General features: G+C 66.2%; 49 protein-coding genes and 1 pseudogene (1 of these 50 running past the window's edge). 18 read left to right on the top strand and 32 right to left on the bottom strand.

The genetic code is table 11. The features are described 5' to 3' along the window. From LK409_RS00255 to LK409_RS00245, 3 genes are all read left to right on the top strand, one after another. A protein-coding gene (locus LK409_RS00255) for a hypothetical protein (RefSeq protein ID WP_127806941.1) crosses the window boundary here: on the top strand, positions 1-144 show its end. Its footprint begins 225 nt before the window's first position; 144 of the gene's 369 nt are visible here — the last part of the coding sequence; the start codon falls outside the window, past its left edge; its stop codon occupies positions 142-144. Positions 145-460: 316 nt separating this feature from the next. Then, the gene (locus LK409_RS00250) at positions 461-1324 is read left to right on the top strand and encodes an ImmA/IrrE family metallo-endopeptidase (protein ID WP_010927507.1); all 864 of its coding nucleotides are present in this window, start codon (positions 461-463) and stop codon (positions 1322-1324) included. Beyond that, the gene (locus tag LK409_RS00245; protein WP_065956684.1) at positions 1317-2390 is read left to right on the top strand and encodes a beta family protein; all 1074 of its coding nucleotides are present in this window, start codon (positions 1317-1319) and stop codon (positions 2388-2390) included. Before LK409_RS00250 ends, LK409_RS00245 begins: the two co-directional genes overlap by 8 nt. Here LK409_RS00245 and LK409_RS00240 read toward each other — a convergent pair. Next, positions 2352-2942: a sce7726 family protein gene (locus LK409_RS00240; RefSeq protein ID WP_010927505.1), complete on the bottom strand. Its 591-nt coding sequence runs from the start codon at positions 2940-2942 to the stop codon at positions 2352-2354. The genes LK409_RS00245 and LK409_RS00240 overlap by 39 nt on opposite strands. Positions 2943-3687: 745 nt before the next feature. On the opposite strand from LK409_RS00240, the gene LK409_RS00235 reads away from it, so the two are divergent. Next, entirely contained in the window at positions 3688-4269 is a 582-nt protein-coding gene (locus tag LK409_RS00235; RefSeq protein WP_226376468.1) for a TetR/AcrR family transcriptional regulator, read from the top strand. Then, positions 4266-5486: a glycosyltransferase gene (locus LK409_RS00230; protein WP_041937092.1), complete on the top strand. Its 1221-nt coding sequence runs from the start codon at positions 4266-4268 to the stop codon at positions 5484-5486. The genes LK409_RS00235 and LK409_RS00230 overlap by 4 nt, the downstream gene beginning before the upstream one ends. Positions 5487-5616: 130 nt before the next feature. Here the strand turns inward: LK409_RS00230 and LK409_RS00225 are convergent, their stop codons facing one another. The 3 genes from LK409_RS00225 to LK409_RS00215 are packed head-to-tail and all read right to left on the bottom strand — an operon-like array spanning position 5617 to position 9338. After that, positions 5617-6627: a CobW family GTP-binding protein gene (locus LK409_RS00225; RefSeq protein ID WP_010927501.1), complete on the bottom strand. Its 1011-nt coding sequence runs from the start codon at positions 6625-6627 to the stop codon at positions 5617-5619. Next, positions 6624-8273, bottom strand: coding sequence for an amidohydrolase (locus LK409_RS00220; RefSeq protein ID WP_010927500.1), 1650 nt, complete (start codon positions 8271-8273; stop codon positions 6624-6626). Before LK409_RS00220 ends, LK409_RS00225 begins: the two co-directional genes overlap by 4 nt. A 57-nt stretch (positions 8274-8330) precedes the next feature. Then, positions 8331-9338 carry a Bug family tripartite tricarboxylate transporter substrate binding protein gene (locus LK409_RS00215; RefSeq protein ID WP_010927499.1) on the bottom strand — a complete coding sequence of 336 codons (1008 nt, stop codon included), beginning with the start codon at positions 9336-9338 and terminating at the stop codon, positions 8331-8333. Positions 9339-9625: 287 nt separating this feature from the next. On the opposite strand from LK409_RS00215, the gene LK409_RS00210 reads away from it, so the two are divergent. The 3 genes from LK409_RS00210 to LK409_RS00200 are packed head-to-tail and all read left to right on the top strand — an operon-like array spanning position 9626 to position 13236. Next, complete coding sequence (locus LK409_RS00210) at positions 9626-10654, top strand: Bug family tripartite tricarboxylate transporter substrate binding protein (protein WP_226376467.1); 1029 nt, start codon at positions 9626-9628, stop codon at positions 10652-10654. Positions 10655-10661: 7 nt separating this feature from the next. Next, entirely contained in the window at positions 10662-12251 is a 1590-nt protein-coding gene (gene betC / locus LK409_RS00205) for a choline-sulfatase (protein WP_010927497.1), read from the top strand. Positions 12252-12261: 10 nt separating this feature from the next. After that, a complete protein-coding gene (locus tag LK409_RS00200; protein WP_003807789.1) occupies positions 12262-13236 on the top strand; it encodes a Bug family tripartite tricarboxylate transporter substrate binding protein in 975 nt (324 codons plus the stop codon). Positions 13237-13261: 25 nt separating this feature from the next. Here LK409_RS00200 and LK409_RS00195 read toward each other — a convergent pair whose 3' ends face one another. Together LK409_RS00195 and LK409_RS00190 are read right to left on the bottom strand one after the other, a co-directional pair. Continuing rightward, the gene (locus LK409_RS00195) at positions 13262-14167 is read right to left on the bottom strand and encodes a LysR family transcriptional regulator (RefSeq protein ID WP_010927496.1); all 906 of its coding nucleotides are present in this window, start codon (positions 14165-14167) and stop codon (positions 13262-13264) included. 176 nt (positions 14168-14343) lie between these two features. Continuing rightward, positions 14344-14547, bottom strand: coding sequence for a cold-shock protein (locus LK409_RS00190; protein WP_003807785.1), 204 nt, complete (start codon positions 14545-14547; stop codon positions 14344-14346). A gap of 529 nt (positions 14548-15076) precedes the next feature. Here LK409_RS00190 and LK409_RS00185 point away from each other — a divergent pair. The 4 genes from LK409_RS00185 to LK409_RS00170 all read left to right on the top strand — a co-directional run bounded on the left by LK409_RS00185 (position 15077) and on the right by LK409_RS00170 (position 16492). Next, a complete protein-coding gene (locus LK409_RS00185; protein WP_033446653.1) occupies positions 15077-15271 on the top strand; it encodes a hypothetical protein in 195 nt (64 codons plus the stop codon). A gap of 106 nt (positions 15272-15377) precedes the next feature. Next, the gene (locus tag LK409_RS00180) at positions 15378-15590 is read left to right on the top strand and encodes a hypothetical protein (protein WP_033474203.1); all 213 of its coding nucleotides are present in this window, start codon (positions 15378-15380) and stop codon (positions 15588-15590) included. 112 nt (positions 15591-15702) lie between these two features. After that, positions 15703-15864: a hypothetical protein gene (locus tag LK409_RS00175; RefSeq protein WP_226376466.1), complete on the top strand. Its 162-nt coding sequence runs from the start codon at positions 15703-15705 to the stop codon at positions 15862-15864. 190 nt (positions 15865-16054) lie between these two features. Further along, entirely contained in the window at positions 16055-16492 is a 438-nt protein-coding gene (locus LK409_RS00170; RefSeq protein WP_010927495.1) for a hypothetical protein, read from the top strand. Between the two features lie 29 nt (positions 16493-16521). On the opposite strand, the gene LK409_RS00165 is transcribed toward LK409_RS00170, so the two are convergent. The 4 genes and pseudogenes from LK409_RS00165 to LK409_RS00145 all read right to left on the bottom strand — a co-directional run bounded on the left by LK409_RS00165 (position 16522) and on the right by LK409_RS00145 (position 22763). Further along, complete coding sequence (locus tag LK409_RS00165) at positions 16522-17181, bottom strand: GntR family transcriptional regulator (protein WP_049788684.1); 660 nt, start codon at positions 17179-17181, stop codon at positions 16522-16524. A 132-nt stretch (positions 17182-17313) separates the two neighbouring features. After that, positions 17314-18777 carry a short-chain fatty acid transporter gene (locus LK409_RS00160; protein ID WP_010927493.1) on the bottom strand — a complete coding sequence of 488 codons (1464 nt, stop codon included), beginning with the start codon at positions 18775-18777 and terminating at the stop codon, positions 17314-17316. Positions 18778-18807: 30 nt separating this feature from the next. After that, positions 18808-22194 (bottom strand): annotated as a pseudogene (locus LK409_RS00155) (molybdopterin-dependent oxidoreductase). Between the two features lie 164 nt (positions 22195-22358). After that, positions 22359-22763: a RidA family protein gene (locus tag LK409_RS00145; RefSeq protein WP_003807774.1), complete on the bottom strand. Its 405-nt coding sequence runs from the start codon at positions 22761-22763 to the stop codon at positions 22359-22361. 143 nt (positions 22764-22906) lie between these two features. On the opposite strand from LK409_RS00145, the gene LK409_RS00140 reads away from it, so the two are divergent. Continuing rightward, positions 22907-23896 (top strand): LysR family transcriptional regulator, encoded by a 990-nt coding sequence (locus LK409_RS00140; RefSeq protein WP_010927492.1) that lies wholly within the window; start codon positions 22907-22909, stop codon positions 23894-23896. On the opposite strand, the gene LK409_RS00135 is transcribed toward LK409_RS00140, so the two are convergent. The 3 genes from LK409_RS00135 to LK409_RS00125 all read right to left on the bottom strand — a co-directional run bounded on the left by LK409_RS00135 (position 23883) and on the right by LK409_RS00125 (position 26617). Beyond that, on the bottom strand, positions 23883-24848 hold the full coding sequence (locus tag LK409_RS00135) for a Bug family tripartite tricarboxylate transporter substrate binding protein (RefSeq protein ID WP_010927491.1): 966 nt from the start codon (positions 24846-24848) through the stop codon (positions 23883-23885). The two genes, LK409_RS00140 and LK409_RS00135, sit on opposite strands and share 14 nt — an antisense overlap. A gap of 63 nt (positions 24849-24911) precedes the next feature. Further along, the gene (locus LK409_RS00130; RefSeq protein WP_010927490.1) at positions 24912-26144 is read right to left on the bottom strand and encodes a CoA transferase; all 1233 of its coding nucleotides are present in this window, start codon (positions 26142-26144) and stop codon (positions 24912-24914) included. Then, positions 26141-26617, bottom strand: a complete 477-nt coding sequence (locus tag LK409_RS00125; protein WP_010925819.1) for a MaoC family dehydratase — start codon at positions 26615-26617, stop codon at positions 26141-26143. The genes LK409_RS00130 and LK409_RS00125 overlap by 4 nt, the downstream gene beginning before the upstream one ends. Before the next feature lie 152 nt (positions 26618-26769). Between LK409_RS00125 and LK409_RS00120 the strand changes: the two genes are divergently transcribed. Beyond that, positions 26770-27732, top strand: coding sequence for a LysR family transcriptional regulator (locus tag LK409_RS00120; protein ID WP_003807766.1), 963 nt, complete (start codon positions 26770-26772; stop codon positions 27730-27732). Here LK409_RS00120 and LK409_RS00115 read toward each other — a convergent pair. The 14 genes from LK409_RS00115 to LK409_RS00050 form a co-directional block, all read right to left on the bottom strand. Next, on the bottom strand, positions 27710-28963 hold the full coding sequence (locus LK409_RS00115; protein ID WP_010927489.1) for a CaiB/BaiF CoA transferase family protein: 1254 nt from the start codon (positions 28961-28963) through the stop codon (positions 27710-27712). The genes LK409_RS00120 and LK409_RS00115 overlap by 23 nt on opposite strands. A gap of 91 nt (positions 28964-29054) precedes the next feature. After that, positions 29055-30077 carry an acrylyl-CoA reductase (NADPH) gene (gene acuI, locus LK409_RS00110; RefSeq protein ID WP_010927488.1) on the bottom strand — a complete coding sequence of 341 codons (1023 nt, stop codon included), beginning with the start codon at positions 30075-30077 and terminating at the stop codon, positions 29055-29057. Between the two features lie 100 nt (positions 30078-30177). Next, positions 30178-31158 (bottom strand): Bug family tripartite tricarboxylate transporter substrate binding protein, encoded by a 981-nt coding sequence (locus LK409_RS00105; protein WP_010927487.1) that lies wholly within the window; start codon positions 31156-31158, stop codon positions 30178-30180. Between the two features lie 53 nt (positions 31159-31211). After that, positions 31212-31547, bottom strand: a complete 336-nt coding sequence (locus LK409_RS00100) for a carboxymuconolactone decarboxylase family protein (RefSeq protein WP_003807759.1) — start codon at positions 31545-31547, stop codon at positions 31212-31214. Between the two features lie 44 nt (positions 31548-31591). Beyond that, a complete protein-coding gene (locus LK409_RS00095) occupies positions 31592-32356 on the bottom strand; it encodes an enoyl-CoA hydratase/isomerase family protein (RefSeq protein ID WP_010927486.1) in 765 nt (254 codons plus the stop codon). Between the two features lie 23 nt (positions 32357-32379). Further along, entirely contained in the window at positions 32380-33120 is a 741-nt protein-coding gene (locus tag LK409_RS00090; protein WP_003807755.1) for an IclR family transcriptional regulator, read from the bottom strand. Positions 33121-33127: 7 nt separating this feature from the next. Continuing rightward, on the bottom strand, positions 33128-34702 hold the full coding sequence (locus tag LK409_RS00085) for a class I adenylate-forming enzyme family protein (RefSeq protein WP_010927484.1): 1575 nt from the start codon (positions 34700-34702) through the stop codon (positions 33128-33130). 13 nt (positions 34703-34715) lie between these two features. Further along, positions 34716-35693, bottom strand: a complete 978-nt coding sequence (locus LK409_RS00080) for a Bug family tripartite tricarboxylate transporter substrate binding protein (protein ID WP_003807753.1) — start codon at positions 35691-35693, stop codon at positions 34716-34718. 311 nt (positions 35694-36004) lie between these two features. Continuing rightward, complete coding sequence (locus tag LK409_RS00075; RefSeq protein WP_033446648.1) at positions 36005-36586, bottom strand: ureidoglycolate lyase; 582 nt, start codon at positions 36584-36586, stop codon at positions 36005-36007. A 51-nt stretch (positions 36587-36637) separates the two neighbouring features. Next, positions 36638-41947 carry an autotransporter BatB gene (batB, locus tag LK409_RS00070; RefSeq protein WP_010927482.1) on the bottom strand — a complete coding sequence of 1770 codons (5310 nt, stop codon included), beginning with the start codon at positions 41945-41947 and terminating at the stop codon, positions 36638-36640. Positions 41948-42393: 446 nt separating this feature from the next. Beyond that, positions 42394-42525 carry an entericidin A/B family lipoprotein gene (locus LK409_RS00065; protein ID WP_003807750.1) on the bottom strand — a complete coding sequence of 44 codons (132 nt, stop codon included), beginning with the start codon at positions 42523-42525 and terminating at the stop codon, positions 42394-42396. Positions 42526-42802: 277 nt separating this feature from the next. After that, entirely contained in the window at positions 42803-47653 is a 4851-nt protein-coding gene (locus LK409_RS00060; protein ID WP_010927481.1) for an autotransporter outer membrane beta-barrel domain-containing protein, read from the bottom strand. 311 nt (positions 47654-47964) lie between these two features. Next, positions 47965-48159, bottom strand: coding sequence for an Arm DNA-binding domain-containing protein (locus LK409_RS00055; RefSeq protein WP_010927480.1), 195 nt, complete (start codon positions 48157-48159; stop codon positions 47965-47967). Next, a complete protein-coding gene (locus tag LK409_RS00050) occupies positions 48156-49064 on the bottom strand; it encodes a LysR family transcriptional regulator (RefSeq protein ID WP_003807746.1) in 909 nt (302 codons plus the stop codon). The genes LK409_RS00055 and LK409_RS00050 overlap by 4 nt, the downstream gene beginning before the upstream one ends. Before the next feature lie 91 nt (positions 49065-49155). Here LK409_RS00050 and LK409_RS00045 point away from each other — a divergent pair, with 91 nt between their 5' ends. The 3 genes from LK409_RS00045 (at position 49156) to LK409_RS00035 (ending at position 51466) form a co-directional block, all read left to right on the top strand. Beyond that, a complete protein-coding gene (locus LK409_RS00045) occupies positions 49156-49815 on the top strand; it encodes an HAD-IA family hydrolase (protein ID WP_003819124.1) in 660 nt (219 codons plus the stop codon). 98 nt (positions 49816-49913) lie between these two features. Next, positions 49914-50990 carry an alanine racemase gene (locus tag LK409_RS00040; RefSeq protein WP_049788746.1) on the top strand — a complete coding sequence of 359 codons (1077 nt, stop codon included), beginning with the start codon at positions 49914-49916 and terminating at the stop codon, positions 50988-50990. 140 nt (positions 50991-51130) lie between these two features. Next, positions 51131-51466, top strand: a complete 336-nt coding sequence (locus LK409_RS00035; protein WP_003807743.1) for a YegP family protein — start codon at positions 51131-51133, stop codon at positions 51464-51466. Positions 51467-51541: 75 nt separating this feature from the next. Here LK409_RS00035 and LK409_RS00030 read toward each other — a convergent pair whose 3' ends face one another. Both LK409_RS00030 and LK409_RS00025 read right to left on the bottom strand, forming a co-directional pair. Beyond that, the gene (locus tag LK409_RS00030) at positions 51542-52402 is read right to left on the bottom strand and encodes a prohibitin family protein (protein ID WP_003807742.1); all 861 of its coding nucleotides are present in this window, start codon (positions 52400-52402) and stop codon (positions 51542-51544) included. 263 nt (positions 52403-52665) lie between these two features. After that, the gene (locus LK409_RS00025) at positions 52666-53367 is read right to left on the bottom strand and encodes a glutathione S-transferase (protein WP_003807741.1); all 702 of its coding nucleotides are present in this window, start codon (positions 53365-53367) and stop codon (positions 52666-52668) included. A 169-nt stretch (positions 53368-53536) separates the two neighbouring features. Between LK409_RS00025 and LK409_RS00020 the strand changes: the two genes are divergently transcribed. Continuing rightward, positions 53537-53932 carry a RidA family protein gene (locus tag LK409_RS00020; RefSeq protein WP_003807740.1) on the top strand — a complete coding sequence of 132 codons (396 nt, stop codon included), beginning with the start codon at positions 53537-53539 and terminating at the stop codon, positions 53930-53932. 7 nt (positions 53933-53939) lie between these two features. Here LK409_RS00020 and kch read toward each other — a convergent pair whose 3' ends face one another. The 3 genes from kch to LK409_RS00005 all read right to left on the bottom strand — a co-directional run bounded on the left by kch (position 53940) and on the right by LK409_RS00005 (position 57206). Continuing rightward, on the bottom strand, positions 53940-55130 hold the full coding sequence (gene kch, locus LK409_RS00015) for a voltage-gated potassium channel protein (RefSeq protein WP_010927477.1): 1191 nt from the start codon (positions 55128-55130) through the stop codon (positions 53940-53942). A gap of 121 nt (positions 55131-55251) precedes the next feature. Next, the gene (locus LK409_RS00010) at positions 55252-56016 is read right to left on the bottom strand and encodes a phytanoyl-CoA dioxygenase family protein (RefSeq protein ID WP_010927476.1); all 765 of its coding nucleotides are present in this window, start codon (positions 56014-56016) and stop codon (positions 55252-55254) included. Positions 56017-56102: 86 nt separating this feature from the next. Beyond that, on the bottom strand, positions 56103-57206 hold the full coding sequence (locus LK409_RS00005; protein WP_003807735.1) for an AI-2E family transporter: 1104 nt from the start codon (positions 57204-57206) through the stop codon (positions 56103-56105). Positions 57207-57242: the final 36 nt, after the last annotated feature.

Raw genomic sequence — 57242 nt, 5'->3', positions numbered from 1 at the left:
GATATTGAACGTCGCACAATAATGGACGGCCTCCAGTTAGAGGATAATCACTGGGACTGGTTAAAGAAATCCGCGATCTTAAAGACAGATGAATACAAATGGTCTTTATCTTCGCTGAAGGGCTTCCTCAAGCTGCTTGTGTAATATTCCATCCGAAAAAAAGCGCTATAGAAGACGGCAACATATTTTATATTGAATATGTCGCGGTAGCGCCTTGGAATCGCCCAAATCCTCTTAAAGCTCCGCTTTTAAAAGGAAGCGGGACAAAGATAATACAGCATGCTTGTGACTATGCTAAAAACGGTCTCGGACTTCGGCCCGGTTTTTGTCTGCATGCACTACCCTAAGCCATCGGCTTCTATGAAAAAATAGGAATGCTTGCGCATCCTCAACTCGACAAAGATCAGCTTCCTTACTATGAGATGCCTATGCAATCTGCATCCATTTTTCTGGAGCAGAGATGAGTCCAGCAAATAACAATGAAGATGACTTCCCCCTTACGTACAGTGAGGAGGGCCTCTCACCCCAAGAGTTATACGAATCCTTTTTGGAGTGCCAGAGCGGAATCAATCACATTCCAAAAGGAAACAGAGATCAAGATTACTATGAATCGCTGCATCGAGCATTCAAAGAAAATTTAAGATATAAGAAAAATGGTCAACCATTATTTCGAAGACGCTCCGATGCGGAGGATTCTATAGCCAAATATTGGCTTTCCCGAGTACGCGAAGCCGCGTGGTTTTACTCCGCATGGAATGATCTCCCTCAGTTCTCAGGAATAGAGGTCGAGTATTTAGAGAGTCTTGCTCGTTTAAGTACAAATCCTGGAAATATTCCAAATTTAGCCGAACAGCTAGCCAAAGCGGGGATTATTCTGATCCACGAGCGCGCCATTCCAGGGATGAAAGTGGATGGAGCTTGCTTCCTGCTCGAAACCGGCCATCCTGTTGTCGCCTTAAGCTTAAGGTATGCGCGACTTGACATCTATTGGTTCACATTGCTCCATGAGTTAGCGCATATAGCCCTTCATCATGAACAACTTACCACTCCGATACTTGATGATGTCGATGACGAGAATACAAGTCTCATTGAGGCTCAAGCAAACAAGCTTTCAAGTGACTCGTTAATAAGCAGGAGCTCCTGGCGAAGCTCAAGTGTGAAATATGACATGAGCGAAAAGTCCTTACTGGATTTCGCAGAAAAAGTTCAAGTTCATCCGGCGATAGTCGCCGGAAGATTGCAGCGCGACTTAAATAGACACGATATTTTTACAAAAATAATTCACTCTGAAAACACTAGAAAAATTATATTTGGCGATGAATAACTACATACCATTCTTAAAGCTCAAAACGAACGAAATGGTGGCGCTTAGCGAGCTAAAGCCGGAAATTAAATCCATGACGTATCCTTTTCTGGACTTGCCTAAGAGGCAATTCTCAACGGAAGAAGAGTTTCTAGATGTGCTCGCAAAGTACCGTAAGAGTGTAGGTAAGCACACAAATGGCTGCCCCACAATATTTTTAGACGACTTTGACAATGAAGATTCGCTTACGATAAATGGCGAAAATAGCTACGGTGCTGTAATTGACATCTTTTCAGATCTCAACGAATTCGTGCCAGTAATAGGGCTAGATAGAGAAGATGCTAGAAACGAGATAGTGTTTCAACGCAAAGAGGCGGGAGTCTTGAGATCTAATACTATAGTTATTAGGCTTCAAGTCGATGACTTTGAGAACTTCGCCCTTGTTGAGCCCGATATATCACGTCTTATGGCTCGTGGACAAGGGCTATTCCATCGCTGGTCGATAATTTTGGACAATAGACTCTGCCTCAACGTAAATGTCGGGGACAGGAGTCAAAAAATTGTGAATTTTATTAATTCAGCAGTTGCCAGATTCGACTTATTCTCATTTATTATTAGCGGATCGTCGATACCTGCCTCAATACGCGACATTCTAGAAGTCGAAAAGGAGCATCATCACCCTCGCATTGAGTTGGATATTTACCGAAACATAGCACCGCAACTGCACGGACACAATATCCATTTAGGAGACTATACGGTTGTAAGCCCCTATTACTCCGACGTTGACATTCCCAAAGAGGCAATGCAGAACGTAACCGCTCCGAAAATCATATATAGCTATGGTAACAATCACTATATAGCTAGAGGTGGCGCAATCAGAACCCATAGAAGGGGATTTCTTCAGTACAACGATATTGCTGCACACATTGTAAGACAGCACTTTTATCGCACACCTGCCTACTCCTACGGAGATAACTTCATTTACTCCAAATCCATGGGTGAGGGGAAAAGAGTCACTCCCGGCAGCATCTTGAAGCCTACGATAAATTTACATATAACTTACATGCTGAGAGACTTCAGGATTTAAACCAGCTCGCAGCGTGAGACTATTACCTATAGTCTTCACTAAATCGCTAGTCGAAAAATTGGAAGCGATGGCCTCACAAAGTTGCTCTCTATTAAGTTTATTGGCATTTTTTAGATTCAATGGAGTAGCAACCTCAACCATCTCAGATTTCCAAAGAGTCATGACAGCAAGTTTTTTGTCAAATCCAAGATTTTGACGCGCAGGCCTGACATACGACAACGTTACATCTTCATTGCGGAGCCGCGCACAAATCATCCCCCAATGGGGAGGCACCAACAAAAGCGCGCGCTGAATATGTTTTTCGGTTGTAACAAGCGTGGTTCTCCGAAAGACCAGATCATAATAATGGCTCTGTTTCACAGCGCGTAAAATGCTGTCGTTATCGCCCTTGATTTCGTAGCAATGCGCAAAATCATTAATGGCAACCACATCAGCAATTGCATTTCCATTATGAACTCGCAATTCTTCCAAAATCACTCGCGGTGCCTTGGACATTGAACGAAGGCGCTGAATCAGCGCCTCACGAATTGAAGCATCATTTAGAAAAGCCATAGCTTAGTACTTTTAGTTTGGTTGAATGTACGCTAATAAAAATTCCAGAACGTCACGCACAAGCCGTCATAGTAAAATCGTGTCCCACGGCAGGTTCAAACAGTAATACTTGCGCATTAGCTCTCACCGCGCCATAAGAGAATTTCCCCTATTATAGACTTCTACAGCCCGTGGCGGCACTGAAATGCCATTTCACTGTACCGAAATTTCGGTACAGTACAGGTACAGTGACCAGTTTTCACCAATTCAGATAAAATACGCTAACCTACTGATTTGAAACTGGTTTTACCTATTTCAACCTACGCTAGAATTCGCCCCATTTCCCTGTAGAAACACTGTAAATCACCGACTCAAAATCCCCCACCGCAAGACGCTCCTATCCAACTCCGATCGCAGTACACCAACAACTGCCCTAAAGCACACCCACGTCGCGCCAACCCGCCAAGAAAATCATGAACCCAGAATAAAACCTGGCCCATGATGCCCATCAAGCCCCACAAGTCTCCCGGCGCTACGTCTTCCCCCCCCCCCCCCGCCTGCTTGTACCCGCAATTTCCTTAGAACCCCATCAAGGAAATTCCTGCCTGCCCCTTCCCCCTCCCGACGGCCAATCGCCGCCCTCCCAGACAGCCGCTCCCCCTCATTGACTAAAAAATTGAATACAGTACAATTTTGATCAACGTTCAATTCAAAGCCAAACCCAATGCCCCCTCCCCCAGGCCTGCGAGCCCGCAAGCGCCAGAGCGTGCGCGACACCATCACGACCGTCGCCGGACAGCTGTTCCAGCAGGATGGCTACGAGGCCGTCACGATGGAGCGGGTGGCGCAGGCGGCGAATGTGGCGCGGGGGACGCTTTATAACCACTTCCCGACCAAGGATCACGTCCTGGCGGCGTGGGTCCATCAGGAGCTGGCGCGCGATTTGGGGAGCCTGCCGCTGGCTGGCCTCGCCAGCCAGGAGTTCGCGGCGGGCGCGGCGCAGTTGCTGGGGTTGTCCGCGCGGTGGTGTGCCGCGCATCGGGATTTGCTGCCGGCGTATCTGCGGTTCTGTTTCCTCGATATGCAGTCGCCGGAGGCGGCGCATGGCGGCGATGGGCTGTTGGCGCTCTACGCGCGGATGATCGGCAATAGCCAGGCGTCGGGCGGCATCCGCGCCGATATGCCGGCGCCGTATCTGGCGACGATGTTTCATCACTTGTATCTGGGTGCGCTGATGCGCTGGTTTGCCGATCCTGCGCTGTCGCTGGATACGGCGTTCTCGTGCGCGCTGGGTCTGTTTCTGCAGGGGTGTGCCGCGCGTAGCGCCGCGAAGGGGGATGGGTCGTGAGGCTGCTGGTTCTTACGTATGGCACCGAGGGGGATACGCGCCCGCTTGCGGCGTTGTGCCGCGCGTTGATGGACGCCGGGCACGAGGTATTGCTGCTGGCCGACGGAAATACGCTGGCCAGCGCCCGGCGCCTTGCCGTGCCGCACGCGGCGTTGAGCGGGAATATCCAGGAAAGCCTCGCTGATCTGGTGTCGCAGGGCAAGGGGGTGAACGCGACGGTGGCGGCGTTGTCCGGTATCGCCAATGCCCAGGCGGAGAGCTGGATGCGGCAAGCCGCGGAGGCGGCGGCGGGGTGCGATGGGATGATTGTTGCCGGGCTGGCTGCGTTCGTGGGGCTGTCGATCGCGGACCGTCTTGGCATTCCGGCGATCGGCGCGGGGATGATCCCGATTTCGCCGACGAGCGCGTTTGCTTCGCCGTTTCTGCCGGCCGGCAAGTTGCCGTCGGCCTTGAACAAGGCGAGCCATCATCTGGTGAACGGGTTGCTGTGGCTGTCGTTCAGGAGGTCGGTCAACCGGGCCCGGCGACAGGTGCTGGACCAGGGGCCGCGCCACCGGCTGTGGACCGGGCATCCGATGCTGTATGGGGTGTCGCCGGCCTTGCTGCCGCCGCCTGCCGATTGGCCGGCGAACGCCAGGCTGTGCGGGCAGTGGCTGGAGCCGGCCGACGGTGCCTGGTCGCCCCCGGCCGAGCTGGAGGATTTTCTGAAGGCGGGCGAGCCGCCTGTCTATGTGGGGTTCGGCAGCATGATGGGCTTTGACCGGGAGGCCTTGCTGCGTGCGGTGTTCGCTGGCCTGGAGGGGGAGCGCATACTGTTTCACCCGGGCTGGTCGGGCTTGCCGGATGTGCGCTTGCCGCAGGATTGCCTGGTGATCGGCAATACGCCGCATGGCTGGCTGTTGCCGCGCACGTCGCTGGCGATGCACCACGGCGGCAGCGGTACGGCGCATTCGGCGTGCCGCGCCGGCGTGCCTTCTGTGGTGCTGCCGTTCGCGGGGGACCAGTTTTTCTGGGCGCGCCAACTGGCGCGCCTGGGCGTGGCCGACGCCCCGATCTCGACCAGGCAGCTCGACGCCGGCGCGATCAAGGCGGCGGTCCGGTTCGCCAGATTGCCGGCCACGCGGTCCAGCGCCGCGGCCCTGGCGCAGGCGATGTCGCGGGAAGACGGCACGGCGACGGCGGTCAGGGAGATTGAATCTGCGCTGGCGAGCAACTAGGGCTCGCACGCCTGGACGCGGTAGTCCATCTTCCGGCCTGGCTCCACGACCGTCCGCCACGACAGCTTACAGCGGCGTCACGGCGTCAACGGCCTCTCGCGGCCTTGCGGCGCCGCGCGCCCGTGAATGCTCAATTGCTTGTGTCCGCGGAAGCGGCGTCACGCGATGCCAACGCCTGCTCGAAGTGCGACGGGGCATCGAACCGTGGCACGCCCCTGCCCCCTGTCGCGATGAAAACGAGATGTGTGCCGGCAGGCGGAGCCGGTGTGGAAACTGGGTCCAGGGTCCATCTGCTTCCGCAAAGCTGCAGCAATGCGGGCGTTGCCTCGCCTTCGAGCTCCACAAATCCCTTGCCTCGCAAAACCGTCTGCGGAAGCGCGTCGAGGGCATACTCGATCCTGCGCCGATCGAAGCGATGCTCCGTTGCAAGCGTCGAGCTATGGAACGTATCGGCGTGCCGCGTCGAAGCGCGGCGCAGATCGGGCACGGGGACATCGACAGGGCCGCCGGCGGTGTCCGGCGCAACCTTGCCGGCGCCGATACCCAGGACCGAGACCGCATCGACTTCGCCGTGGATACAGGAAACCACGCGCGTGCGCGGCGCAAGGTCGCGCAGCCATGCCCTGGTCTCGACGATTTCGGCGTCGCTGGAGAGATCCAGCTTGTTGAGCAGCACAATGTCCGCGCTCAGAATCTGCTGGCGGACGATATCGCCGACATACTTGTCGGCAGCAAGGGCTCTCACCGCCGACGCATCCACGAGCGTAATCACGCCTTCATCGCTGAGTCCGCCGCTTACCCGGCCTATCTGCGCGATCCGGGTGGGGTCGGCAACGCCGCTCGCTTCGACGATGATGCGGTCTGGCCTGTCGGGCATTGACATCACTTGCAGGAATGCCTGCATCAAGTCTCCGCCAATGGAGCAGCAGACGCAGCCGTTCTGCAGGCGGACTACGCCGGGGCGGTCATGCCGGCCCTGATCCAGGAGTTCCGCGTCGATATTGATCGAGCCGAAGTCATTGACCATGACGAGCACACGCTCGCTATGCTGGACCTTCAGAAGGTAGTTGAGCAAAGTGGTCTTGCCGGCGCCCCAAAAGCCCCCGATCACCGTCAGGGGCACGCTGCCCGGGGCTGTCATGACAGCTGGGGCGCCGGGAATGAACGCCCTCCGAGCACGGTTCCCCATATGCCGATACCCGCGAGGTCCTGCGGTGCGATCTCCAAAGGATCGGCCTCCAGCACGGCGAAGTCGGCCAGTTTGCCCACCTCGATGCTGCCGATGAGGTGATCGAGTTTGAGCGTATAAGCCGCCCCCAATGTCATCGCATGCAGGGCATCCATCACTGGAATCCGCTCCTGGCTGCCCAGAATCCGCCCGCCTGCCGTGACGCGGTTGACCGCGCACCATGCCGTGAACAATGGTCCGATGGGTGTAATGGGCGCGTCGGAATGCAACGATATGGGCACCCCGGCCTGCAGCGCGGTTTTCGCGGCATTCATCCTGAACGCCCGCGCGGGTCCCAGGGTGTCCGTGTAATGCGCATCCCCCCAGAAGTAGAGATGATTGGCAAACAGATTGGCGCACATGCCCAGACGGGCCATGCGGCGAAACTGGGCGGCATCGGCCATCTGGCAATGCTGCAATGTATGCCTGTGATCCCAGCGGGGATATTCGGCCAGCACGGATTCCAGCGCGTCCATGGCGGCCTCGGTCGCCTCGTCGCCGTTCGTGTGGATATGAATCGTCAGGCCCGCCTTGTGGTACTCCATGAGCAGCTCCCTCAATTGCTGGGGAGCTATGATCCACATGCCGTTTGGCGCGCCATTGTGATAGCCCGGCCAGCGCACCCGGGCGGTATATCCCTGTATCGAACCGTCGATCACCAGCTTGACCAGTCCGAAATGCAGCTTGGCGGTGTTGCGTTGCATCGCTCCCAGGACACGGTCCACGCTGCGGCCGTTCATGTCGCGCATGGGGGAGTACGCAGCGACCAGGCTCAAGGGAAAATCGTCCTCGCCTGTCACGCGCACGAGATTGTCGACCATGTCGTCCGCGAGCGCGTGCGAAAGGTCGGTGGCCGTCGTCACGCCGGCCTGTTGCGCAATCTTTGCGAAATTCCGAATGCCCTCCTCGCTCTGTCCGGCATCGAAGAATACGTTGCCGATATGCTTGAACACCATGAACATGGCGGCGAACTCCTGCAGCTCGCCGGTAGGCGTTCCGTCGGCAGCGCGCACGATGCCATCTATGCGTAGTCCCGCATGGATATCCGCCTGCCGGAGCATGGCGGTGTTGACGTTGAGCAGATGCACGCTAGCATGGAGCACCACGATGCGGCGCGTCTTCGAGACCTGATCCAGGTGGCAAGTCGTCATGCGCTGCCCGCCGAAATGGATCGGATCGAAACCCCACGCCAGCAACGGCGCCTGCGCATCAGGCATGAGCGCTTCCGCTTCCCTCAGGCGCTCAATGACTGCCTCGTAGCTTTTCAGCCCCGGCCATACCCGGCCATCCGGGCCGCGCCTGTCGTAATAGCCGAGGTACACGAACCGCCACATCCCTCCTTCCAGCAAATGGCTGTGCCCCTCTATCAACCCCGGAAGGAGGACTTTGTCGCTGAACCGGCTATCCACGACGGCATCGGGCCACGCCTCGCGCAGGGACGCGTCGCCGACATCGAGAATCCGGCCTTCACGCACGGCAACATGCGTCGCTCTCGGTTGCGTTGCATTCATGGTATGGATGCGACGGGCCGGGAAAATGGTCGTCGGTGACAGTGTCATGTACGTACGTCGATAATGTTGGCCGGCCCACGGGCCTATGCGTCCGTGGGCGATGATTCACGAATCCGCGCTGAACCCGGATTCGGCGACGATTCCTCGCCAGTAATCGCGCTGGGCGTGAATGTATTGCTTCAGTTCGTCGCCGGACCATCCGGTGGTTTCCAGCCCCAGCTCCTGAAGTTTTTCACGGATGACCGGATCCTTGGCGGCTGCCATCATCGCCTTCTCGAGTTTTTCCACGGTTTCCTTCGGCGTGCCGGCGGGCACGAAAGCGGCAAACCAGCCGGAGGCCATTTCGAAGCCGTCCGCCCCGGCCTCTTTCATCGTCGGGACGTCCGGCAGCATTGCGCTCCTGCGAGTACCGGTGACGCCCAGAAAGCGAATTTTTCCGGCTCTGTACAGTTCCATCTGCCCACCGAGCGGATTGATGCATGCGGGCAGGGCGCCTCCTATCACGTCGGACAGCATGGGGCCCACCCCTTTGTAGGCGACCGGCGTAAGAGGCACGTCGATGGATTTTCCGAGGCTCAGGAGGCTGAAGTGCGTCGGGCTGCCGAGCGTCACCATCCCGACGGACGCAGCGCGCGGGTCCTTTTTTATGCCGGCGAGATAATCCTGCATCGAGTGTATCGGGCCGGATGCACTGACGGTCAGGGCCTGCGGCGCATCGACCAGGTGCGCGATGGGTATCAGATCCGTGTCGGGATCATAATTGAGCTTCTTATAGGTCAGCGGGAAAATCGTAATGGGAGATGGCGACGAAATCAGGATAGTCTTTCCGTCCGGCGCCGCACGCTTCACATAGTCGACAGCAATTCGGGCGGAAGCGCCCGGACGATTCTCGACAATGTAGGTATCTCCGAGATGCGCATGCATCCATTCGGCAAAGGTCCGGGCCAGGATATCCGCTGCCCCGCCTGCCGCAAAGCCGACCACTATGCGAGTGGGCTGGCCGTTCGCATGGCCCGCGACGGGCGCCATCGCCATGCCCAGCAGCGCGGCTGCAGCGGCAGCCTTGGAAAAAATTCTTCGCAACATTTGTCTCCCCGTTGGATTCGGCATCATTTGCGACTCATCGTATGTGCCCGCGAATTCGCAAACAAACGAATAATTTTCATGGATTGATCTATTTATGGAATCAATCTCATGGCGCGCGCCCGCTCCTGCTCGCATGGCGCATCAAGAATGGCCGGACGCCACATCGCCAGCGGTCGGCGCCCGAGTGGCTTGGCTGAAGCCCATCACTTTTTCTGATCGCTCGCCTCATCCTTTCCTATTACCGCCGCCCGCCGCCGCGCGATTACGATCAGTTGCCGGTCATGCCGGACGCATAACGATAAATGGAGGCGGCAATGGAGAAAAAGCCTAGTGGCGAGACGCCAGTCCTGCGCGCGGACGCGCCCGATGCAGCGCGGCGCCGGTGGCTGCATGGCGCGGCCGCGCTGCTGGGCACGCTGCCCCTGGCGGGGCTGGCGCGGGCCGATGCCTTGACGCAGCGCCAGCTGAATCTGGTGGTGCCGTTCGTGCCGGGCGGGCCGGTGGATATCGCGGGGCGCGTGGTCGGGCAGGAGCTCGGGCAGCAGCTGGGCACGCCGGTGGTGGTGTCGAACAAGGGCGGCGCCGGCGGCAATATCGGCGCCGAGGAGGTGTCGCGCAGCCAGCCCGATGGCGGCACGCTGCTGCTGGCGCTGGATTCGATCCTGACGGTCAATCCTTATTTCTATGGCAAGGGCGCCACGCAAGGGGTGCAGACGCTGGCGCCGGTCGGGATGGTGGGCGAGCTGTCGAGCGTGCTGGTGGTCAATGCGCGTTCGCCGATCAAGTCGGTGGCGGATTTTCTGGAGCATGGCCGCCGCAATAACCTGACCGCGGGTTCCGGCGGCAATGCGACGGCGGGCCATTTGTACGCGGAGCAGCTCAAGCGCGATTTCGGGGTGCAGCTGACGCATGTGCCGTACAAGGGGCTGAGCCCCGCGGTGCAGGATCTGCTGGCCGGCAATATCGATTGCATCGTGGCGTTGATCCCAGGGGTGTTGCCGCACATACGCGCGGGGTCGTTGCGCGCGCTGGGGCTGACGTCGGCCCGCCCGCAGGTGCTGCTGCCGGAGTTGAAGCCTTTGTCCGAACTGGGTTTGCCGGGGTTCACGGGCGCGTCGTGGCTGGCGTTGATGGCGCCCGAGGGCGTGCCGCCCGGCGTGGCCGACAAGCTGTCGGCCGGCCTGTCGCAGGCGCTGCGCAATCCGGCCGTCGTGGAACGTTTGCACTCGGCGGGCATCGATCCGCTCTACGCCGATGCGCCGACGGTGCGCGCGCGCATCGCGCGCGAGGGCGCGCAGTGGTCGACCCTGCTGGCCAGTATCCAGCCTGCCCCCCAACGTTGAGAGCATCATGCCGCAGACCAAGCAACCCAATTTCCTGTTCCTGATGGCCGACCAGTTGACGGCTTTCGCGTTGCGCATGTATGGCAACGGCGTCTGCCGCACGCCGAATCTGGATCGGCTGGCGGCGCGGTCGACGCGCTTTGCCAATATGTACTGCAATTTCCCGCTGTGCGCGCCGTCGCGCGTGGCGATGCTGACGGGCCGGCTGCCGAGTTCGGTGGGGGTGTATGACAACGCCTCGGAGTTCTCGGCCGAGGTGCCGACTTTCCTGCACCATCTGGCGCTGGCCGGCTATTCGACGATCCTGTCGGGCAAGATGCATTTCGTGGGCCCGGAGCAGCATCATGGCTTTCAGGAGCGGCTGACGACCGATATTTATCCGTCGGATTTCGGCTGGACGCCCGATTGGCGCGAGGAGATTCCCATCGCGCCCACGGGCATGAATATGCGCAGCGTGATCGAAGCGGGCGAATACCGCCGCAGCATGCAGATCGACTACGACGACGATGTGGTGTATCGGGGCGTGCAGAAGATCTACGACCTGGGCCGGCTGCACCGGGACCGGCCGTTCTTCCTGGCCGTGTCGATGACGCACCCGCACAACCCGTATGTGTCGACGCGCGAGTTCCTGGATCTGTACCGGCCCGAGGACATCGACATGCCCGCGGTGCCGCCGATCCCGTTCGCGCAGCAGGATCCGCACAGCCAGCGTCTCTGGTACATGTTCCGCCAGGACGAGTACGACGTGAGCGACGCGCATGTGCGCGCCGCGCGCCATGCCTACTACGCCATGGTGAGCTATGTGGACGCGCAGGTGGGCCGCATGCTGGACGCGCTGCAGGCCATGGACCTGGACGAGTCGACGGTGGTGGTCTTCACGGCCGACCATGGCGATATGCTCGGCGAGCGCGGCCTTTGGTACAAGTGGGTGCACTTCGACCCGGCCGTGCGCATTCCGCTGCTGATTTCGGCGCCCGGGCGCACCCGGCCGGCGGTGCGCCACGAGCTGGCGTCGCTGGTGGATATCTTCCCGACCATGCTCGAGCTGGCCGGCGTGTCGGTGCCGGACGACGGCGCCAGTCCGCCGCCGGACGGCCGGTCGCTGGCCGAGGGGCTGGGCGTGTCGCAGGACGAGCCCACGGGCGTGGTCTATGGCGAGATGAACGGCGAAGGGGCGCACGCGCCCTGCCTGGCGGTGCGGCAGGGGTGGTGGAAGCTGGTGGTGGCCGAGGGCGACCCGCCGCTGCTCTTCAATTTGCAGGACGATCCGCACGAGCTGCGCAACCTGGCCGGCCAGCCCGCCGCCCGCGACATCGAGCGGCAGTTGACCGCGCTGGTGCAAGCGAGGTGGGATGCCCGCCGCCTGCACCAGGACATCCTGCATAGCCAGGCGCGCCGCCGCCTGGTGCAGCAAAGCCGCCTGCAGGGCGACTTCCCCGCCTGGGACTATCAGCCGTTTACCGATGCCAGCCGCCAGTATGTGCGGGCCGGCGCGCAGTCGAGCCCGGCGCTGGTCAAGGGCAAGCTGCGCTATCCGCCCGTCGCGCCGGTGGCGCCCCAACATCCGCGCCCCGCGCGCTCCAACCTGCCCGAATAAGGAGTACACCATGCATCGACGAACCTTGCTGCAAGGCATGCTGGCGGGCGCCGCGGGCATAGGGCTGGGCCTGCCGGCGCGCGCCGCGCAGTATCCCGACCGCGCGCTGCAGTGGATCGTGCCGTATCCGCCGGGCGGCGCCACCGATTCGGTGGCGCGCGCCATCGCGACCTCCATGGGCGAGCAGCTCGGCCAGCCGGTGGTGATCGTCAACCGCCCCGGCGGCGCGACCAACATCGGCACCGAGGCCGCCATCCGGGCGGCGCCCGACGGCTACACGCTGCTGCTGGCGGTGCCGCCCCTGGTGGTCAACCCTGCGCTGTACCCGCAGCTCAGCTACCAGCCGCTGCGCGATACGCAGGCGGTGGGCCTGGTGGCGCTCAATCCGAACGTGCTGGTGGTGCCGGCCGACTCGCCATGGCGCACGCCGCAGCAATTGTTCGAAGCCGCCCAGGCCAAGCCGGACACGATCACGATCGGCTCGCCCGGCATCGGCACCGTGCCGCACCTGGTCAGCCTGCTGATCGGGCAGGAGCTGAACGTGCGCGTGGTGCCGGTGCCCTACAAGGGCAGCGCCGCGCTCATGCCCGACCTGGTCAGCGGCCGGGTCAACGCGGCGATGGACAATCTGTTCGCGCAAGTGGCTTCGGTGCGCAGCGGCAGGGTGCGTGCGCTGGCGACGCTGGGCGACAAGCGCTCGCCCTTGCTGCCGGACGTGCCCAGCATGACCGAACTGGGCCTGAGCAAGCTGTCGGGCATGGGCTGGATCGGCATGGTGGCGCACAGCGGCACCGAGCCCGCGCGCATCGCCAGGCTGGAGCAGGCGGTGCTGCGCGCGGCGCGCGAACCGGACATCGCCAGCCGGCTGGAAGCCATGGGCTTGATGGTGGTGCCGGAGGGGCGCGAAGCCTTTCAGCAACGCCTGTCCACGGAGGCCGAGCTCTGGCAGGGCACGGTGCGCCGCGCGGGCGTCACGGCCGCCTGACAGGGCGTGGGTGCGGCCGCGCCTGCTAGCCGGGCGTGGCGACGGGGTCTTGCCGGGCCCCGCAGATCTCGTGCACCAGTGCGCGCACCTGGGCGATGTCGTCGCCCGCTTCGTGCAGGCGCCGGGTGGCCGTCACCAGCTCGCGGGTAAGCGCCGGATCGCGGACAGGGGTTGCCGAAAGCAACCCCTGTTCCATTTCCGGCCGATACACCATGGGCGCGAGCAGGGTGTACCCCACGCCTTGCGACACCAGGTGCTTGATCTCGGCGATCGAGTCCAGGGTCGTATGGTGCCGCAGCTCGACGCCCAGCGCGCGGGCCTGGGCCTGGATGTGGCGCGTCAGGCCGTGCTTGGCATTGGGCAGGATCAGCGGGTACTGCGGCAGGTCGCGGAACGCGACCGGGCGTTGGGCGTCCAGCGCGCCCGGCGGGCCAACCAGGTCGATGGAGTCCGCGGTCAGCCGGCGCACCTCCAGCTGCCTGAGCGGCTGGCTGGCGAACAGCACGGCGATATCCAGGCGCCCGGATTTCAGCCATTCGAGCAGGTGGCCCGACATACCCTCGATGAGCTCGATGTCGAAACTGCATTGCTGCCGGGCGCGCTCGATCAACTGCCCGGCGAAGGTGCGCGTCATGCCATTGGGAATGCCGATCTTCACCGCGCGGCCCGGACGGGCCGCCACGCCATGGCGCCGCTTCAGGTCGTCCACCGCCCGCAGCACGGACACGGCGTCGCGCAGTACGGCCTCGCCTTCGACCGTGAGGCTGACGCCGCGCGCCGAGCGCTCCAGCAGCTGGATGCCCAGTTCGTCTTCAAGCGCCTTGATCTGCGCGGTCAGGGCCGGCTGCACGATGTGCAGCGCCGACGCCGCCTTGGTGATGCTGCGGCGGTGGGCGGTCTCGACGAAGTAGCGCAGCTGGCGAAGTTCCATAGCCGGAAGTAGACCTGGATATATCAACCCGTATGGTATCAAGTTACGCCGCCGCCGTAGCGGCGCAGGCAACGTCGCGCGCAGAACAAAGGCCGCGCCGGCATGCCGGGCGGCCTTGGAGGGCGATGCGCGGGACCCGGCGAACTCGCCCGGTCCGCACGGCTATCGCGCCTGGATCACAACGGGGTGATCTTGGTGGCCATCGGCCCCTTGGGCCCGTGGCCCTGGACGTAGCTCACTCGTTGCTGTTCGACGAGCGCCTTGTGGCCCTCGCCCTGGATTTCAGAGTAGTGGGCGAAAAGATCGGGGCCGCCGTTTTCCGGCATGATGAAACCAAAACCCTTCTCGTCGTTGAACCACTTGACTATGCCTGTTTGCATGGACTTTCCTTGAATATGGGGGCACCTCTCCCCAAATAGAGAGGCTGATCAAGGAAAGGATGGTGAAGGGAACGCAGGGGCGCTTACCGTACAGGAATCGCGATGCTTGACGAGCCATTTTCAATATGGGCCGCCGCGGCGGTTACGTCAAGCACTATCGCGCCATCGCCCGACTGTTGCAATTGATCGATAGGACAATCCGGCAATAGGGCGTATGGTGGGCTGGTCGCATCGAGCCGCATGCTTGAAGGCCGCGCCAGGCGGCCTGCCGGCCGGCCCCGACAATCACGCATAGCGGGCGCGCAAGCGCCGTCACGCCCCCCCCCCCCCGCCACAGCGCCAAGGGTCCGCGTCACTGGAACGCGGCCCATTGCCGTCCGCAGACGCCGGACGCCGCATCGGCCGGCTGCCACTGCGGCCAACCGACAACCCCGCACATTCTCCGGCGCGACCCGCGATCTGCCTGGCCTTGCCGGCCACGCCGCCCGCGCGCCCGAGCGGTTTCCCTTTCCAGGCCCCATAGAAAAACATGCATGCACCCGAACAGATCGTGTCCGAAAACCAGGCCGCCAAGAAGATAGCGACGCTCTGGGCTTACTGCCATGGAGCGCCGGTGCCGGCCTGCGTGCTCATGGCCGAGTTGTGGTTCCGTAGAACGCCCGCCGGCAGCACGCGTACCTGGCGCGCCCTGGAAGCGCATCTGCGCAAGAGCGTGCTGTCCTGAGCCGGGACGGCATGGCCAGTATCCGGCAAGTACGGCGTCCGACGCATCCCTCGCGCTCGCGGGTGCCGCAATGCACCCGTTGGACAGTACGCCCGTTGGAGCAAGCATGCCCAAAATTTTCCTGAACGAAGACGAGGCGCAAGCCGTAGCCGCTGCCTGGTGCCAGAAGCATGGCATTGCTCCCGACCGCGGCCAGAAATTCACGGCGCGATGGTTTTGCCTGACGGCAAAACCGCCGCCCAGAACCCACGCGTCCCTGGAAATCAGACTCGAAGCCTACTTCGACACGACGCGCAAGACAGGCCGCGCCGGCACTTGAGCGTCGACACAGCCCTTGGTCGGCTTGTTTCAATTTAACCGTAGGTCCTGCCTGTCGTTGCGCGTACTGTGGACAGGTGGCACTCGCCACGACAACCCAAAAGGTACACATCATGACATTCCCTACACGCTTCGCCGCCGCAGGCCCTCCAACCCAGCCGGGACAAGACGGTCAACCCGACAAGCCGCAAGACAAGCAGACCCAGGAAGAACAAGACGAAGCGGCGCGCAAGCAGGCACAGAACGATCCGCTCAAGCAGCACACGCCGCAGTAGCAAGAAGCCGCGCGCGGTCCGCTCATCTCCGCAAGGCTGGACGCAACGCGTTTCGCCCGGATTGGATGATCGCGGAACTGTGAGAACGCGCTGACTCATCGCATGGACGCGGGGGCCAGCGTAAGGCGATGCATTCATCGGCCTTGCGCCGCCTGCCCTGCCATGGCCTCCATCCATTCGGTTTCCCATCATGAAGCGCTTGAAGAAGGCCCTCGCACGCGTGGCGAATGCCTGCCTCGGGGTTCTGCCGCCGGCAACAGGCGGCACGCGCCCCGATGGACACAGCCGGCATCAGCCGGGCACGCATGCGGCGATCCTGTCGCCCTGGCGCGTTTACCGGATATACGCCCGCCCGGGGCGTCTGGTTCTTCGCAACGATCAAGGCAGGATCCATGACCTGGGCGTCATGACGGGTGTGGAACCTCATCTGGCCTATCGGCTGTTCGCGCGAGGGCTCAAGGGCCAGGGTTTTGCCTCGCGCACGCTGCTGCTCGACGATATCGCCCGCCGGATCGAGGACGGCGAGATATCAGACGAGTTGCTCGCGCTGGCCGAATGCACGGTCGAACCCGGCGTCGACCTGGATCGCGGCACTCACACCGACGTTTCAATGAAGCTGGCGCGCTGACGAGACACCCGCCACGCCCCGATTACCGCTCAAAGCGCCGCGGCGAACAGCGGTTTCCACGATTCGATGTGGCGGGTGATCAGCGCCACGATGGCCTCGGGTTGCTGCTTGACGGCCAGGTCGATCATTTCGTAGTGCTCGTCGACCGAGGCGCGCTGGCGCACGCGGCCCTCCTCGGAATTGATGCCGTAGAGCCGCATGTCGGCGCGCAGATGCATGATCATCCGGGTAAGCAGCGGGTTGCCTGCGCGCGCGACCAGGGCTTCGTGGAAGCGGCGGTCGGATTCGATGTACTGCCCCACGTCCTGGTCCTTGACCGCCTGGGCCACTTCGTCGGCCAGCGCGACCAGCGGCGCGGTGTCGGTCAGGCCCTGGCGCGCCAGGGTAGCCAGCGCGCCGGATTCCAGCATGACGCGCACGTCGAAGTGGTTTTCCAGGTCCTGCACGGTGATGGCCTGGACCCGGAAGCCGCGGTTGCGCAAGGGTTCGACCAGGCCCGAGCGGCTCAATTCCAGCAAGGCCTCGCGCACGGGCGTGGTGGAGATGCCCAGCTCGTTGGCCAGGCTGGGAACCGAATAGATCATGCCCGGCGCCGCGGCGCCCGACACGATCCGGGAACGCAATTGCGCAATAACGGACTCTCGCAGATTCGCGGGCGGCGCCATCCTCGCCATTCGGTTTACCTCCATGCTGGTTCGTGCGTTGTTGTAGCCCTCACTTTAACAAAACCGCTGATGTAGCGCGTGACGCGCCGCAGTGGATGGCGGGCGGTTTTTCAACTTGCATGGTCCATGGATGGGCAGGCGCAATGGCGGGCGGCCTCACTGTCCCGGGATGACGGGCGGGACATAGCTGAAGGTGTGCATCAGGATCGCGCCGGCGGCCACGACGATGGGGAAGTGCACCAGGAACTGCATGGCGGTATAGCCGACCAGGTCCTTGGATTTGAGGCGCAGTATCCCCAGCAGCGGCAGCATCCAGAACGGGTTGATGAAGTTGGGCAGCGTTTCGGCGATGTTGTAGACCATGACGGTCCAGCCCAGGTGGGCCTGGATCTGGTTGGCCGCGTCCATGATGTACGGCGCCTCGATCACCCACTTGCCGCCGGCCGACGGAATGAAGAAGCCGAGGAATGCCGAATAGATGCTGACCAGTATCGAGAACACGCTGCTGTCGTGCGCCAGGCTGACGAACCAGTGCGCGATCGCGTCCGACAGGGTATGCCCCTGCACGTTGGCGACCTTGGTCAGCACGTAGCCGATGCCGCCGTAGAACGGAAACTGCAGCATCACGCCGCCGATGCTGGGCATGGCGCGGCCGAAACTCTCCAGGAAGCTGCGCGGCCGCCAGTGCAGCAGCAGGCCCAGCAGCAGGAACACGAAGTTGTAGGTGTTCAGCTGCGACATGGTGATGAACGGGTTGCCGCTGCGGAAGGTGAGATACAGCCACCCCGAGGCCAGCCCGACCACGGCCACGGTCAGCCAGGGGCTGAACTCCAGGTAATCGCCGGGGCGCTGGCGTTGCGCCGCCTGCGCCTCGGGTTCGGTCAGGTCCACGCCCAGGTCCTGGGCGGTCAAGGAGCGCTCCGGGCTGGGCGCCGTGAAGTAGCACACCAGTCCCGAAACCACGGTAACCAGGATCACTACCACCAGGTTCTGCCAGGTCAGTATGGTTTCGGAGAAGCCGATCACGCCGGTGATGGGCATCAGCGAGGCCGGAATGCTGGCCGGCGTGGCCTGCAGCTGCGCGGCCGACGAGCTCATGCCCAGCGTGAACCCGCAGCCCAGCCCCAGGTACCCGGCCGCGCCGGCCGCGCGGTAGTCCAGGCGCAGATCGTTGCGACGGGCCATTTCGCGCACCAGCAGGCCCGAGAAAATCAGGCTCAGGCCCCAGTTGACCAGCGACAGCAGGATGCTCAGGGTGCCGATGAACACCACGGCGCCGCGCGGGGTCGAGGGCACGCGCGCCAGCGCCCGCAGCAGCCGCGCCACGGGCGGCGACAAGGCCAGCACGTAGCCGGTGATGGCCACCATGGCCATCTGCATGGTCAAGGGGATGATGCTCCAGAAGCCTTCGCCGAACGCCTTGCTGACGGCAAGCGGATCGCCGCCGTGCAGGATGGCGCCAAGCGCGACCACCGCGCACGCCACGACCACGAAGACGTAGGCATCGGGAAACCATTTCTCCGCCCAGGCGACCATGGCCTGGGAGAAGCGTTCCATGGGACTGGCTATGGCCTCTCTGCCCTGTGCGGGGGCAGCGGCGGTTAGATGATTGTTGGGCATGGCAAACTCCTGAGGAAGGCAAGAATAGGATTACCTGCGCAGCGTCAAAGGCGTGATCGGAACCGCCTGGCAGGTCAGGCAGGTGTCCGCGGAACCATCGAAGTCAATGAGGTGGGCCACCTGCCCGGAAACGATGTGCATGGCGCAGCTCTCGCATTGGTCAACGCGGCAGCCGCTCGGCAGGGACAGCCCGGCGCGTTCGGCGGCGTCGAGCAAGGTGCCGGCCGCGGGGTCCCAGGTGAAGCCGCCCTGCTCTGCCTCGATCTCGATCGGCTGGGGCGCCAGGGTGTCCGGCACGCGTTTTTCGCTGGTGAACGTTTCCGAGAAAATGTCGAAACGCGGGATGCCGCGCGCCGCCAGCGCGTCGGTGCATAACGCCAGAAAACCCGGCGAGCCGCACAGGTAGACCAGCGGCCGCGCCGCCACCGTCTCCGGCGACAGCCATGCGAAATCCAGCCGGCCGCGCTGCTGGTAATCGCGGCCCGGCACATCGTGGCTTGCCGGCTCGACATACACGGTCAGGGTGCGCACCGACCCGATACGCTGCGCCAGCCGCTTGAGCTCGGCCCCGTACGGGTGCGACGAACCATCGCGGCAGGCGTGCACCAGCAGCACCGACGGGGCAGGCCCGGCGTCTTGCGCCAGCGCTTCCAGGTAGCCATGAAAAGGGGTAATGCCGATGCCGCTGGCCATCAGTATCACGGGCCGCGCCGTGCGCAAGGGCGGTGTGAAGACGCCCGCCGGCGCGGACAGCAGCACGCGCGCGCCCTCTTCCAGCGCATGCAGCGCATTGGACATCAGCCCGGCGGGGCCGTCGCCGTCGCGTACGCGCCGCACGGCGATCGACAGGTGGGCGGGTTGGCGATTGGGGCCGGTCAGCGAGTAGGCGCGCCGCACGGCGCCGCCGGGCATGGAGACGATGACGTGCTGCCCCGGCAGGAAATCGGGCAACGCCTGCGCGTCGCAGGCAAGCAGGCGGAACTCCGCCACGTCATGCGCGATGCCGCGCTTTCGCGCCAGCACGAATTCGCGCGCGCCGCTCCAGCTGCCGCGGTTGCGCGCGTCGTCGCGCACGATGTCGCACACCGTGGCGCGCAGGGGCACCGAGCCGCTGACGGGGTCGCGGTGGCGATCGGTCATGATGGCGTTGATATTGCTGGACGCGGGCCCGACGATGGCGCCGTCGGCGCGCCCCAGGCCCTCGCAGCCCTGCCACCAGCCGAACTCGGCGATCGCCACGTTGGCGTGCAGGTCGGCGTTGATTTTCGCGCGCAAGGCGACTTCGCCGTAGGGCGTGCGCACGCGCACCCAGTCGCCGCTGGCTATGCCCCGGTCGCGCGCGGCCTCGGTGCTCAGGTACACCTGCGGATCGGGCGATTTGCGCCGCAAGGACGCGACATACCGATGCGACGAATGCACGAACCAGCCGCTCTTGGCCGTGCTCAGCACCAGCGGGTATGCGCCGGCATGCCGCGCCGGCGTGTCGGCCGGTTCGACATGGGAAGGCAGCGCGGGCTGGCCGATGTCGTGCAGGGCCGCGCAGTGGATCTGCACCCTGCCGTCGTGCGTGGGAAAGCCGACGGGCTGCCCGTCGCGCAGGGTCTTGTACTTTTCGTGGGCAAACGGCTGCGGAAAGCGGATGCCCTCGGGCTGCCTGCGCAAGGCCTGCACATCGATACCCAACGGCGCCAGCTGGTGGTTCCAGCACGCATCCATGTCCGCGCCGAAGAACGCATCGCGCAGCCCCAGGCGGCGCGCCAGCTCCAGCACGATCTCGTAGTCCGCGCGCGACTCGCCGGCGGGCTCCACCATCCTGGGGCGCAGTTGCACATGCTCCACGGCCGCCTGCGTGATCTCGAAACCCAGCTTCAGCGCTTCGCGCTCCCAGGGCATGTTGGCCGGCAGGACGATGTCCGCGTTCATGGCGGTCGGGTTCATGCTCATGTCGACGTGCACATGGAAGTCCAGGGCCTGCAGCGCCTCCAGATTGCGGGCGGTCTCGGCCTGCGAGACCAGCAGGTTCGTGCCGAAGCTGACCAGCGTGCGCACCGGATAGGGGTCCTGTTGCAGGACGGCCCGGCAGAAGTCGCGCGCCGTGATCCATCCCAGGCTGGGCGGCCCGAGAGGCAGTTCGTCCAGCCCCAGCGCCTTGGCGCGTTGCACCGGCGACAGCAGCTCCCGATACCCGTTGACGGCGCGATACGGCGGCGCCACGGTCCACAGGTTGCCGCCCTTTCTGTCGCATGCGCCCGTCAAGGCGTATAGCGTGGCGATGGCGCGGTCGGTCTGGGTGGCGTTGGTATGCTGGCCGACGCCGGTCCAGGAGTGATAGGACAGCCGGGGCGCGTTCTCGAAGATGGCGTTGAATTGCGCCAGCTCGGCCTCGTCCAGCCAGGCCAGCCTGGCGACCTCGTCCGGCGTGTAGCGCTCCACCGCAACCCGCAAGGCGTGCATGACCGTCACGGCCTCGCACGCGCGGCCGTCGTGCAGGCGCAAGGTTCAGGATCCGAACAGCTCGGCCCGCGCGGTATCCGCGCCGCGGCCGCTGGCGGCCGGCCTGCCGTCCAGCATCACCACCCGCGCGGCCGGGTCGGCGTCGGGCCACAAATCCGCGGCGCGCAGCAAGGCGCCGCTTGCGCCGTCCACCAGGTACGGCCCGTTGCTCCAGCGCGCCACGAAGCCGTGGTCGAAGCGGCCGGTATGCAGCAGGTGGCGTATGGCGCCCAGCGCCAGCGCGCCATCGGCGCCGGGGCGCACCCGCAGCCACAAGTCCACCTGCTGGCTGGATCCCTCCCGATTCGGATCCACCACCACCACCCTTGCCCCGCGCTGGCGCGCCGCCGCGATCCGCGCGGCCTGCGCCAGCCAGGTCCGCGCGGGGTTGTGGCCCCACAGGAGCATGGTGTCGGTGTGCTCCAGGTCCGGCACGCCGATGCCGCGCCCGAACGTCAGCGCATGGGCATAGTCCTTGTGCCAGCCACAGACCTCGACCGCGTAGATCAGGTTGGGGCTGCCGAACACCCGCACGAATCGCTCGACCCACTCGAAGCTGTCCACCATGGGCGTGCCGCTGGGCGTGGTGACGGCGAAGGCAACGCTTTCGGCGCCATCGCGCCGGCGCGCGACCGCCAGCCGCGCGGCCACTTCGTCCAGGGCTTCGGACCACTCGATTTCCCGCCAGCCGGGGTCGGCCGCGCCGCGCGGATTGGTCCGCCTGAGCGGGCGCAGCAGGCGATGGCTTTCGGCCATCATTTCCGGCGCCGCGCGGCCCTTGGCGCACAAGGCCCCGCCCGTGGGATGGCCGGCAAGCGGCGTCACGGCGACCAGCCGGCCATTCTCGACGTGGTTGACGGATCCGCAGCGCGACCGGCACAGCGTGCAGTACCCCGTGACTTGCTCCATATTGCTCTTGCCCATGTAATGCGTGACGCGCTACTTAATTTGAGCGAATAGTAGCGCGTGACGCATTACATAAGAATGAGGGGAAACACGGATAGGGATGGCGGTCTTTGGCCCCGGGGAGCGGCGGCCACCGGAGGCCGCACGGCCGGTCCAGCAAACCGCGGCCCCCGATGACCGCCTCAGTCCTGGCTCGCCCGTGGCAGCTTCGCGATCACCTTGATCTCGAAATCGAAGCCATACAGCCAGGTCACGCCGACGGCGGTCAGCGTAGGATGCGGCGCCGGGCCCCAGTACTCGGGCACCACTTCCCAGATCTGCTCGAACCGGGACTGAGGGTCGACCATGAACACGGTGACATCGACCACGTCGTCGAAGCCGCACCCGGCGGCTGCCAGGATGGCGTTGAGGTTGTCGAACGCCTGGCGGACCTGGTCCTGCAGCCCCTGTTTCGGCGAACCGTCTTCCTGGCTGCCGACCTGGCCGGAGACGAACAGAAAGCCGTTGGACCGAATGGCCGGCGAATAGCGGTTGCGGTCGTACAAGGCCTGGCGGCCGGCCGGAAAAACCACGTTGCGTGCGGACATTGAAGTATCTCCATCATGGATGATTGAAACGTGCCCATCGGGGCAGCGCGAGCCACTTTAATGAGCGCCGCCGAGCCGATAAACAGGCGATCGCACCCAACATTGTTTGTAGAATCCAAACAATCGGACAGCCTGGAACAACGATGGATCGTTTCGATGCGATGCGGGCATTCGCCCGCGTAGTGGAGACCGGCAGCTTCACCAAGGCGGCGGACACCCTGCACATGAGCAAGACCAGCGTGACGCAACTGGTGCAGCAACTGGAAGCGCGCCTGCGCGTGCGGCTGCTCAATCGCACCACGCGCAAGGTCAACGCCACCGCCGACGGCGCCGCCTACTACGAGCGGGTGCGGCAACTGCTGGCCGACCTGGAAGACGCCGAGACCAGCCTGTCCGGCGCGTCGGCCACGCCGGGAGGCAGGCTGCGGGTCGATGTGCCCAGCCCGTTCGCCAGCACGATCCTAGTCCCGGCGCTGCCGGCCTTCCAGGCGCGGTATCCGGACATTCTGCTGCATCTGGGGGTCAGCGACCGGGAAGTGGACCTGATCGACGAGAACGTGGATTGCGTCATCCGGGGCGGCCAGATCGGCAACCTGTCGCTGGCGGCACGCCATGTGGGCGACCTGCAGCTGGGCGTCTACGCTTCGCCCGGCTATCTGGCGCGCGCCGGCGTGCCCGCCCATCCGCGCGAGCTGCAAGACGCCCAGCACCGCATCATCGGCTTCTCGTGGTCGCGCGCGCGCCGTCTGTTTCCCTGCGCCATGCGGCGGCGGGCGGACGAGCGCATCGAGGTGGCCGGCCGCCATGCCCTGCTGCTGGACGAAGGCAATGCCTATCTTGCCGCGGGCCTGGCCGCAATGGGGGTGATCGGGGTGCCGACGTACATGGCCGAGGCGCACGTCGAGCGCGGCGCGCTGATACGGCTGTTCGGCGACTGGCGGCTCGACCCCATGCCGCTGTATATCGCGTATCCGCAGAACCGGCATGTCAGCGCGAAGCTGCGCGTGTTCATCGACTGGATCGTGGAACTGATGGCGCGACATGCGCCGGTGACGGACGCACCGCCGCCGCACCGGTCCGCCAGGATGCCTGGCGGGCCGGCCGCTATCCCGACCGATATCACTGGGGCGTGATGCCGAGCCGCTGGATCATCTCGCTGACGCGCTGGTTCTCGGCGGCCAGTACTTTCCTGGCCTCCTGGCGCGATGCGGGATAGGGGTCGATGCCCAGGGTCACGAACTGCTTGGCGACATCGCTGGCGCGCAAGGATTCGAGCAGGGCCTGGTTGATCCGCTCCAGGCGATCCTCGGGGGTGCCCTTGGGCGCCATCAGTCCGACCCAGGCGACCATGTCGAAGCCCTTGATCTCGCTGACTTCGGCCAGCACCGGCACATCCGGCATGCTGGCCGAGCGCTGTGCGGAAGAGACGGCGTAGGCGCGCGCGCGTCCGGATTTCACGTGCGGGGCCACCGACGCGACGGAGTCCCACATGAACGAGACCTGCCCGCTCAGGACATCGGTCAGCGCCGCGGCGCTGCCCTTGTACGGAATGTGCTGGGCCTTGATGCCCGCGCTGTCCATGAAGACTTCCGCGGTGAGGTGCCCGATGGACCCGTTGCCCGACGAGGCGAACGTGTACTTCTCAGGGCTCTTGCGCAGCAGGTCGATCAGTTCCTGCGCGGTCTTTGCCGGGAAGTCGGACGAGGTCACCAGCACATAGGGCACCTTCGCGACCAGGCCGGCCGGTTCGAGATCGGACGGCGAGAATCCGCTTTTCATCAGCAGCGGGTTGACCGTCACCGAGCCCGACGAGCCGGCCAGCAGGGTGTAGCCATCGGCTTCCGATTTGGCCACCACCGTGGCGCCGATGGTGCCGCCGGCCCCTGCCCTGTTTTCCACGATGAACGGCTGGCCCAGCGCCGCGGCCAGCTTTTCGCCGGCGGCGCGGGCGGCCACGTCGGTGGCCTGGCCGGGCGTCCAGGGCACGATGATGCGCACCGGCTTGTCGGGATAGGCCTGGGTCGCGTGCGCCTGGGGCGCCAGGATGCAAAGTGCCGCGGCCAGCGAGGCAAAGCGCAATGTCATGACAGTCTCCTTGTTGTAAAAGCCTTTTTGCTAGCTGATCCGGGCAAGCGCCCGCCCAGCTGCCTAATGGGCGCCCCGTGGGTCGCCGGATGGTCCCGCCACCACGCCGGCGGCATGCAGGTCCGATAGTTGCCGGGCGCTCAGGCCAAGCAGCTCGCCCAGCACCTGGTCGGTGTGCTGGCCCAGCCGGCTGGCGCCCTGGGTAGGCTGGCGCGTGGCGCGCGGCTCGCGCACCGGCGTGCCGAGCGCCCAGTGTTCGCCGGCGCCGGCCGTCGCGATCCACTCGAAAAGCGGGTTGGCGCTGCCCGCCCGGCCGTCCCGGGCCAGCATCTGGGTCGCCGTCTGGTACAGGCCCCAGCAGACGCCGCCGTCGTCGAGCGCGGTCTTGGCCTGCGCCAGCGTGCGGGCCCGAAACCAGGGCTCGCAGGCGGCGGCGATGGCGTCCCGGTGCGCGAAGCGCTGCGCCTCCTCGGCCAGCTTGGCGCCCGTGCGCGCTTCGATGGCGGCCACCGCCTCGGCCAGGCCGCATGTCCGCACCAGGCTTTGCCACTGCCCTTTCGAAATGGCCGCGACCATGACCCGGTTTCCGTCGCGGGTGACGAAGTCCCTGCCGAAGGCGCCGTAGAGATGATTGCCCAAGGGCTCGCGGTCCTCGCCCAGCAGCTCGGCCTGCGCCAGCGTACCAAGGTGCGACATCAGCGCAAACGCCACGTCCGACAGCGCCAGCCGCAGCTCCGCGCCCTGGCCTGTCTGGCGCCGCCTGAGCACCGCCGACACCACCGCCATCGCGGCCTGATAGCCGCAGCACGCGTCCCAGGCCGGCAGCGGGCTGTTGACCGGCTCGCGTCCGTCGCCGGTGGCATGCGGATAGCCGGTGGCGCAATTGACCGTATAGTCGACCGCGCTCGAGCCGTCCGCGTTGCCTTCGATGGTGCAGGTGATGACGTCCGGGCGGCCCTCGGCCAGCGCGGCGTGGGACAGCCAGGGCACGCCGATGTTGGTAAGCAGGATGCCGGCGTCCGGCCCCGGCGCGCACACCAGCTTTCTGGCCAGGTCACGGCCTTCGGGCTTGCGCAGGTCCAGCGCGACGGAACGCTTCTGCTTGTTCAGGCCCGTCCAGTACAGGCTTGTTCCGTCGGGCATGCGGGGCATGCGCTCGTAGTCGATGCCTCCGCCTGTCATGTCCAGCCGGATCACCTCGGCGCCGAACTGCGCCAGGGTCAGGCCGGCCAGGGGGGCGGCGATGAAGGCGGAGCTTTCGATGACCCGCACCCCTTTGAGGAAATCCAGGTTCACTGCCGCGCCCCTGCGAGCGAGGCCCGCGACGGAACCAGGCAGCTGCGGACAAAGCGCATGAAGACGACCCCGTCGGCGCGCACGCCTTCGGTGCGCACGGTCACGACCCCCTGGCCCGGACGGGACTTGCTCTCGCGCACCGACAGCACCTGCGAACGCGCGTACACGGTGTCGCCGGGATGCACGGGGGCCAGCAATTCGATCTCCTGCCATCCCAGGTTGGCGACGGCGTTGGCGCTGATGTCGTCGACGCTCATGCCCAGCACGATCGCCAGGGTCAGGCCGCTGTTGACCAAGGGCTTGCCGAACTCCGTCTGCGAGGCGTAGTGATGGTCGCAATGGGCCGGGTGGCGGTTCATCGTCAGCAGGCTGAACTGGATGTTGTCCGCCTCGGTGATCGTCCGGCCGGGCCAGTGCGCGTACTGATCACCGGTCTTGAAGTCCTCCAGCAACCGGCCCCGGGCCAGCAGCATACTCTTGGCGTCCATGCTCAATGCTCTCCTGTAATGCACGGAAAGCATCATAGGAGGCTTGCGCAAAGTTATTATGTGATTAATCTTATCGATTATTCATCTATTGAAGTCCGCGGCGCGCCGGCCGGCGCGCCGCGGCCGGAGCTGGCCGCATGGGCAAAGAAAAGAGCCGACCCTTACCGAACATCAATCTGAAGCTGCTGCATACGTTCATGCTGGTGGCCGAGCATTGCAGCTTCCGCCAGGCCGCCGAGCTTTCGCACCGCTCGCAGGCCGCGGTGACGGGACAGATCAAGCAGCTCGAAGCGCAGCTGGGCGTGGACCTTTTCCACCGCACCACGCGGCAGGTCAGGCTGACCGCCGAAGGCGCGCAATTGCTGGAGAGCGCGCGCCGGGCGGTCCACGAAATGGAGAACGGGCTGCGGCAGATCCAGGAAACGGTGGACCTCAAGCGCGGCCGCATTTTCCTCTCGTGCTCGACCACCGTGTCGTCGACGCGGCTGGCGCCCATCCTGGCGGCTTTCGAGCGCGACTATCCCGGCGTGGAAGTGTTCGTGCGGGAGCTGACCTCGGGCGATATGTTCGAGACGGTGCGCCGCGAAGAGGCGGACTTCGGCATCGGGCCCATCATGGAGCTGCCGGAGTTCGATTTCGAGCCCATCCTGACCGAGAACCTGTACGCGGTGGTGCCCAGGAATCTTTTCCCCGACACCGCTGAGCAGATCACCCTGGCGCGGCTGGCCTCGATGCCGCTGCTGCTGCTCAACCCCGGCACGGCGCTGCGCGCCCTGATCGACGATACGGCGCGCAGCCGCGGCTTGACGATCAATACGAAGTTCCAGTTTTCGCAGGCGCAGACGCTGATATCGATGGCCACCGCCGGGCTCGGGGCGGCGGTGCTGCCCGCCATGGTCTTGCCCGCGAAGCCGCACAAGGATGTGCAGGTGCTGCCCATCGCGAGCCCCCGGATGACCCGGGACGTGGCGATCGTGCGGCTGCGGCATAGAAAGCTGACGCCCGCCGCGGCCAGGCTGGCGCAACTGGTGCGCGACCTGATCCACGGGCCGAGCGGACGGCGAACCGCCCGGGCGACTACACGACGCCCGCCTGCCTGAGCGCCGCGAGCCGCTCGCCGCACACGCCCAGCAGCTCTTCGAACACCCCGGCGTTGTCCTGCCCCAGCGCGCCGCCGGCTCGCAGGAACCGGGCCGGCGTGCCCGACAGCCTGGGCACCGGGGCCGGCAGCACCGTCTTGCCGATGCGCGGATCGTCGACTTCCATCAGGTTCCCGCGCGCCCGGTATTGCTCGTCCTGGAAGATGTCCTCGATCGAGTACACCTTCGAACACGGCACGCCCTCGTCGCGGCACAGGTCCAGCAAGGCTTGCAGGTCGAAGCGGGCGCTCCACGCCGCCACCTGGGCATTGATGGCCGGCCGGCTTTCCGCCCGGGCCGCGGCGGTGGCGAACCTGGCGTCGCCGGCCAGTTCGGGCTTGCCCATCGCGCTGGCCAGGCGCTCGAACATCCGGTCATTGCTGCACGCAATCGCCACCCATTGGCCGCAGCGGGTCTGGTAGTGGCTGTGCGGCGCCACATTGGGAACATCCGCGCCCAGCCGGCGCCGCACGAAGCCGGTTGCCGCGTACACGGGCGCGATTTCATCCAGCAGGCGGAACACGGACTCGTACAGGCCGATGTCGACGACCTGGCCCAAGCCGGTGTGGTTGCGCGCCTGCAGCGCCGTCAGCACGCCGATGGCGCCCCACAGCCCCGAGATATAGTCCGCGAGCGAGGTCGAACCCGGCACGACCGGCGGGCGGTCCGGCTCGCCGGCCAGGTGCGCCAGCCCGCCGAACGCATGCGCGATGCGGGCGAACCCCGGCTCTTCGCGCTTGGGCCCGTCCTGCCCATAGGCGCTCACGCGCAGCAGAATCAGGCCAGGGTTGAGCTCGGACAGGACGTCGTAGCCCAGCCCCCATTTCTCCAACGTGCCGGGCCGGAAGTTCTCCAGCACCACATCGGACTCGCGCACCAGCTCCTTGAACAGCGCCGCGCCCTCCGGGGTGCGCAGGTCCAGCGTGACGAAGCGCTTGTTGCGCGCCTCGCTCATCCACATATACGTATCGCCGCACGGCGAGGGCGTGCCGAACTTGCGCAACGAATCGCCGCCCTTGGGCTGCTCGATCTTGATGACGTCGGCGCCGAAGTCGGCCATGATGGTTCCGCAAAACGGCGCGGCGAGAAAGGTTGCGATATCCAATACCCGCAACCCCGACAAGGCCTTGGGCGGGTGCGGGGCTTCTTTGAGATCTGCTGCCACTGCTGGCTCCTGGTAGAACGACTGCATCTGCTGTCACTCTCGCAGGCTAGCGGCTTGCCCCGAACCTGACCAATCGAATTATCCGAAGGTTTATTCAGTTTTACTGGCTATATCCGCGTCAGCCGGCGCCGACGTCCACCACCACCCTGCCCCGCACCTGGCCCGCCAGCAGCCGCGGCGCCAGGTCGACCACTTCGTCGAGCGTGATGGCGCGCGTGTTGGCATCGGTGATTTCGGCCGGCAATTCGCTCGCCAGACGGCCCCAGGCCTCGGCGCGGCGCGCGAACGGCGCGTAGACGCTGTCGATCCCGGCCAGGGTGACGCCGCGCAGGATGAAGGGCGCGACCGTGGCGGGAAAGTCCATGCCTTGCGCCAGGCCGCAGGCGGCGACGGTGCCGCCGTACCGGATGCTGGCGCAGACGTTGGCCAGGGTGTGGCTGCCCACGCTGTCGACCGCGGCGGCCCAGCGTTCCTTCTGCAGGGGCTTGCCAGGCTGGTTGAGCGTGGCGCGGTCGATCAGTTCGGTGGCGCCCAGCTGCTTGAGGTAGTCGACTTCGTTCAGGCGCCCCGTGCTGGCGTGCACCTCGAAGCCCAGCCGCGCCAGCAGGCTGATGGCGATGGTGCCGACGCCGCCGTTGGCGCCGGTGACGAGCACCGGCCCCGCCTCTGGGCTGACGCCGGCGCGCTGCAAGGCCATGACGCACAGCATGGCGGTATAGCCGGCCGTGCCGATGGCCATGGCGCGGCGCGCGTCCATGCCGCCGGGCATGGGAACGAGCCAGTCGGCCTTGACGCGCGCCTTGCGCGCCAGGCCGCCCCAGTGGGCTTCGCCCAGGCCCCAGCCGTTGAGCAGCACGGCGTCGCCCGCGCGGTAGCGCGAGTCATGGCTTTCGAGCACGGTGCCGGCGAAATCGATGCCGGGCACCATGGGGAATTGCCGCACGATGGGAATCCGGCCGGTGATGGCCAGCGCATCCTTGTAGTTGACTGTGGACCAGGCGATGTCGACCAGCACGTCGCCATCGGGCAACTGCGCCTCGTCGAGCCGGGCGCGTTGCGCCACGATGGCGCGGTCGTCGTTCTGGGTAAGCAGCAGGGCGTCGAACATGGAAGCCTCCTCGAAGCGGGCCAGGCAGGGCATGGCCCGGGGGCCTGGCCGAGGCCGGTCTCGCGCTTCGTCCAGGAACGCCTCCAGTTTACGCAGCCTGGCGGCGCGCGCGCCACGGAGGGCGCGCGCCCCGTCAATCCAGCTTGACGCCGGCATCGCGCACGATGCCGCCCCAGCGGTTGTAGTCGTCGCGCAATATGGTTTGCAGCGCATCCGGGGTGCTGGTCAGCGTCTCGACCCGCTGGGCCCGCACCTGGGCCTGCAAGGCGGGAGACCCGAGCGCCTTGTTGAGCGCCGCATTCAGCTTGTCGCGCACGTCGGCCGGCACGCCCTGGGGCGCGATGATGGCCCACCAGAGGTCTTCGCCCGATTTGGCGTAGCCGGCCACGCCCGCTTCGTTCATGGTGGGCACGTCGGGCAGGAAGGGACTGCGCTCGGCGCTGGTCACGGCCAGCGCGCGCAAGGCGCCCGATTCGATCAGCGGCATCGAGGTGTTGAGGGTGTCGAACATGAACGCCACGTTGCCCGCGACCACGTCGGCCAGCGCCGGGCCGCTGCCCCGGTACGGCACGTGCAGGAAGCTGGTGTGGGTGAGCTGCTTGAGCAGCTCGCCGGACAGGTGGTTGGTCGAGCCGTTGCCGGCCGAGGCGAAGGTGATGCTGCCGGGCTTCTTGCGGTCCAGTTCGATCAGCTCCTGGACATTGCGGGCCGGGATCTTGCTGTTGACCACCAGCACGTTGACGAAGCGGCCCGCCAGCCCGATCGGCGTGAAGTCCTTGAGCGGACTGTAGGGAAGGTCGGGATAGATATGCGGGTTGATGGCCATGTTGCCGACGCTGGACATGCCGATGGTGTAGCCGTCGGGCGCGGCGCGGGCGATGGCGGCGATACCGACGCCGCCGCCCGCGCCGGAGCGGTTGGATACCACGACGGGAACGCCCAGTTCCTTGCTGAGCTGCCCGGCGATGGGCCACGAGAAGGTGTCCATGGAGCCACCGGCCGGAAACGGCACGATGAACGTGACCGGGCCGGCCGGCCAGTTGCCGGCGCCGGCGGGCGCCGCGGCGCCCAGCGCGCAGCAGCCGGCCAGCAGCAAGCGTGCAAGTCTCGACATTCCCTATTCCCCTTGTATGGTTTTGTACCGGGTGCGCCGCGACGGCGCGGCGGTTATTGGGCGGCGTCCACGGCGTCCATGACGCGGGCCGAGTAGACCAGCGCGGCGCCGGCGTTCAGCGCCACGGCCACGCCCAGCGCCTCGGCGATCTCGCCCTTGGTGGCGCCGTTGTCGGTTGCCGCCTTGGCGTGCACCGCGATGCAGCCGTCGCAGCGGGTGGTGACGGCCACCGCCAGCGCGATCAGTTCGCGCGTCTTGGCGTCCAGCTGATTGGTCTGCTTGCCGGCCGCCGAAAGCTGTTGATAGCCCTTGACGGTTTCCGGGCTGGCCTTGGCGATTTCGCCGATGCGCGTCATCAGTTCCGAGCGGTATTGGTTCCAGTCCAGCATGATTGATCCTTTATGGGTGAGTGAATGATTGAAAGGTGCCGCCGTTACCGGGCGTAGCGGTCGCGCACGGCGACGGCGTCCTGGGTCTGGCCGCACAGCATGGCCTGGTCCACGTCCATGTGGCTGCCCAGGTGGTTCAGCGCGTTGGCATACGCGTTGATGCTTTGCTTGGACATGCGCACCGCGAGCTCGGGCATCTTGCCGATGCGCGCTGCGAGGTCCTGGGCATGGGCGCAGGCCGCGCCGTCGGCCACGACGAAATCTGCCACGCCCCATTCGAGCGCGGTGTCGGCCGACATCTTTTCGCCCAGCAGCACGATCTGTTTCGCGCGCGCCGGGCCGACCAGGTTCACCAGGCGCGGAATGGTCTGCCATCCCAACGGAATGCCGATCTGCACTTCGGGCACGAACAGGAAGGCCGATTTGCCCATGACGCGCCAGTCGCAGGCGAGCGTGAGCGCGATGCCGCCGCCCACGTTCATGCCCTCGACGGCGACGATGGTGATCTGCGGCAGGTCTTCCCAGGCCTTGCACAGCCGGGTGCCGCGCAAGGCGATGGCGCGCCGCTCGAGCTGGGTCTTGTCGTCCAGGCTCCAGCGCGTGGCATCGCCCAGGTCGATGCCGGCCGAGAATTCGTTCTGGTTGCCGCTGAGCACGATGCACGCCACGGAGGTGTCCTGCTGCAGCTGCAGCGCGATATCTGTCAGGCGCAGCACCATCTCCTGGCTCAGCGCATTGCGCTTGCCGCCGCGGTCTATGGTGACCGTCGCCACCGCGCCTGTTTTCTCCAGCGAAATGATTTCCTTCATAGCGGTGTTCCCCTTGTGAGTCGCTAACTGTTCAGCAGTTCGGCGGCGGCCAGGTCGGCGGCCGAGTGCAGGACTTCGACGATTTCCTGCAGGTCATGCGATTTGAGGCGGGCGGCGGGGCCGACCACGCCGATGCTGTAGAGGCCGCGCGCCGGGCCGCTCATCACCGGGCAGGCGACGCTCAGCACCCCTTCGTCGATTTCGCCGTCGCAGATGGCAAAGCCCTGCCGGTGCACCTGGTCGAGCTCCTGCATCAAGGTGTCCACGCGCAGCCCCGGGGTGCTGCTGGCCAGCGGTTCGAGCAGCGCCTGGATGCGGGCCGGATCCAGGTAGGCCAGGATGGCCTTGCTCGACGAGCACTTGTCCAGCGGCCGGCCGCCCACGCCCGGGTAGATGTACAGCTGGTCCTTGCGGGTGGGCGTGACCGCCTGCACCAGGTCCACCTCGTCGTTCCACAGCCGCGCGCAAAAGGCGGTTTCCTCCAGGCGTCCCACCACGAAATTCAAGGCGGGATCGAACAGCGCCAGCTTGCTGTCCTGGGCCAGGCTGCTGCGCATCAGGCCGATCAGGCCATCGCCCAGCACGAAGTTGCCGCTGGCGTCGTCCTGGCCCAGGTAATCGATCTCGCGCAAGGTGGTGGCCATGCGATGGGTCGTGCTGCGCGGCAGGCCGGTGGCGGCGGCCAGGTCGGCCAGCGACAGGCCGCCGGGACGGCCGGCGATGGCGTGCAGGATGTGGTGGTAACGGTTCAGCGGATTGGACATGGATGGTCTAGTGCTGCTGCCGCAAGGCAATCTTGTCGACCTTGCCTATGGACAGCATCGGTAGTGAGTTGCGGACGAAAATGCGCTTGGGCACTTTATAGTTGGCCATGCGTTCGCGGCACCACTGCACCAGCTCCGGTTCCGACACCTCGGTGTCGGGCCTGAGGATCAGGTGCGCGTGGCCGACCTGCTGGTAGAGCTCGTCGTCGACGGCGATGACGGCCGACATCAGTACATTGGGGTGCTGCTCGAGCACGACCTCGATCTCGCGCGGGTAAACGTTGTAGCCCCCCGATTTATACATTTCCTTGATGCGCCCGACCAGGCGGAAGTTGCCGTCGTCCTCGCGCTGGGCCATGTCGCCGGTCTTGAGCCAGCCGTCCCGCGTGAAGGCGCCGGCCGTGGCGGCGGCGTCGCGCAGGTAGCCATTCATGCAGTACTGGCCGCGCACCTGCAGCTCGCCCTGGGTCCCGGCGGGCAGCGGCTGCCCTTGCTCGTCGGCCACGCGCAACTGGCCTTCGGGAATGGCGCGCCCCACGGTATAGGCGGCCGCCTCGAGCGAATCGCTGGCGACGATGTAGCTGACCGACCCGCACGATTCGGTCAGGCCGTAGGTGGAGCCGATGCGCGGGCAGTGCTCCTTGACGCGCTGCAGGATGGGCATGGGAATGGCCGCGCCCGAGAAAATGAACCACTCCATCCCGCGCATGATGGACATGTCGAAGGACGGCTCGCGGATCAGCATCTGCAGCATGGTCGAGCCCAGCATCAGCATGTTGACGCGATGCTTCTCGATCAGGCCCATCACCTCGGCCGGCCGGTAGCGCTCCTGGTAGATGATGGTGCCGCCGGCCAGGATCTGCGACAGCCCCCGGAAGTGCATGCCGCCGATATGGTTGATCGGCGCGAAGTTGATGACCACCGGGTGGCTGCGCGTGGCGAAGGTGCGGGCCTGCACGGTAGAGCGATAGATCAGCGCCGTCTGGCTCAGCAGGACGCCCTTGGGATTGCCCGTGGTGCCCGAGGTGTAGACCAGCATGCAGGGCTGGGCGGCATCGTCGAACGGCGCCGGACACGCAGCATCCGGCGCGTCGCACAACGCGTGCAGCATTGCCTCGTCGCAGGACGCCTGGCTGTCGTAGTACAGCAGCTCGGGACGCCGGGCCTGCGGCGCCAGCGTGGCCAGCGCCGCTTCCAGGTCATCGGCGTAGCGGCGCGCTTCGAACTCCCGCACCGACAGCACCAGCTTGGGCTGCGCGTGGCCGATCACATAGGCCATTTCGCGCGCCTGGTACCTGGGATTCAGCCCGACCCACAACGCCCCCAACCGCGCCGCGGCCAGCAGGCAGACCATGGCGTCGGGCGTGGGCGGGGCCAGCAGCGCCACGCAATCGCCCGCGCCGATGCCGCGTGCGCTCAGACCGGCGGCGCAGCGCCGCACCCGCGCGACCAGCTCGCCATAGGTGATGGCGCCATCGCCGTGCGCCAGCGCGTCGCGTTCCGGAAAGCGCCTCGCGTGCGCTTCGATGATGTCCCACCAGATCTGGCCCGGCGGCTGCATTTGCTGTTCGAGACTGCTCATTGCCCTTGCCTGTTCAGAACTTGATGTTTTTCTTTGCGACGATGTCCTTGAACAAGGCCGACTGGCTGTCCACGAACGCCTGCGTCTGCGCCGGCCCCTTGAAGGCCGCCTCGGTGCGCATGGCCTTGGCCTGGGCCAGCACGCCGGGGTCGCGCAGGGCCTCGGCGAAACTCTTCTGCAGCTTGTCGATGACGGCTGCCGGCGTGCCCTTGGGCGCCGCCATCACATAGGAAATGACGTTCTCGGCGGCCTCGGGGTAGCCCGCCTCGACCAGCGTCGGCGTGTCGGGCAGGAATTGCGAGCGGGTGCGCTGCAGCACCACCAGCGCCTGGGTCTTGCCGGCATCCAGCATGGTTCCCGCGGCGTTGATGCCGTCGATCATCAGGTCCACCTGGTTGCCGGCCAGCGCGGTCACCGCCTCCACGCCCTTGTACGGAATGTGGCGGAACTCGACGCCGGTATCGTTCATGAACACCTCGCCCGCCAGATGGGTCGACGAGCCCACGCCATACGTGGCGTAGGTGTAGCGGCCGGGACTCTGCCTGGCCGAGTCCAGGACCGTCTTCAGATCGGACGGCATGGTCTTGTTGGCGGTCAGCACCATGGACGTCTGGCCCAGCGTGGCCACGTAGTCCAGCGACTTCTCGGGCGCATAGGGCGGCGGCGACATCACGTACGGAATCAGGGTGTAGCTGGTGTTGGTGGACACCAGCAGCGTATAGCCGTCGGGCGCGGCGCCGATGACCGCGTTCACGCCGATCACGGTGCTGCCGCCCGGCTTGTTGAGGATGGTGATGGGCTGGCCGAGCACCCGGGAGGCGCGCTCGGACACGATGCGCATGAACTGGTCGGTGCCCCCGCCCGCGGAATAGGGAATGACGATCTTGATGGGCTTGTCGGGGTAGGCGGCCGCGCCTTGGTCCGCCTGCGCGGCGCCCATGCCGGCCAGGCAGGTAACGGACACCGCAAGCGCGCTGACGATTCGGTACATCGTTTGTCTCCTGATGCGCAGACTGAAGGCAGCCCAGTCGCGCAGTGGGTGATGGCAGCCGCTGGCGCGGCTTTTTATTAATCCCGCAAATTGAGATTTGATCCCATAATACGGGACAAATATTTCCCGCGCAAGCGGAATCGGCGTGACGCACGCAAGAAAAACGGCCCGTAAGGGCCGTCTCAAAACGTGGGCTGCAGGCGGGAAAGAACAGATACCGTCGCTTGACGGGTGCCTGTCCCCGCGGGGACAGGCACCCTGGCCGCAGGTGTCGCTCCCCCGGCGGGGACAGGCACGTCTTGCCACGGGCGTCAGCGCCCGTGCGGGGACGGCCCCTCCGTCGTGGGCCGCGCAGGCAGGTCGAGCCCATGCGGCACAATGGCCACGATTTCGCTTTCGCGGGCCGGCTCGCCATGCAGGTGGCGCACCAGGTCCAGGGTGGTCGATCGGCGTGTCAGCATCAGGCAGGTCACTTCGCCGCCGGAAATCCGGGTGGCGTGCCAACAGCCCGGACGCATGCAAATGCCCTGCCCCGGCGGCACCACGAAAGCGGCCAGGCTGGCCAGGTCGGGACTGCCGTCGAACGCGCTGCGCGCGACGATCTGCACGATGGCGCCGGTCAGCGGCACGATGGCCTGCTGGGTCAGCAGGTGCTTTTCCAGGGTGTCGAAACCGGGCTGGCTGACCCGGTAATTGACCCACAGCACTTCCGTCTCCCTGCCGGCGCCAACGCCGGTGTCGAACACATGCTCCTGCCAGAAATCGGTGGCCGGGTTGCTGAACCGCGGCACATCGTCGCCGGCAGGCAGCGGCTTGCCCAGCATCCAGCCATAAGGCGCGAAGGCGGCTTCGGTCAGGACTTGCGGGCGCAGGGCGGGCGTAGTGGTCGGCATACGCCAATATAGCCGCAATGCCGGCCGCCGAGCGGCCGGCCTGGCCTCTGGTCAATACGCCACGCGCAGCCCCAGGTTGGCGCTCCAGCCACGGTCGCTGCCGTCGCCGCTGCCGACCGACTTGCCGTAGCCTACCTGCCCCCACAGGCCTACGCTCTTGCCCAGCTGCGTGTCCACGCCCGCCTTCAGATCCACGGCCGTGTTCTGGCGGCTGGCGCGTACGCCATGCGCGCCCGCGAACGTGACGGTGTCCGCGCCGGTGAAATCGTGCAGCAGCGATACGCCCATGAACGGCCGCAACTGCGCCTTCCCGTATGCGTACTGGCCCGACAGGCGCGTACCTAACCGAGCCGTCAGCGCATCGGGCGTCTTGTACGACACCGTGGACACGCGGTCGGCGCCATTGGCAATGCCCAGTTGCTGATACACCACCTGGGCCTGCGGTTCGATGCGCCAGCGCGGGTTGAGCTGCCACGGATAGCCCGCCTCCACCGAAGCCGTCATCCCCCAGCCGCGGCTGACAGCGCCGACCTGAGCGGACGACTTCGTCTGCTGCCTGTAGCGCGTGCCGGCCAGCACCGTGTCGATGTACCAGCCGCCCGGACCAGTGTGGGTCCAATAGGCGCCCAATTGGGTGGCCCGCAGCGTGGACGTCCCCACGGCCTGGATTTCGCCACGCGCCAGGCCATGCACGTCGCCGCGCACCGTGGCATATCCGCCGAACACCCCGAAGGCGTCGGTATGCCGCGTGCCCGAGCTGCGCGCGTAGAGGTCCGCGCCCAGTTGCGCGCCGGCCAAATGGCCGTCGAAGGACGGCGCGGCCTCGCCGCCGGCGGAACGCTCGAAACGGCGGCCGAAGGTGCGCGCCCATCCACCGCGCGCGGCCGTGGCGCCCGCTTCGGGCGACACCGCACCAGTCTGGCCCGCCCGCTCGCGATAGCTGCCCAGCATTTCCGTGCCTGTCATGCGCATCAGCATCGGCGTGCCGGCATACAGCGCCACCTCGGGCCGGTAGAAGGGCACGACCTTGACGATCCTGCCCGCCTTGTCGCGCTCGACGCGGGACGTACGCAGGTACCAGTCCTGCGCCTGCGCCGCGGCGCCGTCGCCCGCGCCGCGCAGCAACTGGTACTCGTAGGCGCCCGCGACCAGCGGCTGCGCCAGGCGGAAGGCCCCGGGCGCGGTCGTGGCGCCACCCTGGGCCACGACCACCGGAATGCCGCGCAGGGTCAGGCCGCCCACCCCGCCCTGCGGCTTGACCACGACCGGCGTGACACCGCTGGCCGCGCCGCCGTCAAGCACCAGCCGATCGGCCGGCGCGGCGTCGCCGCCAAGCACCGCCTCCACTTCCAGGCTGCCGCCGGTACCAGCGTAATTGCCGGCTACCGTCAACGCGCCGATCGAGTTGCCCGGCGCGACCACGCCGCGGTTGGCCACATCCCCGACGATGCGGCCCGTGCCGCCCAGCACGCCAGCCTGCTCGACCGTGACCGGGCTGGCGATGCTGCCGTTGACGGCCAGGCGGCCGGCGGCGATGCGGGTCGGCCCCTGGTAGGTATTGGCATTGCCAAGCCGCAGCTCGCCGGCGCCCTCCTTGACCAGGCCACCCGCCCCGCCTATCGCGCCGTCCCAATCCAGCCGGGTGCCGTCGCGGGTGACGAAGGTGCCGCCCGCGGCATCGAGGGTGGCGGCACGCGCCGAGGCAAAGCTGGCGGTGCTCAGCAAAGTGCCGCCGTCCAGCGTCAGGGCGCCGGCCGCCGCGCCCAGGTTGGCGTCGCGCGAGACTTGCAGCGTACCGCCGGTGACTGCCGTGCCGCCGCCATGGCGGTTGTCGGCGCTGAGCACCAGCATGCCCGGACCGGCCTTGGTCAGCTTGCCCGCGCCGGCGACCACGCCCCGCCAATCCAGGGTCGTGCCCGCGTCCGGCAGCAATACGCCATTGCGCGCCCCGACGCGCAGCGCGCGATCCAGCGCCAACGATGCCGTGGTGGCCAGCGTGCCGCCGTCCAGCGTCACCGCCGTGCCCGCCGCGCCCAGGTTGGCGTCGCGGGCGATGCGCAGCGTGCCGCCGTGGACCAGGGTGCCGCCGGCATGCTGGTTGTCGCCGGCCAGCACCAGCGTGCCTGCGCCTTCCTTGACCAGCGTGCCGGCGCCAGCCACCGTCCCGCGCCAATCCAGCGTGGCGGCGGCAGCCGCTTGCACCGTGCCACGTCCGGTCAACTCCAGACGGCGCGAGGTCGCGAAGGTACCGGTCGTCGCCAGCCGGCTGTCGTGCAGATGCACGGCGCCCTGGCCCAGATTGGCGTCGGCCGACACCTGCAGCGTGCCAGCCTCGACGCGGGTGTCGCCCTGGTAAGTGTTGGCGCCGCCCAGCACCAGGGTGCCCGCCCCTTGCTTGCGCAGCTCGCCCTTGCCGCCAATGGCGCCGTTCCACGTCAGCGTGGTGCCCTGGGCGGTATCGATCTGGCCGGCGTTGTTGAGCGTGGCCGCGCGTGCGGTCGCAAAGCTGCCGGTGCTGGCCAGCCGCCCGCCGTCGAACGTGACCGCGCCGGCGGCCTGGCCTAGGTTGTTGTCGCGCGATACCTGCACGGTGCCGCCCTGCAAGCGCGTGCCACCGGTGTAGGTGTTGACGCTCTCCAACCTCAAGGTGCCGTCGCCGGCCTTGGTCAGCGCGCCGGCGCCGTTGACGACACCGCGCCACGTCACGTCCTTGCCGGCCGCGACGTCGATGGCCTTGGCCCCGGCGGTCAGCTCCAGCTGGCGATTGCTGGTGAAATCCCCGTTGGCCGCCAACCCGCCGCCGTTGAGCGTGACCGCGCCATTGGCCGCGCCCAGGTTCTGGTCGCGAGAGACTTGCACGACCCCGCCCCAGACCTCGACGCCCTTGGCGTAGGTATTGTTGCCGCTCAGCACGAGCGTGCCGCCGCCTTGCTTGTACAGCTTGCCGTCGCCGTCGACCGTGCCGCGCCATTCGAGCGTGTCGCCCGCGGGCGTTGCCACCTTGGGCGCGCCCTTGAGCGTGACTCGCCGCCCGATGGCATACGAGCCCGCACTCTCGAACACCGTATTGTTTTCCAGCACCAGCGCAGCGCCGCCCAGGCTTTCTTCCCTGGCCACGCGCAGCTTGCCTTGCCTGAGCACGGTCTGGCCGGCGTACTCGTTGACGCCAGTGAGCGCCAGGGTCCCGTCCCCCGTTTTGACCAGATCGCCGGCGCCCGATATCGCACCGTTCCAGGTCAGGGTAGCGTCGCGAGCCACGTCCAAGGAACCGCGGACAAGCGTGAGATCGCGGTTGCTCGAAAAACTGCCGCCGGCAAGCAGATCTCCGCCCTGCAGGGTTATTGCGCCCCGTCCCAGGTTGTCTTCGTGTCCTGCCCGAAGCGCGCCGGCCTCGACCACCGTGCCACCCGAGTACGTGTTGGCGCCGGCCAGGGCCAGCGTGCCCTGGCCTGACTTGCGCAACATGCCGCCGCCGCTCAGCTCGCCATTCCAGGTCACGGTATGCGAAGCGTCGACCTCCATGGTGGCCTGGCCGCGCAAGGTGGCCGCGCGCGAGGTCGCGAAGCTGCCGGTGCTCTGCAGCGTGCCGTCGTTCAGCGCCAGCGCCCCTCGGCCAAGATTGGCGTCGCGGGATATCTGCAGCGTACCGGCATTGACGGTCGTGCCGCCATTTTGCTGATTGGTTCCGCGCAGCAGCAAGGTCCCCTGGCCTTCCTTCACCAGGGTGCCGGCGCCGCTGATTTCTCCGTTCCAACTGAGTATCTTGGTGGCTGCGACGTCTATGCTTTCGTTTCCAGCGAGCGTCAATGCACGCGTGGCCGTGAAGCTGTCCGTGGCGGCCAGCTGGCTGTTCTTGAGCGCCAACGTGCCGGAACCCAGGCTGGCGTCATGCGCCGCCCGCAGCGTTCCGTTGTTGATCTCCGTACCGCCGCTATACGTATTGGACGCGTGCTCCAGCACCAGCGTGCCGCCCTGGGTCACCAGTTTGCCGGCGCCACTGACCTGGCCTTGCCAGGTCGTGGTTGTTCCCGGCTCGATGATCAACGTCTGCGCCCCGGAATCGAGCGTCAGGCCGCGATTGACGGCGATGGTTTTCTTGAGGGCGAGGGCGCCGCCCTTGAGCTGTACCGAACTACCTGCGCCACCCAGGTTGTTGGCCGCCGATACGCTGAGGCTGCCCGCCTCCACCACCACCTTGCCGGTATGGGTGTTGTTGCCCGTCAACGTCAGGTCGCCGCCGCCGCGCTTGACGATGCTCCCGGTCCCGCTCAGCACGCCGGCGTAGGCGGCATTGCTGTCCTGCGTGAACTGAACCGTGCCGGCGTTGCTGATGGACTGCATGGCGCTGGCGGCAGTTACGTCCGCCGTAGCGCCGGCGGACACCTGCAACACGCCGCCCTGGGTGGCGCCGCTGTTATCGCCGCGCAAGACCAGCGTGCCGCCCTCCACCTTGACCGTGGACTTGAAGTTGTTGTCGTTGCGGCCGACCTGGCCATTCAGGGTCCAGGTTCCAGCCTCCTGCTTGGTGATCGTGCCGAAGTTGCGGATTGCGCGGCCCAGCGTGCCGTCGCCGGCTTTCAGCGTCAGGCTGTTGTTGCCGCTGCCACCGTTCAAGGATCCGGTGATGGTAGAGCCGCCGTCGAGTATGACGCTGTCGTCGCCAGCCTCGAACTTCACGTTGCCGACGATGCGCCCGTTGGCATGATTGCGTACCGTCACGCCAGCGCCCGTGGCGCTGTTGTTCCGCGTGCTGCCGATGGCGTTGGCGTAGCCGCCATTGAGCACTGTTTCGATAGTCCCGTAGTTATCGATGGTATTGGCCGCATTGGCGGTATTGGCAGTGATCCAGATTGCCGCGGCATTATCGGCCCGGATCGTGCCATGGTTGGTGACGGTATTGCCGGCGCCTGACAATCCCAACGCGCTGGACTGCGAAGCGCTGCCCTTGGCCAGGAGCTGCGCGCCTACTTGGATGGAAATATTGTTATTGCTTGCTGCTTCCAGCGTTTTGGCGTACTGGCCGGACGCAGCAGTATTGACCGTGCTTTGCACGACGGCGCCGTCCTGGATCTGGACTCGGCTGTTATTGCCCACGCTGATGGCCCCGCTGTCGCCGGCCTCGATCCGCGCACCGGCCTGCACCGTGACGTGTTGGTTGTTCCCGGTAGAGCCGCCCCCTACCTTGGCGCGATGCGCTCCGCCGGCTGCGGTGCAAGTGGTGTTGGACCCCGAGGTGGTGCAATTGGCCCACGCCGCCGCCCCCTGGAACCCCAGGGCCAGCGCCAGCAAGGTAGGCGCCACCCCATGTCCTGCCGGCCTGCTGCGGCTGCCCTCGAAAGCCTGGGCCTTTAACCGTCTCATGATTTCTCCCGCGAAATGAAATGTATGGGCGCACGCAGGGATCACCCCACGACGCTGGTAAGGTTTATGGATGAAGCAAGAGGGATGAAGCGGCCACGCAGCGAATTGGTCGGTACGGCCGTGGCGATCTGACGCGGTCAGTAGCCGTGCACGTGCGTGGCGACGGAAACCAGACAGGAATTCGTAGTCTTCCCAGCTTGCTTGCCAGTGACTACTGGCACCGGCAATCAAGAAATCCTAGGGAGATTCGGCATCGAAAGATGCAGGCGCCATCAGCTTGGTCGAGTAGGAATGATCTCGACCTAGTAGTACATTGCGTTTGAAAAAATCGCCTGCGCCCGGCGCGATGCCGGACAGCGTCTGGATGACGCGATGCGTGGAACGCGCGTTCGCGCGCCTGTCGTGCGGATTTGCCGAAGCGGCAACGCGCCCCGGCCGAGGTGCTGCTACTGCGCCTTCTCCTGGATTTTTTCGCCGCCGCGCTCGATGTCCTTGCCGGCGCCCGACATGGTGTTGCAGCCCGCCAGCGCGACGAGCGTGATGGCGGCAAGCAGGGCCGCCCGGATACGGTTGTTCATGATTGGCTCCTTGTCGTGGAATGGGTCGCGGCTACTTGCCGTCGCGCATCTCGGCGTCCGTCTCGTGCTGGTCCCGAGCATCGCCCGATACGGCGGCAAGGACATGGATGCAGGTCTTCATATTGTCTTCCTCGGTCGGTAAAAAGGCGCACTCGTACCGCTTGCCATGCAAGCGATCGGCCTGTGCGCCCACGCCCCAGCAAGCGGCGTGCCCACGCCCCGGGAAGATCGGAATGCCGGACGGGACGCGCGTGCGTCCCGCGCTTGCCGGCGCCGCCTAGTATTCGATGCGCAGCCCCAGGCTGGCGGCCCAGCCTCGATCGCTGCCGTCGCCGCCGCCGATCGATTTTCCGTAGCCCACCTGCCCCCACAGGCCCACGTCCTTGCGGACCTGCGCCACCAGGCCCGCCGTCAAGTCCACGGCCGTTGCCTGGTACCGCGAGTCGATCCGGTCGATGCCGGAAAACGTCACCGTGTCGGTACCCGCGAAGTCGCGCAGCAGGGAGACTTCCATGAACGGCCGCAGTTGCGTCGTGTTGTACGCGTACTGACCCGACAGGCGCGCGCCCAGGCGCGCCGTCACGCTGTCGGGGGTGCGGTACGACACCGACGACACATCGTCCTCGCCGTTGGACACGGTCAGGCGCTGGTACACCAATTGCGCCTGCGGCTCGATATGCCATTTCTCGCCGATGGGCACCGGATAGCCCGCCTCCACCGACGCGGTCACGCCCCAGCCCTTGGCCTCGGTGCGCAGGTCGTTGCTCGATTTGGCCTTTTGCTCGTAGCGCGTACCGGCCAGCACCGCGTCCACGTACCAGCCGCTCGGTCCAATGTGCGTCCAGTAGCCACCGATGTAGTAGGCATTGAGGTCCGGCTTGCCGGCATAGGCACCGGTTTCTCCCCGCGCGAAACCGTCCATGTGTCCGCGCGCGTTCGCGTATCCGCCGAAAACCCCGGCCAGATCGGCATGGCCCTGGTCCGAGCGGCGGGCGTAGAGATCAACGCCGGCCTGCAAGCCCGCCACGTGTCCGTCGAAGCGCGGATCCACATCGCCGCTACCCGAGCGCTCGAACGTCCGTCCAAAAGCGCGTGTCCACGCGCCGCGCCGCACGGGGTCGGGATCGTCCCGCGTCATCAGGCCCTGCTCGCCGGTACGTTCGTGATACGTGCCCAACGCCTGCAGGCCGACGGCCCGCATCAGCATCGGTGCGCCAGCGTACAGCGCCACCTCCGGCCGATAGAACGGAATGAATTCCGGCTCGGGCGCGCCGCCGGGTCCACCGCCGGGCACTTCAGCCGGCGGCACCAGCAGCCCCGAACGCAGATACCAGTTCTGTGCATTGGCTGCCGCGCCATCGGGCGTGCCGCGCAGCAGTTTGTACTCATAGGCGCCCGCGGCCACAGGCGATGCCAGGCTGAAGGCGTCCGCCGTCGTCGTCGCGCCATTGCGCGCCACGACCAGCGGGATACCCTGGTCGGTCTGCCCGCCCAGGCCGCCCTGATTGATAACTACCACATCGGTCCTGCCAGTGGCAGCGCCACCATCGATGACCAGCCGATCGGCCGGCGAAGCATCGCCGCCAAGCTGCGCCTCCATTTCCAACTGCCCGCCGGTGCCCGCGTAGTTGCCCACGATGGTCAGGGTTCCGATGGAATTGCCCGGCGCCACCGTGCCGCTATTGGCCACCGCCCCCAGGACCCGGCCCGTGCCGCCCAGCACCCCGCCAGGATCGATGGTCACGGGACTGGCGATACTGCCATTGACGGCCAGCCGGCCTTCCTTGATCAAGGTCGGCCCGGCATAGGTGTTGGCCTGCGAAAGAACCAGATCGCCGGCGCCGGTCTTGGTCAGTCCGCCCGCGCCGTCGATGGCCGCATCCCAGCCCAGCGTCGTCGCGCCCAGCGTGGCGAAGGTGCCGCCGGCCGCACCCAGCGTGAGCGCGCGCGCCGAGGCAAAGCTGCCCGTGCTGGCCAGCGTGGCGCCTTGCAGCCGCACCGCGCCGCCTGCCGCGCCCAGGTTTGCGTCGCGCGCGACCTGCACCGTGCCGGCATTGACCGTCGTGCCGCCGCCATACTGGTTGTCGCCATCCAGCACCAGGGTGCCCAGGCCTTCCTTGACCAGCGCGCCGGCGCCGCCGATGTCGCCCGTCCAGCCCAGCGCCGTGCCGTCAGCCGTATCGAAGGTGCCGTTGCCCGTCAGCGTGGCCGCCCGCGCCGTCGAGAACGTACCCGTGCTCGCCAGGCGCGCATCGTTGAGCGCCACCGCGCCGGCCCCGGCACCCAGGTTGGCGTCGCGCGAAACCTGCACCGTGCCGGCATTGACCGTCGTGCCGCCGCCATACTGGTTGTCGCCATCCAGCACCAGCGTGCCCTGGCCCGTCTTGACCAGCGCGCCGGCGCCGCCGATGTCGCCCGCCCAGCCCAGCGTCGTGCCGTCGGCCGTGTCGAAGGTGCCGTTGCCCGTCAGCGTGGCCGCGCGCGCCGTCGAGAACGTACCCGTGCTCGCCAGGCGCGCATCATTGAGCGCCACCGTACCGGCCGCGGCGCCCAGGTTGGCGTCGCGCGAAACCTGCACCGTGCCGGCATTGACCACCGTACCGGCCGCGTACTGGTTGTCGTTACCCAGCACCAGCGTGCCCGCGCCTTCCTTGATCAAGGCGCCCGTGCCGCCGATCAGGCCCTGCCAGTCCAGGCTCGCGCCGCTGGCCACCGACATCGCCCCGTTGCCGGCGCCGATGGTCACGCCGCGAGCGCTCGAAAAACCCGCCGATGCCGCCAGCGTGCCGCCATTGAGCGCCACCGCGCCGGCCGCGGCACCCAGGTTCGCATCGCGCGCAACCTGCACCGTGCCGGCGTTGACCACCGTGCCGCCCGCATACTGGTTGTCGTTACCCAGCACCAGCGTGCCCGCCCCCTCCTTGGCCAGGGCGCCCGTACCATCGATCAGGCCCTGCCAGTCCAGGCTCGCGCCGCTGGCCACCGACATCGCCCCGTTGCCCGCTCCGATGGTCACGCCGCGAGCGCTCGAAAAACTCGCCGATGCCGCCAGCGTGCCGCCATTGAGCGCCACCGTGCCAGCCACGCCCCCCAGGTTGGCGTCGCGCGCAACCTGCACCGTGCCGGCATTGACCGTCGTGCCGCCCGCATACTGGTTGTCGCCACCGAGCACCAGCGTGCCCTGGCCGGTCTTGACCAGCGCGCCGGCGCCTCCTATGTCGCCCGTCCAGCCCAGCGTCGTCCCGACAGTCGTATCGAAGGTGCCGTTGCCCGTCAGCGTGGCCGCGCGGGCCGTCGAAAAAGAGCCCAGACTTGCCAGACTCGCATTATTCAATGTCAACGCGCCGCCCCCCAGGCTCGCGTCCTTGAACACTTGCACCGTGCCGGCATTGACCACCGTGCCTCCGGCGTACAGGCTGTCGCCCCCGAGCAGCAGCGTACCGGCGCCGGTCTTGACCAGCGCGCCGGCGCCGCCTATGTCGCCCATCCATTGCAGGGTTGTCCCGTTCGCGGTGTCGAACGTACCGTTGCCGTTCACGGTAGCCGCGGCTTCCGCATAGATGTCGGCCGTGCTGGCCAGACGGCTGTTGTTGAGCGTCAACGCGCCATTGCCAAGTCCGTAGTCGTTCGAGATCTGCACTGTGCCGGCATTGACGACCGTGCCGCCGTGAGCGTTAAACCCGGAAAGGGCCAGCGTTCCCGCCCCTTCTTTGACCAGCGTACCGTTGCCGAGCATTCGGCCCGTCCAGTTCAGCGTCGTGCCGCTTGCCACCTCGAACGTACCGCCTCCCGCATCGATGGTCGTACGGCGTGCGCTCGTCATATCCGAGGTCGTGTTCAACGTGCCGCCATCGAACTCCAGCCTGGAGTTGGCCGCACCCAGGTTCTCAGCCGCCGAGACGATGACCTTGCCCTCCTTCAGCTGCAGGGCGCCAGTGTAGGTATTGACGCCCGTCAATGTCAGCGACCCCGCACCTTCCTTGGCAAAATTTCCGCCGCCGCTCAGCACCCCCGCATAGGTACCGTCGGTTTGCTGGGAAAAGGCCGCTACGCCGCTGCCGTTGGACTGAATCGCCGCCATGGCGCTGGTCGTATTGACCTGCAGGCGCGCGCCTCCCCAGACCGTCATCGCGCTGCCCGCCGCGGCCGCGCTGTTGTCGCCGGTGACAATCAGTTCGCCGTTGTAGGCATTGACGACCGTGGCCTTCCCCGAGCTATTTGCGCCAAGCGACCCGGACAGCGTCCATGTCGCCCCGCTCTCGATTTTGTTGATTTCGTCGAAATTGCTTATATCCTGGGTCAACTCGCCCGATCCGCTCGTACCTTCCAGGTACAGCACATCGGTGCCCGCCGCCCCGCCGTCCAGGGATCCCGTCAGCGTCGACCCGGCCTCCAACCTGACGGTGTCGTCACCTTCGCCCAGCACCACGTTGCCCGTAATGCGCCCACCGGCATAGTTATAGAGGGTCATGCCCCTATCGGTAGCACCGTTGCCGGTAGCGCTGCCGATCACGACCGCATCGCCGCCGTTGGCCGTCGTCTCGATCACGCCATAGTTGTAGATGGTGTTGCTGACAAAGTTGTCTTCAAGTTGGTTCCAGATTGCCGCGCCGCTGGCCGACGATACCGTGCCGTAATTGGTGACCACGTTGGTGCGACCGGTAAATGCGATGGCGTGCGCCGCCGGATCCGTGCCTTCAGCGGCAACGCGCACGTCAGCGCCAATCATCAGCGTATTGGTATGCTCGAATTCGATGGTGTTGAGCCCGGCGTTGTAGTTGCCCGGCCCGCCCGTCGTCACGGAATTGCTCACCTGCGCATTGCCGTCCAGCGAAATGGTGTTTCCCGTGCCCACGCTGATGGCATGCGCATTGCCGGATTCGATCCGTGCGCCCGGCCCCACGGTAATGGTCAGATTGCCGCTGCTCGCTCCGCTTCCCACCGTGCCGGTGTAGGGGTTCGGACTGCTCGCGTCACAGGTAACCGCGCTGCCCACGGTTTGACAGTCGGCCCACGCCGCCGTGCCATGAAAGCCCAGCGCCAGAACCAACACGGTCGGCGCCACACCATGACCACGCACTCCCGAATGACCGGTATAGGAATTGAAAGGTTGGCTACGCTGCGGCATATCTTTACCTCCCAAATTCGAAATCCTTGTTACACCCAGGCAACATGGTTTTCAGGAACTACATTTGGAGACGAGATGACGTTACGTTCTACACATGCCTTCCACAAAGAGCACCGCATGCAAACCAAGGTATCACGGGCAATGACATATGAACAGAGCCCCACGTTTCCCGTATCCGGGTATCGAATACACCAAATCCATGGAAGCCTATTGCCAACAATTGACACGAGCGCTCTCGCGCAGCCTTGCAACCGATGGTGGCCGTGAAGTCAGTACGCAGAAAAATGATGAATTAAATTTTTACTTTTTCTTCACGCTTGCTCGCCGCCATGCTCCCCGAGCGCGATGGCCTCGACAATGGCGGCACGTTGCTCGGCCGCGCGCTTGAGGTTGGCGGCGGTGGGCTTCATGCGCAGGCGCCGCACGCAAGTCTTGCCCTGGTAGACGAAGCTGATCTCTATCGAGGATTCGGATGCGGGCCGCACGCCTTCGAACTTGCCGCTCATGCGTGCCCCGCCTGTTCGTCGAAGCATTCGAGCAGCGCCTTGACGCGGGCGCTGCGGCCCTTGCGGCCGGGCACCAGCAGCATGACGGGCGCGCTGTCCAATTGCCATTGCGGCATGACGCGCACCAGCGCGCCGCGCGCCACCGCGCCTTCGGCGTCCCATTGCGAGCGCACCACCAGGCCCAGCCCCTGCTCGGCCCAGGCGCGCGCCACGTTGCCATCGTTGGATACGTAGGCGGGCGCGATGCGCACGGTCTCGGCCGCCTTGCGGCCCGCTGCGCCGGCATCGGCGCGGCGGAAACGCCACAGGCTGGCGTCCTCGTCGTTTTCGCGGATGCAGATGCAGCGATGATGGAGCAGGTCGCGCGGTTCGCGCGGCATGCCGTGGTCTTGCAGATACTGCGGGCTGGCGCACAGCCAGCGCTCGTTGTCGGCCAGCCGGCGCGTCACCCACGAGGAATCGCGCACCGCGCCGATGTGCACGACGGCGTCGGCGTCCTGGTGATCGGGCCAGGGCGTTTCGCGCAGATCGAGCTGCACGCGCAACTCCGGATGGCGCTGCGCCAGCCGCGCCAGCACCGGCGCAATATGCCGGCGGCCATAGCCGAACGGCGCGGCGACCCGCAGCGTGCCGGTCAGGCGGCTGTCGTCGCGCCGCAGCGATTCGGGCAGCGCCTGCAATTGCGCCAGCAGGGCGGCGGCCTCGCGGGCCAGGCGCTCGCCTTCGGGCGTCAGGCTGAGACGGCGCGCGCTGCGCACCGCCAGCGCCAGGCCCAGGCCGGCCTCCAGCTTGCGCAGCCGCATCGACAGCGCCGGCGGCGTCACATTCAGCGCGCGCGCCGCGGCGCTGAGCGACGGCGCCTGCGCCAGCGCCGCGGCCAGTTGCAGGTCCTCGATTCGGAGCATTCAGTTCTGCTTAACGATTGATGAAGAATCATTAAATCACGCAGGTGGCGGGCTGTCCTATAGTCGAGACATTCCCCACCTGGAGCGATCCATGTCCATCGCCACGCCAACGGGCTATCCGCGCGCCGTCCTGTTCGACCTGCTGACAGGCCTGCTCGATTCATGGACGGCATGGAACGCCGCCGCGGGTTCGGAGCCCGCCGGCCGCGCCTGGCGCGCCGAGTACCTGCGCCTGGCCTACGGCTGCGGACGCTATGTTCCCTACGGGCAACTGGTGCGCGACGCCGCGCGCGCCACCGGCCTGCCCGACGGCGCGCCCGCCGCCCTGGAGGCCAACTGGCATGAACTGCCCGTCTGGGATGACGCCCGCTCGCTGCTGCGGGCGCTGCGCCCGCATTGCAAGCTGGCGGTGGTGACCAACTGTTCGCGCGACCTGGGCCACCAGGCCGCCGGCCTGCTGGGCGTCGACTGGGACGCGGTCGTCACGGCGGAGGAAGCCGGCTTCTACAAACCCGACCCGCGCCCGTACCGCATGGCCCTGCAGGCGCTGCAGGTGCCGGCCGGCGACGCCGCCTTCGTGGCCGGCTCCGGCCACGACCTGTTCGGCACCGCCGCGGTGGGACTGCGCACATGCTGGCACAACCGCCTTGGCCTGGCCCGCCCGCAAGGCGCGCCCGAACCCGAGCTGCAATCCGCGACGCTGGCCGCCGCGCTGCCCTGGCTGCAGGCGTTCCGGCCTGCCGTCCGCTGACCCGAATTTCCGATCCATCCGCACACCATGACCACTACCCACGCCCACCCGCTCGATACCCTCGACACGCCCCCGCCGCCATCGTCGACGTGGCGCGCATGCAGCACAACATCGCCCGCATGCAGGACCGCATGAACGGACTGGGCGTAAGCCTGCGCCCGCACGTCAAGACCAGCAAGTGCACGCCGGTGGCGCTGGCGCAGCTGGCCGCCGGCGCGCGCGGCGTCACCGTGTCGACGCTGAAGGAAGCCGAACAGTTCTTCGCCGCCGGCATCGCCGACATCCTGTATGCCGTGGGCATGGCCGAACATCGCCTGCCGGCGGCGCTGGCGCTGCGCCGGCGCGGCTGCGACCTCAAGATCATTACCGACAACGCCGAGTCGGCCCGCACCATTGCCGATTTCGGCCGCGCCCACGACGAAGTGTTCGAAGTGTGGATAGAGATCGACACCGACGGCCACCGCTCCGGCATCAAGCCGGAAGAAGCGGCGCTGCTGGCGGTGGGCGCCGCGCTGCATGAAGGCGGCATGCGGTTGGGCGGCGTGATGACGCACGCCGGCTCCAGCTACGATCTGGATACCCCCGAAGCCCTGGCCGCCATGGCCGAGCAGGAACGCGCGGGCTGCGTACGCGCCGCCGAGCGCCTGCGCGCCGCCGGCCTGCCGTGCCCGGTGGTCAGCGTCGGCTCGACGCCGACAGCCCTGTCGGCCGCGCAGCTGCAGGGCGTTACCGAAGTGCGCGCCGGCGTCTACGTGTTCTTCGACCTGGTGATGCACAACATCGGCGTGTGCCGCGTCGACGAGCTGGCGCTCAGCGTGCTGGCCACCGTGATCGGACACCAGGCCGACAAGGGCTGGGTCATCGTGGACGCGGGCTGGATGGCGATGAGCCGCGACCGCGGCACGCAGAAGCAAAAGCAGGATTTCGGCTATGGCCAGGTCTGCACGGCGGATGGCGCGCCGCTGGCGGGTTATACGCTGATCGGCGCCAACCAGGAACACGGCATCATGGCCGGCGGGCCGGCCGGCGAGGATGTGACGACGCGCTTTCCGGTGGGCATGCGGCTGCGCATCCTGCCCAACCATGCCTGCGCCACCGGAGCGCAGTTCCCGCAATACCATGCGCTGGAAGCCGACGGCGGATTGCAGGCCTGGGAGCGCGCGCACGGCTGGTAGCGGCCCGCGCCCGCCTGGCTGCCCGCCGCGCAATACGCTATGCTCGACGCGCGCCGCCGTTTTCGCCGGCGCAGCGCCGTACCCAGCGTAGTCACACCCCGTAGTCACACCCTCATCCTTCCATCATGCGGAGAATATCCATGAGCGGCTACTTTGTACTCAAGGCGAGCGGTACGCAGTACATGTTCAATCTGCACGCGGGCAATCACGAAATCATCCTGACCAGCGAACGCTACACCAGCAAGGCGTCGGCGCAGGATGGCATCGCGTCGGTGCAGAAGAACGCGCCCGATGACGCGCGTTACCAGCGGCTGACGGCCAAGGACGGTTCGCCCTATTTTTCGCTGACGGCGACCAATGGGCAGTCGATCGGACGCAGCGAAATGTACAAGACCACCCAGGCGCGCGACAACGGCATCGCGTCGGTCAAGTCCAACGCCCCCGGGGCGCCCACCAAGGACCAGACCCAGGCCTGAGCCGCCGCGTCCACCCACGAAAAACCCCGCCAGGCCTGCGCCGGCGGGGTTTTTCACAAGGGTGCGCTTGCCTGGCTACTTGATGCCGATGAACGGCAGGGCCGCGCCCGGCACTTGCGTGGCCGGCAGCACGCCGTCCCATTTTTCCACGGCGTTCAGGCTGACCAGGTTGGTATTGGCGGCCAGCGCCTCGGCCTTGGCGCGGATCGAGGCGGCCTCGGCCTCGCCGCGCAGGCGGATGCCGTCGGCTTCGGCGGTGAACTGCTGGCGGCGCGCATCGGCTTCGGCCTTGGCCTTGACCACCTGGATCTCGGCGGTGATCATGGCCGTCTCTTTCTGCTGGCGGGTGGTCTCGATCTGCACCTGCGCCAGCATGCGCTGTTCGATCGAATGCTCATACGCCTTCGAGAAACCCACTTCCTCGACCTGCACGCCGACGATCTGCACCGGCGCGCCGTCCATGGCCGAGAGCACCGCCGCATTCACGTCCACGCCCAGCTTCTGGCGCTCCTGGATGGCGCGCACCGCGGTGTAGCGGCCGAACACATTCTTGACCGCGTCGGGCGTCTTGCGCTCCAGCACGCGCATCTGCAGGTTGCTGATCGTGCCGTACTCGGCGTACAGCTCGGCCACGTGCTCGGCCGGCACCCGGTAGGTCACCGACACGCGCAGCGTGGCGGGCTGCTGGTCATAGCTATAGGCTTCGAGGTTCTCGAAGATGAAAGTGTGATCCCGCACCGACACGGTGCTGACCGAATCGATGAAGGGAGTCTTGAAATCGAGCCCGGGCTCGGAAACGCGCACCAGCTTGCCGTTGCGCAGCACCACGCCGCGTTCGCCCTGGTCCACCTGGAACCACGAGCTGAAGGCCAGCATCAGAATCAATACAAACAGCACGCCGGCGCCGGCGGCAAGTTTGGCGTTACGCGGGATCACTCGATTTCTCTCCGTTGGGTTTTCCGGGCCTTTCTATCGGCCAGCACGGCGGCGATGCCGCGCGCCAATAGATAGGCCACCACAGCGGCCCCCACCAGGATCAGGAAATACCTCATGGCAAGCCCTCCGAATATTGCGCGGACGCAATTCTATCCGGGGCTTGCCGCAACACACGACAAGATGAGTTGAAACGCAACAAGAATTGACACCCCCCCCCTTCGACGCCGCGCATGGCGGGGATTGCGGGCGCGCGGCGCGCCCGGTCAGGCGCCGTCGAGTTCGGGATAGTGGCGGAAAATGCCGTCGCCAAAGGGCAGCCGGCGGTCGCTGGCCAGGTAGCCGCGCAATTCCGGCAATTCGGCCACGCGCGCATGCAGCGCCATCAGCCGCGGATAGCGGTGCACCAGGGTGCGCATGCGCCGCGGAAAGGCATGCAGCAGGCCTTCGACCACGTGATACAGCGACAGGTCGGCGTAGCTCCAGCGGCCCATGTCGGTGAGCCAGCCGCCCGGCCTGTCCAGCGCCTGCTCGAAATACTGCATGAACTTCGGCATGCGCGTCTCGCGGAAATCGGCGGCCCGGCGCAGCGCCACGTCCTGCTGGTCTTCGTAGTAGAGGCCGGCGGCGACCGGATGGTGCACGTCGTGCGCTTCGGCCGTCAGGTCCGCAATGGTGAGCTGCAGCTGGTTGACCCACAGGCGGCCGGCGCGGTCCGGCGGCGCCAGGCCATGCTCCACGCCCAGGAACAGCAGGATATTGGCCGTCTGTGCGATGGTCATGCCATCGGCGACCAGGTAGGGCGGCGCAAACGGCGGCGTGTCGCGCCGGCGCCGCATGTCGTCCAGCATGTCTTCGCCGGGCTCGCGGGCGCGGTCGCGATACGGGATCTTGCCCGCCTCCAGCGCCAGCCGCACGAACTCGCCACGGCCGGGTATGCCGTCCCAGTACCAGAGGTCGTAAGCCATGGGTGCTCCTTGCGGGTCGCGATATGCCTGTTGTAACGCAAGGCGCGGCGCCGGCGAAAGTGTCCGCCCGCCTTAATCCCGGTTGAACGATAGGTGCAGCGGGGCTGAAGGCCGCCGCGCCGCCCGCGGTTTATAGTCGGGCCTGCCCCCATTTTCTGGAAAGCCGTCCATGCCTGCCTCGACCGCCCCTGCCCGCTATCTTGCGCCCGACACCCTGGCCCGGCCGGGCGGCCACTACAGCCATGCCTGCGTGGCCAACGGCATGGTGTACGTGTCCGGGCAGTTGCCGATCGGCCCCGACGGGACCAAGCTGGCCGACGCGCCCTTCGAGGCGCAGGCGCGCCAGGTGCTGGACAACGTGGCGGCCGCGCTGGCGGCGGCCGGCAGCGGCATCGACCGCCTGGTCCAGGTGCGCGTGTACGTGGACAGCGTGGAGAACTGGCCGGCCTTCGACGCCATTTACGCCGAATGGGCGGGCGCGGCGCGCCCGGCTCGCGCGGTGGTGCCCACCGGGCCGCTGCATTACGGCTTCAAGGTGGAAGTGGAAGCCGTGGCGCTGGCGTGAAGCGCGGCTAGGCCGCGCTGGAAGGCGTGGCCTTGGTGAAGAACAGATCGGTGATCAACGCGTTGTCGATGGTCTCGCCGCTGAGCGTGCGGGCCAGCAGCTCGGCGCCCAGCAGCTGCAGCGAGAACGCCATGTCGGGCTGTACCCGGCGGATCTTGGCCAGGTGCATGGCGGTATTGGCCACCGCCACCGTCTTGGTGTCCGGGCCGGCCACTTCCTTGGCGGCCAGCACGATGAAGGCGTTGTCGGCGTCGTCGTCGCGCAGCGCCAGCACATAGCGCGCATGGGCGGCGCCGGCCTCGGCCAGCACGGCGGTGTTGGAGGGATCGCCGGTCACCAGGTCGGCATCCTCCGGATAATTGTGCGCGATGCCCGGGGCGACCACGACGGTGACGTTGTTGCCGCGTTCGCGCATGCCGGCGTAGACGCTTTGCGCCAGCGGCGTGGCGCCGGCGATGATGATGTGATGTTTGCGCATGGCGTGGGATATCCGTCCTCGGACCAGCCGTTTGAGATTGCCGCCGATCACCGGCCCGGCGATGGCGCTGATCGACGTGGCGAACACCGTGATGCCCAGGATGATGATCGAGGCCGCGAACAGCCGCGCGGCGGTCGTCTGCGGAGTGATATCGCCATAGCCCACGGTGGACATCGACACGATGGAGAAATAGAACGCGGTGGCGAGGCTCTCGACCTTGGGCGAGAACTCGGCGCCCAGGTAGAGCGTGCCGAACACGGCGTAGATCAGCAGCGACGTGATGCTGATCACGGCGAACAGGCTGCCGGCCGCCAGGCTGGCGCGATCGAAGCGGCGCCAGAAGCACACCAGCGCCGCGATCAGCACGCCCGTGTAGGCCAGCAGCAGGCCATGCCCGCCATCCCACCCGGCCACCACGCCGATGGCGCCCAGCAACACCAGCGAGAAAGCCCAGGCGATACGCGCCTTGAGCACCAGCCCGGCCGCCATCAGCAGCAGGCCGGCGCCGAGGATGACGCGCGGGATCTGCAGCAGCCCGACGGCGTCCATCGCATCGCGCCAGCTGTCGAACGACAGCCAGTAGTCCATGGGGTAATCGACCGCGCGCCCGAGCACGGGGCGCACGAACAGATAGCCGTCGATGGCAACCAGCGCCGCCAGCCACCAATTGGGCGGGAAGTAGCGGCCGATGCGGCGCAGGAAATTGCGCAGTCTGATCATGGGGCAAGCGCTCGCGGACGAAACAGCGCGGCCAGTGTAGCGTAGCGCCGCGCCGCCGTGCGCCCCCCTGGCGTGCGTCCGACATGGCCAGGCGGCGCAGGGCGCCGCGCGTGGCCGGACCTCAAGGCAGCGGCACGCCGGGCGAGCCGGCCGAGCGCGTACCGGGCAGCGGGTGGCAGCTGGCCGGATGGTAGGTGTGCACCAGCGACAGTTTGACCGTATCGGTGGCGTTCTGGCGCGCCGCATGCAAGGTGCGGCAATGGAAGAACACCACGTCGCCCGCCTGCAGTTCCGGGCAGACGGCCCGGCCTATCCATTCCTGGTTCTGCGGCAGGTCGTCGCGGAAGAACTTCCGTGCGTCGTACTGTTCGGGCATGAACGACGCCGTGTGCGAACCGGGCACGAAATACAGCCCGCCGTTGTCGACCCGCTCGTCGCCCAGCGCCAGCCAACAGGACACCAGGTCGTCGTCGCTGAATGACCAGTAACGGATATCCTGGTGCCAGCCGGTCAGGCTGCCGAAGGCCGGATGCTTGGTCATGATGCAGTTGTGGTGCACCGTGGAAAGCACCGGCGTGTCCTGGAAATAGGCGCGCAGGAAGGCGCCGATGGCCGCCTGCGTGGCCCAGTCGCGAAAACGCTGGTCGCGCCCGTAGGCGTCGAGCAGCCGGCGTACCGTCTGGCCGCCGGCGGCCAGGCGCGAGCTGGGCGCGCCCGGGTATTTGAGATCGGCCTCGTACTCGACCGGGTCCACGGTCTGCGCCAGGTGTTGCAAGGCCAATTCCCGCAGCGCCTGGCGCACCGGCGGGGAAGCAAAATTGCGCACGACCACGAAACCCTGCTCACGCAGCGTAGCGACCTGCTGTGCGACCAATGCGGCGGACATCCCGAACCTCTTGACTGGCAGATTGGATGCGCGCGGCTCAACCCTTGGCCGCGCGCCCTGCAAGCATACTCCTTTGCCGGGCGCCGTCAGGCCGCCGGTTCCTCGCCCTCGGGGTTCAGGATCGACTGGTCGCGCTCGCGCTCGACATTGCGCACCCACTCGCGCCAGATCGCCACCAGCAGCGCCATCAGCACCGGGCCGACGAACAGCCCGACAATGCCCATGGTCTTGACGCCGCCGACCAGCCCGAAGAAGGTCGGCAGGAACGGCAGCTTGACCGGCCCGCCCACCAGGCGGGGCCGCAGGGTCTTGTCGACGATGAACAGTTCGACCGTGCCCCAGACGAACAGGCCGATGCCGGCCACCAGGTGGCCCGAGCCGACCAGGTACAGCGACACCAGCGTGAACGACAGCGGCGCGCCGCCCGGCACCAGCGCCATGAACCCGGTGATGACCCCCAGCAGCACCGGCGAGGGCACGCCGGCCACCCAATAGGCCAGGCCGAGCACGACCCCCTCGCCCAGGGCGATCAGGCACATGCCCGTCACGGTGGAGCTGACCGTGGCCGGCACCACGCGCGAGAAGCGCTGCCAGCGCGCCGGCAGGACGCGCTCGCCCAGGATGTCGAGCTGGCCCACCATGCGGGTGCCGTCCTTGTAGACGAAGAACAGGGTGATCAGCATGAACAGCACGGTCAGCAGCAGCTGGAAGGCATTGCCCGTGGCCGACAGCACCATGCGGTAGATGTTGCCCAGGTGCTCGCCGCTGACGATCTCGACCAGGGCGCCCAGGGCGTGGGGCTCACCCAGGTAGGTGCGCCAGTACTCGGCCAGGCGCTCTCCCACCATGGGCAGCGACATGATCCAGGCCGGCACGTCCACGCCGTGCTTGTTGGCCGCCAGCGCCCAGGCGAAGAAGTTGCCGGCCTCCTTGATGGCGTACGACAGCGCCAGCGACAGCGGCACCACCAGGATCACGATGACGGCCACCAGGGCCAGGGTGGCGGCCAGCGTGGTGCGCCCGCCGAATGCGCGCACCAGGCGCTGGAACAGGGGCCAGGTCGCCAGGCCGATGATCAGCGCCGCCAGCGCCGGCACCAGGAAGCCGCTGAGGAAATAGATGCCGGCCAGCAAGACCAGCAACAGCAGCCAGCGGGCGATCAGGAAGGCGGGCAGTACGGGTTGATGCATAGGCGAAAGCGGTCTCTCTGCATGGATTCGGGGCGA

The sequence above is a fragment of the Bordetella parapertussis genome (genome assembly GCF_020735925.1).
Taxonomy (GTDB): Bacteria; Pseudomonadota; Gammaproteobacteria; order Burkholderiales; family Burkholderiaceae_B; genus Bordetella; species Bordetella pertussis.
The sequence above is the reverse complement of the archived record's forward strand: the minus strand, read 5'-3'. Positions and strand labels throughout refer to the sequence as shown.

Bases quoted from the DNA above. Each gene is read 5' to 3' on its own strand.
- LK409_RS00250 (WP_010927507.1), top strand. From the start codon at position 461: ATGAGTCCAGCAAATAACAATGAAGATGACTTCCCCCTTACGTACAGT.
- LK409_RS00245 (WP_065956684.1), top strand. From the start codon at position 1,317: ATGAATAACTACATACCATTCTTAAAGCTCAAAACGAACGAAATGGTG.
- LK409_RS00240 (WP_010927505.1), bottom strand. From the start codon at position 2,942: ATGGCTTTTCTAAATGATGCTTCAATTCGTGAGGCGCTGATTCAGCGC.
- LK409_RS00225 (WP_010927501.1), bottom strand. From the start codon at position 6,627: ATGACAGCCCCGGGCAGCGTGCCCCTGACGGTGATCGGGGGCTTTTGG.
- LK409_RS00220 (WP_010927500.1), bottom strand. From the start codon at position 8,273: ATGACACTGTCACCGACGACCATTTTCCCGGCCCGTCGCATCCATACC.
- LK409_RS00215 (WP_010927499.1), bottom strand. From the start codon at position 9,338: ATGATGCCGAATCCAACGGGGAGACAAATGTTGCGAAGAATTTTTTCC.
- LK409_RS00210 (WP_226376467.1), top strand. From the start codon at position 9,626: ATGGAGAAAAAGCCTAGTGGCGAGACGCCAGTCCTGCGCGCGGACGCG.
- betC (WP_010927497.1), top strand. From the start codon at position 10,662: ATGCCGCAGACCAAGCAACCCAATTTCCTGTTCCTGATGGCCGACCAG.
- LK409_RS00200 (WP_003807789.1), top strand. From the start codon at position 12,262: ATGCATCGACGAACCTTGCTGCAAGGCATGCTGGCGGGCGCCGCGGGC.
- LK409_RS00195 (WP_010927496.1), bottom strand. From the start codon at position 14,167: ATGGAACTTCGCCAGCTGCGCTACTTCGTCGAGACCGCCCACCGCCGC.
- LK409_RS00190 (WP_003807785.1), bottom strand. From the start codon at position 14,547: ATGCAAACAGGCATAGTCAAGTGGTTCAACGACGAGAAGGGTTTTGGT.
- LK409_RS00185 (WP_033446653.1), top strand. From the start codon at position 15,077: ATGCATGCACCCGAACAGATCGTGTCCGAAAACCAGGCCGCCAAGAAG.
- LK409_RS00180 (WP_033474203.1), top strand. From the start codon at position 15,378: ATGCCCAAAATTTTCCTGAACGAAGACGAGGCGCAAGCCGTAGCCGCT.
- LK409_RS00175 (WP_226376466.1), top strand. From the start codon at position 15,703: ATGACATTCCCTACACGCTTCGCCGCCGCAGGCCCTCCAACCCAGCCG.
- LK409_RS00170 (WP_010927495.1), top strand. From the start codon at position 16,055: ATGAAGCGCTTGAAGAAGGCCCTCGCACGCGTGGCGAATGCCTGCCTC.
- LK409_RS00165 (WP_049788684.1), bottom strand. From the start codon at position 17,181: ATGGAGGTAAACCGAATGGCGAGGATGGCGCCGCCCGCGAATCTGCGA.
- LK409_RS00160 (WP_010927493.1), bottom strand. From the start codon at position 18,777: ATGCCCAACAATCATCTAACCGCCGCTGCCCCCGCACAGGGCAGAGAG.
- LK409_RS00145 (WP_003807774.1), bottom strand. From the start codon at position 22,763: ATGTCCGCACGCAACGTGGTTTTTCCGGCCGGCCGCCAGGCCTTGTAC.
- LK409_RS00140 (WP_010927492.1), top strand. From the start codon at position 22,907: ATGGATCGTTTCGATGCGATGCGGGCATTCGCCCGCGTAGTGGAGACC.
- LK409_RS00135 (WP_010927491.1), bottom strand. From the start codon at position 24,848: ATGACATTGCGCTTTGCCTCGCTGGCCGCGGCACTTTGCATCCTGGCG.
- LK409_RS00125 (WP_010925819.1), bottom strand. From the start codon at position 26,617: ATGCTGCTGGCCCGGGGCCGGTTGCTGGAGGACTTCAAGACCGGTGAT.
- LK409_RS00120 (WP_003807766.1), top strand. From the start codon at position 26,770: ATGGGCAAAGAAAAGAGCCGACCCTTACCGAACATCAATCTGAAGCTG.
- LK409_RS00115 (WP_010927489.1), bottom strand. From the start codon at position 28,963: ATGCAGTCGTTCTACCAGGAGCCAGCAGTGGCAGCAGATCTCAAAGAA.
- acuI (WP_010927488.1), bottom strand. From the start codon at position 30,077: ATGCCCTGCCTGGCCCGCTTCGAGGAGGCTTCCATGTTCGACGCCCTG.
- LK409_RS00105 (WP_010927487.1), bottom strand. From the start codon at position 31,158: ATGTCGAGACTTGCACGCTTGCTGCTGGCCGGCTGCTGCGCGCTGGGC.
- LK409_RS00100 (WP_003807759.1), bottom strand. From the start codon at position 31,547: ATGCTGGACTGGAACCAATACCGCTCGGAACTGATGACGCGCATCGGC.
- LK409_RS00095 (WP_010927486.1), bottom strand. From the start codon at position 32,356: ATGAAGGAAATCATTTCGCTGGAGAAAACAGGCGCGGTGGCGACGGTC.
- LK409_RS00090 (WP_003807755.1), bottom strand. From the start codon at position 33,120: ATGTCCAATCCGCTGAACCGTTACCACCACATCCTGCACGCCATCGCC.
- LK409_RS00085 (WP_010927484.1), bottom strand. From the start codon at position 34,702: ATGAGCAGTCTCGAACAGCAAATGCAGCCGCCGGGCCAGATCTGGTGG.
- LK409_RS00080 (WP_003807753.1), bottom strand. From the start codon at position 35,693: ATGTACCGAATCGTCAGCGCGCTTGCGGTGTCCGTTACCTGCCTGGCC.
- LK409_RS00075 (WP_033446648.1), bottom strand. From the start codon at position 36,586: ATGCCGACCACTACGCCCGCCCTGCGCCCGCAAGTCCTGACCGAAGCC.
- batB (WP_010927482.1), bottom strand. From the start codon at position 41,947: ATGAGACGGTTAAAGGCCCAGGCTTTCGAGGGCAGCCGCAGCAGGCCG.
- LK409_RS00065 (WP_003807750.1), bottom strand. From the start codon at position 42,525: ATGAACAACCGTATCCGGGCGGCCCTGCTTGCCGCCATCACGCTCGTC.
- LK409_RS00060 (WP_010927481.1), bottom strand. From the start codon at position 47,653: ATGCCGCAGCGTAGCCAACCTTTCAATTCCTATACCGGTCATTCGGGA.
- LK409_RS00055 (WP_010927480.1), bottom strand. From the start codon at position 48,159: ATGAGCGGCAAGTTCGAAGGCGTGCGGCCCGCATCCGAATCCTCGATA.
- LK409_RS00050 (WP_003807746.1), bottom strand. From the start codon at position 49,064: ATGCTCCGAATCGAGGACCTGCAACTGGCCGCGGCGCTGGCGCAGGCG.
- LK409_RS00045 (WP_003819124.1), top strand. From the start codon at position 49,156: ATGTCCATCGCCACGCCAACGGGCTATCCGCGCGCCGTCCTGTTCGAC.
- LK409_RS00040 (WP_049788746.1), top strand. From the start codon at position 49,914: ATGCAGCACAACATCGCCCGCATGCAGGACCGCATGAACGGACTGGGC.
- LK409_RS00035 (WP_003807743.1), top strand. From the start codon at position 51,131: ATGAGCGGCTACTTTGTACTCAAGGCGAGCGGTACGCAGTACATGTTC.
- LK409_RS00025 (WP_003807741.1), bottom strand. From the start codon at position 53,367: ATGGCTTACGACCTCTGGTACTGGGACGGCATACCCGGCCGTGGCGAG.
- LK409_RS00020 (WP_003807740.1), top strand. From the start codon at position 53,537: ATGCCTGCCTCGACCGCCCCTGCCCGCTATCTTGCGCCCGACACCCTG.
- kch (WP_010927477.1), bottom strand. From the start codon at position 55,130: ATGATCAGACTGCGCAATTTCCTGCGCCGCATCGGCCGCTACTTCCCG.
- LK409_RS00010 (WP_010927476.1), bottom strand. From the start codon at position 56,016: ATGTCCGCCGCATTGGTCGCACAGCAGGTCGCTACGCTGCGTGAGCAG.
- LK409_RS00005 (WP_003807735.1), bottom strand. From the start codon at position 57,206: ATGCATCAACCCGTACTGCCCGCCTTCCTGATCGCCCGCTGGCTGCTG.